This window comes from Prevotella scopos JCM 17725 (assembly GCF_018127785.1).
GTDB lineage: Bacteria > Bacteroidota > Bacteroidia > Bacteroidales > Bacteroidaceae > Prevotella > Prevotella scopos.
Genome location: NZ_CP072390.1, coordinates 1,787,809 through 1,845,479, shown reverse-complemented (window position 1 = coordinate 1,845,479; position 57,671 = coordinate 1,787,809). Strand labels below are relative to the sequence as shown.

Annotated in this window: 40 protein-coding genes (2 of these 40 only partly in view); 20 read left to right on the top strand and 20 right to left on the bottom strand. The window is 40.4% G+C overall.

The features are described from left to right. The 4 genes from polA to J4856_RS12900 all read left to right on the top strand — a co-directional run. On the top strand, positions 1 to 2,699 hold the 3' portion of the coding sequence (gene polA / locus J4856_RS12915; protein WP_065367652.1) for a DNA polymerase I. It extends 64 nt beyond the left edge of the window; 2,699 of the gene's 2,763 nt are visible here — the last part of the coding sequence; the start codon falls outside the window, past its left edge; it ends in the stop codon at positions 2,697 to 2,699. A 646-nt stretch (positions 2,700 to 3,345) separates the two neighbouring features. Beyond that, positions 3,346 to 4,857, top strand: coding sequence for a GH3 auxin-responsive promoter family protein (locus J4856_RS12910; RefSeq protein WP_025838393.1), 1,512 nt, complete (start codon positions 3,346 to 3,348; stop codon positions 4,855 to 4,857). Positions 4,858 to 4,931: 74 nt separating this feature from the next. Next, positions 4,932 to 6,977 (top strand): Ig-like domain-containing protein, encoded by a 2,046-nt coding sequence (locus tag J4856_RS12905; protein WP_025838390.1) that lies wholly within the window; start codon positions 4,932 to 4,934, stop codon positions 6,975 to 6,977. 286 nt (positions 6,978 to 7,263) lie between these two features. Continuing rightward, positions 7,264 to 8,202 carry a glycosyltransferase family 2 protein gene (locus J4856_RS12900; protein WP_044081136.1) on the top strand — a complete coding sequence of 313 codons (939 nt, stop codon included), beginning with the start codon at positions 7,264 to 7,266 and terminating at the stop codon, positions 8,200 to 8,202. Positions 8,203 to 8,651: 449 nt separating this feature from the next. Here the strand turns inward: J4856_RS12900 and porZ are convergent, their stop codons facing one another. The 5 genes from porZ to J4856_RS12875 form a co-directional block, all read right to left on the bottom strand. Further along, positions 8,652 to 10,676 (bottom strand): type IX secretion system anionic LPS delivery protein PorZ, encoded by a 2,025-nt coding sequence (gene porZ / locus J4856_RS12895; RefSeq protein WP_065367653.1) that lies wholly within the window; start codon positions 10,674 to 10,676, stop codon positions 8,652 to 8,654. Continuing rightward, positions 10,673 to 11,581, bottom strand: a complete 909-nt coding sequence (locus J4856_RS12890; protein WP_025838387.1) for a glycosyltransferase family 2 protein — start codon at positions 11,579 to 11,581, stop codon at positions 10,673 to 10,675. The genes porZ and J4856_RS12890 overlap by 4 nt, the downstream gene beginning before the upstream one ends. A gap of 331 nt (positions 11,582 to 11,912) precedes the next feature. After that, entirely contained in the window at positions 11,913 to 12,497 is a 585-nt protein-coding gene (locus tag J4856_RS12885; RefSeq protein ID WP_025838385.1) for a non-canonical purine NTP diphosphatase, read from the bottom strand. A gap of 226 nt (positions 12,498 to 12,723) precedes the next feature. Then, positions 12,724 to 13,650 (bottom strand): YitT family protein, encoded by a 927-nt coding sequence (locus tag J4856_RS12880; protein WP_211817821.1) that lies wholly within the window; start codon positions 13,648 to 13,650, stop codon positions 12,724 to 12,726. Positions 13,651 to 13,807: 157 nt separating this feature from the next. Further along, positions 13,808 to 16,711 (bottom strand): leucine--tRNA ligase, encoded by a 2,904-nt coding sequence (locus tag J4856_RS12875; RefSeq protein WP_065367655.1) that lies wholly within the window; start codon positions 16,709 to 16,711, stop codon positions 13,808 to 13,810. A gap of 547 nt (positions 16,712 to 17,258) precedes the next feature. Here J4856_RS12875 and J4856_RS12870 point away from each other — a divergent pair. The 10 genes from J4856_RS12870 (at position 17,259) to J4856_RS12825 (ending at position 29,109) form a co-directional block, all read left to right on the top strand. After that, complete coding sequence (locus J4856_RS12870) at positions 17,259 to 19,436, top strand: outer membrane beta-barrel family protein (RefSeq protein WP_025838383.1); 2,178 nt, start codon at positions 17,259 to 17,261, stop codon at positions 19,434 to 19,436. 549 nt (positions 19,437 to 19,985) lie between these two features. After that, complete coding sequence (locus J4856_RS12865; protein WP_065367656.1) at positions 19,986 to 20,633, top strand: hypothetical protein; 648 nt, start codon at positions 19,986 to 19,988, stop codon at positions 20,631 to 20,633. Positions 20,634 to 20,678: 45 nt separating this feature from the next. After that, entirely contained in the window at positions 20,679 to 22,193 is a 1,515-nt protein-coding gene (gene rpoN, locus J4856_RS12860; RefSeq protein WP_065367657.1) for an RNA polymerase factor sigma-54, read from the top strand. 19 nt (positions 22,194 to 22,212) lie between these two features. After that, a complete protein-coding gene (locus J4856_RS12855) occupies positions 22,213 to 22,830 on the top strand; it encodes a membrane protein (RefSeq protein ID WP_025838381.1) in 618 nt (205 codons plus the stop codon). Between the two features lie 119 nt (positions 22,831 to 22,949). After that, entirely contained in the window at positions 22,950 to 23,456 is a 507-nt protein-coding gene (gene purE, locus J4856_RS12850) for a 5-(carboxyamino)imidazole ribonucleotide mutase (RefSeq protein WP_025838380.1), read from the top strand. A gap of 167 nt (positions 23,457 to 23,623) precedes the next feature. Further along, the gene (locus J4856_RS12845; protein ID WP_025838378.1) at positions 23,624 to 25,549 is read left to right on the top strand and encodes a 4-hydroxy-3-methylbut-2-en-1-yl diphosphate synthase; all 1,926 of its coding nucleotides are present in this window, start codon (positions 23,624 to 23,626) and stop codon (positions 25,547 to 25,549) included. Positions 25,550 to 25,716: 167 nt separating this feature from the next. Then, the gene (locus J4856_RS12840; RefSeq protein ID WP_025838377.1) at positions 25,717 to 26,775 is read left to right on the top strand and encodes a sensor histidine kinase; all 1,059 of its coding nucleotides are present in this window, start codon (positions 25,717 to 25,719) and stop codon (positions 26,773 to 26,775) included. A gap of 84 nt (positions 26,776 to 26,859) precedes the next feature. Beyond that, complete coding sequence (locus tag J4856_RS12835; protein ID WP_025838376.1) at positions 26,860 to 27,501, top strand: NAD(P)H-binding protein; 642 nt, start codon at positions 26,860 to 26,862, stop codon at positions 27,499 to 27,501. Positions 27,502 to 27,542: 41 nt separating this feature from the next. Next, a complete protein-coding gene (locus tag J4856_RS12830; RefSeq protein WP_025838375.1) occupies positions 27,543 to 28,532 on the top strand; it encodes an aminodeoxychorismate synthase component I in 990 nt (329 codons plus the stop codon). After that, on the top strand, positions 28,516 to 29,109 hold the full coding sequence (locus J4856_RS12825) for an aminotransferase class IV (protein ID WP_025838374.1): 594 nt from the start codon (positions 28,516 to 28,518) through the stop codon (positions 29,107 to 29,109). Before J4856_RS12830 ends, J4856_RS12825 begins: the two co-directional genes overlap by 17 nt. 162 nt (positions 29,110 to 29,271) lie before the next feature. Here the strand turns inward: J4856_RS12825 and J4856_RS12820 are convergent, their stop codons facing one another. After that, positions 29,272 to 30,510 (bottom strand): reverse transcriptase family protein, encoded by a 1,239-nt coding sequence (locus tag J4856_RS12820; protein WP_025838373.1) that lies wholly within the window; start codon positions 30,508 to 30,510, stop codon positions 29,272 to 29,274. A 442-nt stretch (positions 30,511 to 30,952) separates the two neighbouring features. On the opposite strand from J4856_RS12820, the gene J4856_RS12815 reads away from it, so the two are divergent. From J4856_RS12815 to J4856_RS12805, 3 genes are all read left to right on the top strand, one after another. Then, on the top strand, positions 30,953 to 31,447 hold the full coding sequence (locus J4856_RS12815; RefSeq protein WP_025838372.1) for an RNA polymerase sigma factor: 495 nt from the start codon (positions 30,953 to 30,955) through the stop codon (positions 31,445 to 31,447). A 120-nt stretch (positions 31,448 to 31,567) separates the two neighbouring features. Then, the gene (locus J4856_RS12810) at positions 31,568 to 32,176 is read left to right on the top strand and encodes a hypothetical protein (protein WP_025838370.1); all 609 of its coding nucleotides are present in this window, start codon (positions 31,568 to 31,570) and stop codon (positions 32,174 to 32,176) included. Between the two features lie 294 nt (positions 32,177 to 32,470). Further along, the gene (locus tag J4856_RS12805; RefSeq protein ID WP_025838369.1) at positions 32,471 to 33,550 is read left to right on the top strand and encodes a S41 family peptidase; all 1,080 of its coding nucleotides are present in this window, start codon (positions 32,471 to 32,473) and stop codon (positions 33,548 to 33,550) included. 95 nt (positions 33,551 to 33,645) lie between these two features. Here J4856_RS12805 and J4856_RS12800 read toward each other — a convergent pair whose 3' ends face one another. From J4856_RS12800 to J4856_RS12740, 13 genes are all read right to left on the bottom strand, one after another. Further along, on the bottom strand, positions 33,646 to 34,566 hold the full coding sequence (locus J4856_RS12800; RefSeq protein WP_428842426.1) for an IS256 family transposase, variant Zn-binding type: 921 nt from the start codon (positions 34,564 to 34,566) through the stop codon (positions 33,646 to 33,648). A gap of 861 nt (positions 34,567 to 35,427) precedes the next feature. Continuing rightward, entirely contained in the window at positions 35,428 to 38,088 is a 2,661-nt protein-coding gene (mutS, locus tag J4856_RS12795; RefSeq protein WP_025840001.1) for a DNA mismatch repair protein MutS, read from the bottom strand. Between the two features lie 194 nt (positions 38,089 to 38,282). Then, positions 38,283 to 38,669, bottom strand: a complete 387-nt coding sequence (locus J4856_RS12790; protein ID WP_044081363.1) for a fimbrillin family protein — start codon at positions 38,667 to 38,669, stop codon at positions 38,283 to 38,285. Between the two features lie 724 nt (positions 38,670 to 39,393). Then, entirely contained in the window at positions 39,394 to 40,215 is an 822-nt protein-coding gene (locus J4856_RS12785; protein ID WP_262502766.1) for an IS3 family transposase, read from the bottom strand. A 38-nt stretch (positions 40,216 to 40,253) separates the two neighbouring features. After that, the gene (locus J4856_RS12780; RefSeq protein ID WP_025840005.1) at positions 40,254 to 40,652 is read right to left on the bottom strand and encodes a transposase; all 399 of its coding nucleotides are present in this window, start codon (positions 40,650 to 40,652) and stop codon (positions 40,254 to 40,256) included. A gap of 166 nt (positions 40,653 to 40,818) precedes the next feature. Continuing rightward, entirely contained in the window at positions 40,819 to 41,661 is an 843-nt protein-coding gene (gene lgt, locus J4856_RS12775; RefSeq protein ID WP_025837486.1) for a prolipoprotein diacylglyceryl transferase, read from the bottom strand. 71 nt (positions 41,662 to 41,732) lie between these two features. Then, complete coding sequence (gene ychF, locus J4856_RS12770; RefSeq protein WP_004358965.1) at positions 41,733 to 42,836, bottom strand: redox-regulated ATPase YchF; 1,104 nt, start codon at positions 42,834 to 42,836, stop codon at positions 41,733 to 41,735. A 304-nt stretch (positions 42,837 to 43,140) separates the two neighbouring features. Then, on the bottom strand, positions 43,141 to 43,950 hold the full coding sequence (locus tag J4856_RS12765; protein ID WP_025837483.1) for a DUF3108 domain-containing protein: 810 nt from the start codon (positions 43,948 to 43,950) through the stop codon (positions 43,141 to 43,143). Positions 43,951 to 44,660: 710 nt separating this feature from the next. Next, entirely contained in the window at positions 44,661 to 45,707 is a 1,047-nt protein-coding gene (locus J4856_RS12760; protein ID WP_025837481.1) for a ribonucleotide-diphosphate reductase subunit beta, read from the bottom strand. A gap of 69 nt (positions 45,708 to 45,776) precedes the next feature. Next, a complete protein-coding gene (locus J4856_RS12755) occupies positions 45,777 to 48,296 on the bottom strand; it encodes a ribonucleoside-diphosphate reductase subunit alpha (protein ID WP_025837479.1) in 2,520 nt (839 codons plus the stop codon). 560 nt (positions 48,297 to 48,856) lie between these two features. After that, complete coding sequence (locus tag J4856_RS12750; RefSeq protein WP_025837476.1) at positions 48,857 to 49,477, bottom strand: hypothetical protein; 621 nt, start codon at positions 49,475 to 49,477, stop codon at positions 48,857 to 48,859. Positions 49,478 to 49,536: 59 nt separating this feature from the next. Next, positions 49,537 to 50,586, bottom strand: coding sequence for a glycosyltransferase family 9 protein (locus J4856_RS12745; RefSeq protein WP_025837473.1), 1,050 nt, complete (start codon positions 50,584 to 50,586; stop codon positions 49,537 to 49,539). Between the two features lie 164 nt (positions 50,587 to 50,750). After that, positions 50,751 to 51,356 (bottom strand): DUF4254 domain-containing protein, encoded by a 606-nt coding sequence (locus tag J4856_RS12740; RefSeq protein ID WP_025837472.1) that lies wholly within the window; start codon positions 51,354 to 51,356, stop codon positions 50,751 to 50,753. 994 nt (positions 51,357 to 52,350) lie between these two features. Between J4856_RS12740 and J4856_RS12735 the strand changes: the two genes are divergently transcribed. From J4856_RS12735 to rnc, 3 genes are all read left to right on the top strand, one after another. Beyond that, on the top strand, positions 52,351 to 52,587 hold the full coding sequence (locus tag J4856_RS12735) for an acyl carrier protein (protein WP_004358972.1): 237 nt from the start codon (positions 52,351 to 52,353) through the stop codon (positions 52,585 to 52,587). A gap of 87 nt (positions 52,588 to 52,674) precedes the next feature. Next, a complete protein-coding gene (gene fabF, locus J4856_RS12730; protein WP_025837468.1) occupies positions 52,675 to 53,937 on the top strand; it encodes a beta-ketoacyl-ACP synthase II in 1,263 nt (420 codons plus the stop codon). Next, a complete protein-coding gene (rnc, locus tag J4856_RS12725) occupies positions 53,927 to 54,994 on the top strand; it encodes a ribonuclease III (protein ID WP_072904659.1) in 1,068 nt (355 codons plus the stop codon). Before fabF ends, rnc begins: the two co-directional genes overlap by 11 nt. 376 nt (positions 54,995 to 55,370) lie before the next feature. On the opposite strand, the gene J4856_RS12720 is transcribed toward rnc, so the two are convergent. Next, positions 55,371 to 57,671 carry the 3' portion of a T9SS type A sorting domain-containing protein gene (locus J4856_RS12720; protein ID WP_025837466.1) on the bottom strand. The gene runs 906 nt beyond the window's last position, so 2,301 of the gene's 3,207 nt are visible here — the last part of the coding sequence; its start codon lies off the right edge, out of view; its stop codon occupies positions 55,371 to 55,373.

The following is a 57,671-nucleotide window of genomic DNA, read 5'->3' as shown; positions in this document are numbered from 1 at the left end:
AAAGTCCACGTATCAACTCTAAGGGCTTGAATACATCTGCTGTTATGGGCTTTTGCAACACCCTGAACGAGGTTCTTACAAAGGAAAAGCCAACGCATATTGGTGTAGCATTCGATCATGGAAAGACTTTTCGCCATGACACCTTCCCTGAATACAAGGCGCAACGTGAGGAAACACCAGAAGATATCAAGCTTTCTGTTCCACTTATCAAGCAAGTGCTTGAGGCGATGCGTATTCCTATTCTACAAGTAGATGGTTTCGAAGCAGACGATATTATCGGTACTATAGCAACTCGCTTTGGATCCGATGGAATCGATACTTTTATGCTTACACCCGATAAAGACTATGGTCAACTCATTGGTCCTAACGTCTTTATGTATCGTCCTCGTCATGGTGGCGGATACGAAATATTAGGAGAAAAGGAGGTAGAAGCGAAGTATGGCATCCCTACCCCTGCCCAAGTCATTGACCTATTGGCGTTGATGGGCGACTCAGCAGATAACTTTCCGGGTTGTCCAGGTGTTGGAGAAAAAACCGCAGCCAAGTTAATCAATCAGTTTGGAAGCATTGACAATATGCTCCAACATACTGATGAGATTAAAGGTAAACTACGTGAGAAAGTTGAGAATGCCGTAGAAGATATTAAAATGTCAAAGTTCCTCGCAACGATTCGAACAGACGTTCCAATGCAACTTGACTTGGATGAACTCAAGGTTGAACAACCTGACGAGACCAAATTGCGTGCGATATTTGAGGAATTAGAGTTTAAGACACTTATTAACAAGTTTCTTAACAAAAGTGAAGTTAAGCCAAAAACAGACAATAATCAGCTTGATTTATTTGCAGAAAACACGACCAACGAGTCAGATGAGCCGAAAAATGCGAAATTTGAGAGCATAAAAACGACCCAACATGAATACAAACTCGTTGAAAATGAGGAAGAATTACGTCAGATTTGTGACTTTTTTATTACAAAAGGGTCTGTAAGTATAGACACAGAAACCACTTCTACGGATGCAATTAGTGCTGAATTGGTTGGTTTGAGCTTCTCGGTTGAAGAAAAGAAGGCTTTTTATGTACCTATCCCTGCTGACTATGAGGAAGCGACAAAATATGTCCAAATTTTCAAACCATTGTATGAAAGCGACAAAATAATGAAAATTGGACAGAACATCAAGTATGACTATGAAGTGTTGACCAGATATGGAGTGACACTACAAGGTAAGATGTTCGATACGATGATAGCCCACTATCTCATCCAACCAGAATTACATCATAATATGGACTACATGGCTGAGACACTGCTTGGCTATCAAACCATTCACATTGAAGAACTACTCGGTCCGAAAGGAAAGAAACAGAAGAATATGCGCGACCTCTCCCCTACTGACATCTATGAGTATGCTGCAGAGGACGCTGATATAACCTTGCGTCTGAAAAACGTACTTGAACCACGCTTGAAAGAGCTTGGCGTAGAAGAACTCTTCTGGAATATCGAGATGCCTTTGGTGCGTGTATTAGCTGATATGGAGCTAAATGGTGTATGCTTAGACACTGAAGCCCTGCAAGATACGTCAAAGATATTCACTGAACGTATGAAACAATACGAGCAGGAAATATATAAGGAGGCTGGAGAAGAATTCAATATCTCAAGCCCAAAACAAGTAGGTGACATCCTTTTTGGTAAGATGCAAATTATGGATAAGCCTAAGAAGACGAAGACAGGACAATATGTTACGAGCGAGGAGGTATTGCAGAGCCTTGAAAATAAGAGTCCTATCGTACGTAACATACTCAATTACAGAGGTATGAAGAAGCTTCTTAGCACTTATATAGATGCCCTTCCAAAGCTGATTAATCCACGTACAGGACATATCCACACATCGTTTAATCAGGCGCTTACAGCCACTGGGCGACTCTCGTCGAGTGATCCTAACTTACAGAATATTCCTGTGCGCACGGATGATGGTAAGGAGATTCGAAAGTGTTTCATCCCAGAAGAAGGCTGTCTGTTCTTTTCAGCCGATTATAGTCAGATAGAGTTGCGTATTATGGCACATCTTTCTGAAGACGAGAATATGATGGAGGCTTTCCGTGAGGGTCATGATATCCACCGTGCAACAGCTGCAAAGATATGGCATATAGATATTGATAAGGTGACTGATGCACAGCGAAAGAAGGCAAAACAAGCCAATTTCGGTATTATATATGGTATTACTACCTATGGACTTGCTCAGCGCATGGACATTCCAAATGGTGAAGCTAAAGAGCTGATAGAAGGCTATTTCCGCACTTTCCCAAAGGTACAAGCGTATATGGAACATGCTAAAGACGTGGCAAGAGCCAAGGGTTATGCTGAAACTCTCTTCCATCGCCGCCGTTATCTACCTGATATCAATAGTCGTAACGCCACTGTTCGTGGTTTCGCAGAGCGTAATGCCATCAATGCCCCAATACAAGGTACAGAGGCTGATATAATCAAGGTGGCAATGGTTCGCATTTGGGAACGCTTTAAGAAAGAAGGTATCCGCTCAAAGATGATTCTCCAAGTGCATGATGAACTTAACTTCTCTGTCTTCCCTGAGGAGCGTGAACAGGTGGAACGCATTGTTATCGAGGAGATGCAGAACGCTTATCCACTGAATGTCCCATTGATAGCTGATGCCGGATGGGGCAAGAACTGGTTGGAAGCACATTAAAAAAGAAGAAGCCTCCCCCTGCCCCTCCGAAGGGAGGGGAGTGCAGATAAAAGAGGGATGAGGATAGATAGAGAATCTATAGATGATTATTTTATAGACTATAATTTAATAGTAAGAAGAAGCCTCCCCCTGCCCCTCCGAAGGGAGGGGAGTGCAGACAAAAGAGGGATGAGGATAGATAGAGAATCTGTTAGCTCGTATTTTATAGGCTATAATTTAATAGTAAATAGACTATAATTAGACAATAAGTGCGAAAATGATGGTAAACTTCGAGCTTATAAAGCATAAATAAAGAGGCTAATAACGGCAAATAGAAATCGAAGAGATGAACTGCAAAATTGGTAAAAAGTATGAGGAAATAACTACCCTACCCTTCTGAGCGAATTACTTACATGAAGAAAAAGAATTATTTTCATGAAAAGAAATATTTATTTTCACGACAAAAAATATTTATTTTCATGAAAATAATTTAGAAAGAGGAGCAAAGTGGTAATCAAAAGATGATGAAGGGTTCTAGCATCTATCATAAAGAGAATACAAATAAAGGGCTTTCAGCAACTTGGAAGCAGTGTTAAAATATAGAAAAAAGCTATTCAATTAGCTTTTTTGGCGTAATTTTGCAATTTAATCAACCAGAGAAATTTGAATGAGTCTTACTAGTATAGTAAACAAGTTATATTTCCAACCGCGCCGTAAAGAGCTTGAACACTACGTAACGGATGGAGAGGCTATCCAGCGGGAAGTCATGCAATACCTCGTTGAGCGGGCAAAAGACACCGAATATGGTCGTAAACACCTGTTCTCAACGATTAAGTCATACGAGGACTTTGTACAGAATATTCCAGTCAATACATACGAAGAACTGAAGAGCGACATCGACCGTATGCGCCACGGAGAACGTAATATTCTATGGCCAGGACAGGTTAGATGGTATGCTAAGTCATCAGGTACAACCAACGATAAGAGTAAGTTTATTCCTGTTTCTCACGAGGGATTACAGACAATTCATTATCAAGGTGGTAAGGATGTTATCGCTTACTACCTTAGCAATCACCCAGAAAGTCGGCTCTTTAATGGCAAAGGACTCATCTTAGGTGGCAGTCATTCTCCAAATTATAATCAGTATAACTCGCTTGTAGGTGACCTCAGTGCTATCCTCATTGAGAATATCAATCCACTCGTAAATCTATGTCGTGTACCTAAGAAACAGACTGCTCTTCTAAGCGACTTTGAGGTAAAACGCGACCGAATTGCACACGAAACACTGAACCAGAATATCACTAATATATCAGGCGTTCCATCGTGGATGCTATCCGTATTGGTACGTGTGATGGAGCTGAGTGGTAAGAAACATTTAGAGGAGGTATGGCCAAATTTAGAGGTATTCTTCCACGGTGGTATTGCTTTCACGCCTTATCGTGAACAGTATGAACAGCTCATTACCAAGCAGGGCATGAACTATATGGAGACTTACAACGCTTCTGAGGGCTTCTTTGGTATACAAGATGACCCTACAGACAGCAGTATGTCGCTTATGCTTGACTATGGTGTCTTCTACGAGTTCTTTCCTATGGACGAGTTTGAGAGCGAACATCCGAATATCGTTCCATTGTCAGGTGTTGAAGTAGGTCGCAACTATGCGATGCTTATCAGTACTGCTTGCGGCCTTTGGAGATACGAGATTGGCGACACAGTGCAGTTCACTTCAACCAATCCTTATAAGTTCGTTATCACGGGTAGAACCAAGTATTTCATCAATGCCTTTGGTGAGGAACTCATCATGGACAATGCAGAGAAGGGACTTGAAGCTGCTTGTAAGGCTACTGGTGCTCAGATTTCTGACTACACCGCAGCGCCAATGTATATGGATGCGAAGGCAAAATGTCGTCATCAGTGGCTCATAGAATTTGCAAAAGAACCTTCTTCACTTGAAGAGTTTGCCAAAGTCCTCGATGACAAATTGCAAGAAATCAACTCTGATTATGAGGCAAAACGATTCCATAATATTACCCTCCAACCGCTAGAGATTATCGCTGCACGCAAAGATCTCTTCAACGATTGGCTCAAGATAAAGGGTAAACTCGGTGGTCAACATAAGATTCCACGCCTTTCTAACAGCCGTAACAACCTGGAGGAATTGCTGAGTATGAACCAGTAAAACGGAAGACGATAAAAGAATAAAACACCTTTAAAGGATAATAAAGTAAAAGGGTAAAAACGTAAAACAGCGATATGAAGAAGATAAAACAAAGATATTGCCAAGAAGTAATGGGTGGAAAGGATGACTTTCCAACTAAGGTCAGCCATTGCCTTTCGGTGTTTTACCATATAAATGTATTACCATTCTTCCTTTTTGCCTTCATACTTTTAGTCCTTTCTTCTTGTGCTAAGATGGGACAACCTGATGGTGGATGGTACGATGAGACGCCACCAAGAGTGTTAGGTGCCTCCCCTACTGAACGAGCAACCGACGTAAACAGTAAGAAGGTGAATATCTATTTCAACGAATTCATCAAGTTGGAGAACGCATCAGAGAAAGTAGTCGTCTCTCCCCCACAGCTTGAAGCCCCTGAAATTAAGGCTACAGGTAAACGCATCACCGTGGCTTTGCAAGACAAGTTACAGCCCAATACGACCTATACAATTGACTTCTCTGACGCCATCTCAGATAATAACGAGAACAATCCGTTAGGAAACTATACGTACAGCTTCTCTACAGGCGACCATATCGATACGCTTGAAGTGGCTGGTTATGTGTTAGAAGCTGATAATCTGGAACCTGTGAAAGGTATCCTCGTGGGGCTTTACAGCAATCTGAACGATACAGCTTTCCAGAAACAACCTATGCTTCGTGTCTCACGTACCGACAGTCGTGGTCGTTTCAGCATACGTGGTGTTGCCAAGGGCGACTATCGTATCTATGCTCTGCAGGACATGGATGGTAACTATATGTACAATCAGAAGAGTGAGAAGTTGGCTTTCACTCCCGAAGTCATTATGCCATCATGGAAACCAGACATTCGACAAGACACGCTCTGGATTGACTCCTTGCACATCAAAGACATCAAACAGGTTCCTTACACCCACTTCCTCCCCGATGATGTGGTGCTGAATTCCTTTACACCTACGCAAACAGACCGTTACTTCCTCAAGTCTGAACGTAAGGACCCTAACCATTTTACGCTCTTCTTTAGCTATGGTGATGCCGACCTTCCACAGATAACAGGACTCAATTTTAACGCTAAAGATGCCTTCATAACAGAGCCAAGTCTGAATCAAGATACCATCATCTATTGGCTTCGTGATACGGCCCTCGTCAATCAAGATACACTGCGAATGCAGATGCTTTATAACATGACGGACAGTGCGGGTAAACTCGGCCCTAAGACTGATACGTTAGAGATTCTCTCAAAGATACCATATGCGAAACGATTGAAGCAGAAGAAAGAAGAATACGACAAATGGAAAAAGAAGCAGGACAAGGCAAAAGAACGTGGAAAAGACTTTGAAACAGAGATGCCTGTCACGCCTTTGGAAGTTAGATATAATGTTGCCTCGCAAATGGATCCGGACCAGAATCCAACATTCGAACTCCCTACTCCACTTGCCAAGACTGATACCTCCAAGATTCATCTCTACGAAAAGATAGACTCCCTGTGGTATCGAACGAAGTATAAATTCGGTGCTGAACCCGGAAAGCCACGCTCGCTAAAACTCGTCAGCACATGGGATCCAGGACATGAATATAGTCTTGAGGTGGATTCTGCAGCCTTCATTGATATCTATGGGAAGGTCTCTGCGAAGTATAAACAGGGTATTCGCATTCCATTGATGGACGAATATAGTACGCTGACAATGACTTTACAAAATATGGAGGGCAAGAACTGCCTGCTACAGTTGCTTAACGAAAGCGACAAGCCAGTGAAAGAGGTGTATGCAAAGAATAACCAAGCAACCTTCCACTACGTAAAGCCTGGCAACTACTATCTGCGTCTTATCGTTGATGATAACGACAACGGCAAATGGGATACAGGCGATTATGCAACCCAGCGGCAGCCCGAAGCCGTTTATTACTACCCGAAAGCTATTGAGTGTAAGGCAAAGCGTGATGTGCAAGGAACGTGGAATCCACGTCAACTCCCACTCTACAAGCAGAAGCCAGCAGCCATAACAAAGCAGAAGGCTGATGCACAACGCAAGATAAAGAGACGTAACGCTGAACGCGCTCGCAGTCTTGATATCCCACTACCTGACGAATTTCTCAACTCGGGTCAGTAGAAAAGTCAGAAGCTAAAACATAAGAAACATAGCTTTAGTAACACAAAACTGTACGATAAACGCCCTCGTCTATCCCATCCCATATTAAGGATGAGGATGCTCGAGGGCACTTTCGTTACCTCAATTTATTATTACATGTTATCAAAGCCGTATAACCCATGAAGCAGAAGATAAATACTATTCAAAAGAATAGGACATACAGAGGCTGAATAAGGAAGGTAAAAGCAACAAGAAAACAGCGTTATTTCTGTAAAAAGAATTAACTTTGTAGGAAATTACATCGACTATGGAAAAAGAAAACACCCCTCACTTGATTACTGTAATCATACCAGTTTATAACGCAGAAGACACACTTCGTGCATGTGTACAAAGTGTTTTAGAACAATCTTATCCAGAGTTTGAGTTGATTTTAGTGGACGATGGTAGCCCTGACAAAAGTGGCGTTATCTGCGATGAATACACCAGTCACGATAACGTTACCATCATTCACCAACAGAACAAAGGCAGAACAGCCGCCAGATACGAGGGTGTAAAGCTGGCAAAAAGCGAGTGGATAACTTTTGTTGACGCTGATGACGAACTGGAACCTTATGCACTTTCACGTTTTTCAGAACGTATTAACAACAAAACAGATATTATTTTTGGTAACGGACAGTCTCTACCTATTCAAGAAAACGAGACTATAGATATTCATACTTTCCGACATCTTACAGTGCTCGCAGAAGGTACGATTGGCGTTCCTTGGGGCAGTCTATTCAGAAAGGAGTTACTCACCCCGTCTGTTTTCGACCTACCAAAGGAGTTAGAGATGGGCGAAGACTATATCTATTGGCTGCGAATGATTTTCCATACTGAACAACCTGTTGCTATCATTAAGGAAAACCTCTACCATAAAGGGGATGAGCATACAAGCCATAACTACCATTGGACAGCTGCTTATTGCCATCTGCTCAACAGCTTACGTATGAAGGCTATACCTGGCGAACTGCAAAAGGAGTTCCTTACAGATACCATTACGGACCGAATAGCCAATCTCTTCGCAGTTTCTTTGTGTGAGCCTCGCAAGAAATGGATACACCATCCGTTTTATACTGAACTTCGAGCAGATATGGAAAAAGAAGGTATCTCATTCACAACTAGACAGAAGCTTTTTCTATTCCTACTTAATCGCAGGTTCCGCCGATTGTACACTCAGCTCTCAAAACAGATACATAGGGGAGGATAAAGGGTAGGAGAGTATCCCATATGAAGATTTGCAAATTCCAATATAAGACAATATAGGCAGCTTTCTGCTATGAAATCTTGAGCCGAGAGATCATTTCCAAGTATCGCCCCAATCGACTATTACGATAGCTGTAAAGCAGCTTATAGACTAAGAAAGACCCATAAACGCCTGTCAGAAAAGCAAGGATAATATAAACAACATTATCAAAATGAGTGAATCGCATAAGAATTTGTAAACTCAATGCGTGAAAGATTCCATGGTATAGATAAATAGTGTAAGAGGCTAGAGAGAGGTGAATGAGGAAATGAAGCTTATATTTTGCGTATAAGCACACTAAAGCAACTGACATAAGAATACATCCATAACAAGAAATAAGCCCGCTATAGAGAATGAATTCGCCTTATATCAAAAGATTGGATTATATTCCACCTTTGACTTCATAGCCTCTATTAATTAACCACTGCAACCTTACAAACAGTGCCATTGTCGCCGTTCTCATCGGCAGTCTGTACCATATAAACGCCTGAAGCAACACGTTTGCCGTTCTTATCTTTACCATCCCAGACGAAAGAACCACCATTACTCGTACCTTCAGCAACGAGAGTTCCATTGGTTGTTACAATCTTCACATCAACATTCATTGCCAATCCGACAATCGTGATAAGACCCGTATAACCCGGTTTGACAGGGTTTGGATAGGCGTAGGTGATCTCATCATTAGGTGACTCTATAGGCTTTGTCGCATCACTCATGTATGAACAGAGACCCTGATCAGTAGCAAAGAACACTTCACCTGTTACTTCATTGAGAGAAATAGACAGAATATTATTAGACAACAAATTACTATTAGAAGCGGTAAAGTGCTGCAACTGTTTCATATTATCGGCACTAATGAGATAGACACCATTGTCTTTAGTACCAAACCACTTACGTCCTCCGCCATCAATGCCTATAGCAGTGATATCAAGACCAGCGAGAAGATAGTCCGCAAGATTAGTTCCATCGTTACGCGGAACCTTAACTTGTACAAAGCGATAGTTCTCCTGTTCGTTCATCTGAGATCGCTGAAGAAGCATAGGGCCAGCCGTCGTTCCCATCCAGATATTCTGATCTAAATCTTCAGCCCAGCAATGTACAGCTCTAATATCAACGTTCGTTCCATCCTCATTGATAAAACGAGTATAGGCATTCAGCTTATCATTCTTTGGGTCATAAGAGAAGAGTCCCGGCTGAATCCAGTGGTCATTACAGAACCAAAGGAGATTATGACTATCTAAACGCATCTGTGACATGTCAGAGAGTCCAACCCCATCTTTCATCAATTCCGGTTTACTAAAGGATGTCATCTGCCCATCTTTCGACACACGAATAAGGTTTTCTTTCTTCGTTTGGTTATTGAGTACCCACAGATTACCTTCACTATCGTAAGCCAATCCATAGACAAGTACATAATCATTACCCAGTTCTCTGCCTCTGTCCATAGCTCCTTGCAGGATGCTATTGTCCTTGTTATAAAAGGCAACCATCTTACCAGACATAAACTCATAGAGTCCTGTTCGTGCTCCTACATACACATGATTGCTATTGCGAGGGTCTATTGCTACCGCCTTTGTTCCTATATAAGGATAACCCGTACGAGTAGAGAAGTTGTCTTCGAAGAAGTCCCAATCATCACCCTGTAACACCTGTACAATGCCCTGATTCTCCCAGTTTTTAGCAATGGGATCATAGTTACCGCCAGTACTATAAAGACGATTGTTATGGAAAGAAGTCCATATAAAGGTGTTACGCTTTGGGCCACCGGGACTGAGTATTTTGGCCTGTGCTAGTAGGGTAGCGTCAACTGTACGTGGACGTTCAACATATCCTCCGACATTCGTCCAGTTGTTTTTATCGAGAAGATTATCAGACAAAGCAGCACGATACAAGCCGTTACTCTGACTGGCAGCATAGATATAATTGCCTTCGATGTAGCTGTAATTAATAGGGAAAGAGAGATTATAACTATCAGTTATCTCCGTTTTAGCAACATTAAGTTTGACAAGTCCGAAACCAGTTGAGAGATAACAATAGACACCAGACATATCTATACCATAGATGGTCTTGTCTGCCATTGATGTTTTCAGGTAGTAATCAGGTAGGTTTGTCACATTCCCTCTATCGTCCAGCAGGTCGATATTATTATCTGCATAGATGATAACCAACCTACGTGCCGTCTTATTCCAAGCAATGAAGTGGATATCAGTGTCATTCAATCCGTTGACCTTATCATACGTCTTTATACTTTGGTCATTTTTGTTATACGTATAAAGACTATTAGAAGCAAGCACATAGAGTTTGTTACCTACTTCTTCAACCCATTGTACGTTGTTGTAAGAAAGATAGTTTTTCCATGTTCCTACACCTCCAGCAAGGGCAGTAGCAACCAGAGAAAAGAATAAAACAAGCGATAGGGAATATCTTTTTATTGTCATATAGCATTCTTTGTGTAATGTAAATAATACAACAGCTTATACACATTAAACCAAAAAACGCTCGGTTTATTGCCTAAGAGGTTATTCTTTATAGGTGAAGAAAGGAACTTGTAAGCGAATGAGAAGAGGGAAATTAGGTGTAAACGCTCTATTTGGTCCGCTTTATCGAGTAATCGAGAATAGCCTTTCAGCTCGTTCCTAAACGCAAAGAGCGTACGTAAAGCTTCTTCTGTCTTGGCAAGATAACTGGCGTTATCCTCAAAATCACAAAAGAGTACAGGATTGTTTATATGCTTTACTGCCACCTGTTGCTGCTGAAATCGTTTGCCCAAAAGTACATCTTCATAACCATAATGGTTGATCTGTTCATCGTAAGGTTGCTCCCCTAAGACCGAGAGATACACAAGAATATTCGTTGCCAAGTGCTGATAAGGATGGCTTTGCCGACTCTCAATGGTATTAATAGCCTCGCTTTCGCATTCGTAACGATATCTAAGATTACCTTTCCATTGGTCGGGATTACCACCAATCTTGATTCCACCCACCACAACATCACCATCTGTCTGCAGATAGTTACGGATAAAAGAAGGATTATCCAAGGATAAATCGCCATCAATAAAGAGCAGTCTGTCACCTTTTGCCTGCGTCACAAGGAAGTTACGGATAGCCGAACGTCCCACATTCTTCTCCCTGATGATATAACGAACGTGGGGGAGGGTAGTTATAGTTTTGTTGGCTTCTACGAGGCGGTGACTCGTAGCATTGAACACTGAAGGAGCCGATAACGAGCCATCATCAGCCACAATAATTTCAAAGTCTACCTTACATTCCACGCACTGCCGATGTAACTCTGTCACCAAAGCTACACAATTACAGTTGTAAACAGGAAGAAGAATAGACAACATAGCAGATATTAAATGGTTATATTCCTAACGTCAAACAAGCAACACATGGCTACGTAGCTTCGAATCGGAGCTTGCCAAGCTAACAAAAGCAGCCCTTTTCAGCCGTTATATCAGCCTATAAGCAGAATAAAGGAACTTCCTTCTTCAAATTATTTTCATGAAAAGAAATTCTTTTTTACGTGAAAAGAAATATTTTTTTCATGAGAAGAAATATTTATTTTCATGAAAATAATTCGGGAAAGGGTGATTATCGAAGTCTAAAAGGGGGCTTTAACGGTTTTACTTTGTTACTTCTTTCCCCCTTAAAAGCCCCTTTAACCTTTTTACTCTTTTATCCTTTCAGCCTTTCTAAGTATTCCGCCAACTTCTTCACAGCCCTTGCACGGTGTGAAATTTGATTCTTTATCTCCTCTCCCAGCTGTGCAAAGCTCTTGTCATAACCTTCTGGAATGAAGATAGGATCATATCCGAAGCCTTCAGTACCATGCTTCTCCTTAGCGATTGTGCCATCAACTTTACCCTCAAACTGATGTTCCACACCATCGATGATAAGTGAGATTACCGTACGGAAACAAGCCTTACGATTCGTCTGACCATCTAACTTTGTCAACAGCTTACGCATGTTTGCCTCGCTATCGTGGTCAGTCCCCTCTGCATAGCGTGCTGAATGTACGCCAGGTTCACCACCGAGTGCTTCCACCTCAAGTCCTGTATCATCCGCAAAGCAGTTTTGATTGTAGTGTTCAACAACGTAAGTAGATTTCTGACGTGCATTCTCTTCCAGTGTTGCTCCAGTCTCAGGGATATCCTCATGACAGCCTATTTCAGCCAGAGAGACAATTTCAAAGTCCTTTCCGAGGATATCTTTTATCTCCTCCAGCTTGTGTTTATTATTTGTTGCAAATACTATTTTCATCTTTATAAAACATTTTTTACGCCAGAAAAAGCCATGTTTGAGAGTCTCAAATCTTCATCCTACAACAAGGACGCACGGTTCGTATGTCCTTAAAAGCTTATCGTCAGTGGGCACACGAGCCGTGCGTCCCTGCTAATTAGCGACTGGAACACAGCTCTTCAGCATCTTTATTTCTGTTCATTCGCAGGCTTTTTCATGGCTTCAGCCAACTTCTTTTCCTGCTTTTTCATTTCCTTTTAGCCTTAATCTTTATCTGATCGAAACCTTCACCATAGACGCCAATAACAGAACTTTGACTCACGAAAGCTGTTGGGTCAACCATCTTAATAATGCGGAAGATAGTCTTACTCTCGTTACGCTTTGCCAACAAGCAGATAACTTTCATATCATTGCCCGTGTACCAACCATGCCCATCAAGGATAGTCAGCGCATGCTCGGTCTCCTCAACAATGGCATTGGCTATTTCCTCATGTTTCCAAGAGAAGATCATGAACTGAACTGACTCACGACGCATATTCATCACATGATCTAACATAAAACACTCGATGAACATTGTACAGTAACCAAATACCATCTTATGCAAGCGTTCCATGATATCACCAAATTGAGGGAAGAACAAACAACTACCCACAATCAAGATGTCAACGCCCATTAAGACCTGTCCTAACGAGATATCGTGATACTTATTGACACAGGCAGCAATGATATCCGTACCACCCGTACTTCCATTATTAAGGAAGACGATTGCCAATCCCGTACCCGTAAGGCTACAACCAATAATCAACGACATAAAAGCTTGTCCCTCACCAAGCATCTTAACAAAGTGTCCTTGTGCATCTCTTGGCATTAAGTCCTGTGCAAAAATCAACAGGAAATAAAGTGCAAAGATGGCATAGATAGTCTTCATTAAGAACTTAAAGCCCAGGATTTTCAGAGCAACTATCAACAACGAAATGTTGATAATCATATAGGTATTCTGTATCTTAAAGCCCGTAGCATAGTAGATTACAGCCGACATACCCGTCACTCCACCCGTTACAATCTCGTAAGGCATTAAGAAAATAGTGAAGGCTGCAGCATAGATAATTAAGCCAACGGTCAGGAAAAAGTAATCTTTGGCTTCAGAACGAATAAGTTGTTGATCAATAGTCATAGGAGGTACAAATGGTTAATAGGAAGAGGGTGTATCGAAACGTGGCTGTAAAGCTTATTCATACACTGACATTATTCCTGTTAGCTGTTAACTTTGTGAAAGAAATAAAGCGTTGCATCCTTATTTCCATACAGCCTCTTCGTTGATTGTTAAATACTTATTTACAAACGATGTTGATAATCTTCTTCGGCACAACGATAATCTTAACGATTGTCTTTCCGTCGATATAATGCTGACTGCGTTCGTCTTCCAACGCACGCTTCTCAATATCTTCCTTCGTAGCATCAGCGGGGAAGGTCATCTGGAAACGTGCCTTACCATTGAAAGATACAGTCAGCTGCACCTCATTCTCTACGAGATAAGACTCGTCCCATGCTGGCCATTCAACATCGAAGACACTCTTTGTCTCGCCACCCAACTGCTCCCATAGCTCTTCTGCCATGTGAGGTGCGAATGGAGCGATGACAATAACCATCTTCTTCAACAGTTCACGATTAGCACACTTCTGCTGTCCAAGTTCGTTGACACAAATCATAAACGCTGAAACAGCTGTGTTGTAAGAGAACTGCTCAATATCGCCTGTCACCTTCTTGATAAGCTTATGAACACTCTTCAATGAGTCCTTTGATGGCTCATCATCAGTGAGATCCTGCTGATAAAGCTTCCAGAACTTCTTCAAGAAACGGAAACAACCATCGATACCGTTCGTATCCCAAGGCTTACTTGCCTCTACAGGACCGAGGAACATTTCGTAAAGACGGAGGGTGTCTGCGCCATACTGCTCAACAATCACATCTGGATTGACAACGTTGAACATTGACTTAGACATCTTCTCTACCGCCCAACCGCATTTGTAGGTGGTGGGTGATGAATTTTGGGTGTTGATGAAATCTGATAATGATGTGCCATCTTCGAAGATGAATTCAGCATTGTTATACTCTGGACGCCATGCTTTGAAAGCCTCAACATCCAATACATCAGCATGAACAATGTTCACATCAACATGGATAGGAGTAGTATCGTACTTGTCTTTCTGCCCTAAACTGACAAAGACTGGTGCCTTTGAGTGGTCGTCAGAGTTAATACGATAAACGAAGTTAGAGCGTCCTTGAATCATTCCTTGGTTCACCAACTTCTCGTATGGCTCCTCTTTACAGCTAGTACCAATATCGAAGAGGAACTTATTCCAGAAACGACTGTAAATCAAGTGACCTGTTGCATGCTCTGTACCACCTACATAGAGATCTACATTCTGCCAATACTCATCAGCCTTCTTACCCACTAATGCCTCGTCATTATGTGGGTCCATGTAACGAAGATAGTATGCTGAGCTACCAGCAAAGCCCGGCATCGTATTCAACTCCAATGGGAATACAGTCTTATCGTCAACCAATGACTTCTCAACAACCTTACGTTCTGCCTCATTCCAAGCCCAAACCTTTGCACGACCCAATGGTGGTTCGCCGCTTTCTGTTGGTTCATACTTGTCGATTTCAGGCAATTCAAGTGGCAAACACTCCTCTGGTATCATATAAGGCATCCCCTGCTTGTAATAGACTGGGAATGGTTCACCCCAGTAACGCTGGCGTGAGAAGATAGCATCACGCAAACGATAGTTCACCTTCACACGACCGATACCCTTCTCAGTAACAAACTGCTTGGTCTTGGCAATAGCCTCCTTCACCGTAAGACCATTGAGAGAGAAGTCGTCCATACTCTCTTTTCCTGCAGCAGGAGAGTTGGTTACGATTCCTTCCTTTGCATCAAAGCTCTCTTCAGAGACATCAGCACCCTCAATCAATGGGATGATAGGGAGGTTGAAATGCTTTGCAAAGGCATAGTCACGACTGTCGTGAGCAGGCACAGCCATAATCGCTCCTGTTCCATATCCAGCTAAAACATACTCTGAAATCCAAATAGGAATCTGCTCGCCAGTGAATGGATTGATACCGTATGAGCCAGAGAAGACACCTGTCACCTTACGGTCTGACATACGCTCTAACTCTGTGCGCTTCTTTACATACGCCAAATACTCCTCTACTTCAGCCTTCTGAGCCTCTGAAGTAAGTTCTGAAACGAGTTCTGACTCTGGTGCCAATACCATGAAGCTAACACCAAACATCGTATCAGCACGCGTGGTAAAGATAGTGAACTTACCCTCTTTCTGACCCTCACCAGTTGGTGTAAGGTATTTGAATTCAACTTCTGTACCCTCAGAACGACCAATCCAGTTCTTCTGTGTCTCCTTAATTGAGTCAGACCAGTTGACTGTCTCCAATCCATCAAGCAATCGCTGTGAATAGGCTGACACACGAAGACACCACTGCTTCATCAACTTCTGTACGACAGGATAGCCTCCACGCTCGCTCACACCATTGACAACCTCGTCATTGGCAAGCACTGTTCCAAGTCCCGGACACCAGTTTACCATTGTCTCACCGAGGTAAGCAATACGATAGTTCATCAACTTCTCCTGCTGTTCCAGCTCGTCCATGCTTGTCCAGTCACGTGCTGAGAAAATCAGTTCCTCGCTCTGTGCGACATTAAGGTTCAATGTTCCTTCTTCTTCAAAGTGGCGAACAAGGTCCTTGATAGGCATTGCCTTCTTTTGTGTATAGTCATAATAAGACTCAAACATACGCTCGAAAGCCCACTGTGTCCAGTGATAATAACGTGGGTCACAGGTGCGTACCTCACGATCCCAGTCGAAACTGAAACCTATCTTATCCAACTGCTCACGGTAACGAGCAATGTTCGTGTCGGTTGTCAGCTGTGGATGCTGACCCGTCTGAATGGCATACTGCTCAGCAGGAAGTCCGTAAGCATCATATCCCATAGGGTTCAACACGTTGAAACCCTTCAGTCGCTTATAGCGTGCATAGATGTCACTTGCAATGTAACCCAATGGATGTCCGACGTGCAATCCAGCTCCTGATGGATAAGGGAACATATTAAGTACATAGAACTTCTGCTTGTTCTCGTCCTCAACAACTTTGTAGGTCTTATTCTCAACCCACTTCTGTTGCCATTTCTTCTCAATGTCTATGAAGTTGTATTCCATTCTTATTTCTATTATAACTAATGTGCAAATTTACAAAAAGTTTCCGTAAAACACTTCGTTTCGATGGGAATTATAGAACGAAAAAATATAATATTCTTTGTTTACTTAGGGCAGAATAAGCCCTTTATAACCATAAACTGCTCTTATCTTAACTACATATTGCATGACTTTCACTCCTCCGCACCATGCGTGCAGAGCCTCATTACGTCAGTAGTTAAGAGTAGGAATAGGGGGATTTGATGTTACATTAAACCATTGGTAAGGTTCTATTGACAAACAGATATGAACAAAATCTTATCAAACCACTATTAATCAATACATTAAAAGGAGGATTCATTCCGTTTGACAATCTGCTCTATAACCGAACACTGTGTGCTTTTCTGCATTGTAATCTTCTTGCATATAAATAAAGAAAAAACACTAAAAAGGAGTCAAATATGGGACATAAAGACAAGAAAGTAAAAATATTTTTGAAATGAATTGCAACTTATTAAGAAAAAACATATCTTTGCATCATATTGATAACTATAAACTTAACGCTTTGACTATGTGGAATAAATCAATACTATTACTCACTGCTTGCATCTCTGCAACAGCCCTATCAGCCCAGAACACAACTAAAACAGACTCCACAAAGACACAGAAGTTGGAGGAAGTCGTCGTAGCACAAAGGCGCCAGCTTATCAAGAATGATATTGACAAGCTAACCTATGACGTGCAGCATGACAAGACTGCACAGACGAAGACGACCTTAGAAATACTCAAGAAAATACCCCTTGTCACCGTTGACGGACAAGAAAACATCAGGGTTCAAGGCTCTACAAGTTTTAAGGTGTATAGGAACGGTCATCCTGACCCAAGTCTTTCTGGGCAGAACCTTAAGGATATTCTCAAGGCAATACCTGCTTCTACGATCAAAAGGATTGAGGTTATCACTGATCCCGGTGCCAAGTATGATGCTGAAGGGACTACAGCTATCCTCAACATCGTTATGATGAGCAATACTAAACTACAAGGAATATCAGGCAATGTGAACTCGAATATTGACTCTTATGGCTCTGTAAGACTTGGTACTTATCTGACCACAAAGGTGGGAAAACTTACGACATCCGTCAATTATAACTATGCAAACCAAAACAAGAACCAGACAGAAAATTATAGAGATAAAGTCTATAACTACGTAAAAACAGGCGAGCAAAGACGTGAATATGGAAACAATCATACTGGTGCAAAAATACATTTCGGCAATATCAATGCCAGTTACGAGATTGATTCACTCAACCTGATGACCGCATCAACCAATTTCTTCGGCTATAAAACCGATGCTAACACACAGAGCACGAATGAACTATGGAACAAGAATAACCAACTGATTTACAAATTCAATAATGATATGACCACACCGGGTTACTCATATCTTAATCTTGGAGGACGTTTGGACTATCAACATAAGACTCATTTAGATGGAGAAGTGCTTACAATCTCTTATATGCTGGCTGCCACACGATCGCACTCTACATTCCGTCAAGCATATAGCAATATGGTAAACTTCCCTGTCAGCTATACAAGTTACGACCGGAACACCCGTGAACGCTTCACGGAACATACCTTCCAGATTGACTATGTACGACCCTTTGGAAAACACCACAAGATAGAAAGTGGAACGAAATATATTCTTCGCTACAACAACAGTACGTCATTAATGGACTATCAAGGGACTACACCTGACATGGAAAGCAAGTTCAAGCATAACGCACAAGTAGCAGCTGCATACCTGTCATATATCCTCACCGCTGGTAAATGGGCTGCCCGTGCAGGCTTAAGATATGAACTTACCCACATGAAAGCATCCTATCCTGATGGTAGTAATGCTGATTTCCACACTAATCTCAATGACTGGGTACCATCAGCAAGCCTACAATACAAGATTAGTGATGGACAAACGCTGAAATTAAGCTATAACACCAGCATCAACAGACCCGGCATCGGCTATCTTAATCCAGCCGTAATCAGTACGCCAACAACAGAATCCTTTGGTAATGCAAACTTAGGAAGCAGCCGTAACCAAAAGCTACAACTTGAATATATGCTGGTTGCACCAAAATTCACATTGCAACTTAATCCCTATTATTCATTTACCAACAATGGTATCGCTCACATCATGTATGAGCAGAACCACAAAAATGTCTATACGTATCAGAACATACTGAAAAGCAAAGTCTTTGGTATTTCATCCTACACAGAATGGACTCCTTTCACCGGAACATCGTTTACACTCAATGCTTCCATGCGTTATGCCCGAATCACCTTACCCACACCTTATCTCAAGAACAGCGGATGCGGTGGTGGTATCTACTTTAATTGGGAGCAGAAAATACCATGGAAATTAACGTTGTCAACCAGTATTGGAGGTGAATATGGCAACAGAGTTTACAACCCGTATGCCATTGAAGGGCACTGGTTCTATTATGATTTTACATTGACTCGTCGCTTCCTTAAAGACAAACTAACAGTATCTTTGTCAGCAGAATCGCCTTTCATCAAAGAAAGATCAAGTACTTATCGTATTGTTCAAGGCGATTATACTGGTTATGAACGTGCTGTTATGAAACCTAAATGCTTTGGAATCCGTCTTTCATGGAACTTTGGTAAGTTAAAAGCAAGCGTCAAGAAGGCAGAACGAAGCATTCAGAATGATGACTTAGTAGGCGGAGGAAAGAAGTAGAAACAGGTCGTCAGGACTGTATAACATACGTTATTTGGCTTGATGAATGTCGTAAATTTAAGTCCAAAGAATGGTTTTTAATCACCCATTTTAGCATAGAAAATCAATAGATAGACCCTCTTTTGAGGATTAAGATACTTATCAAGAGCGAATTATTTTCATGAAGAAAAACATTTATTTACGTGAAAAGAAATATTTTTTTACGTGAAAAAAAATATTTTTCTTCATGAAAATAATTTAGAAATAGGTAACTATAGGTAGGCTCACAAGGGGAAATTAGGAAATAAAACGGCAACTTTAAACACTATTTTTATGCCCTATTAAAAACGTATTCATACCTACAAACAAATCACCTTACGAGTAATTATTTACCACAAACAACTTGTCAACTCGTCAACCCGTTAACTCATTAACTTTCTGTCAGTTTCTTTTGCCATTATAATAAAAAAGGAGTATCTTTGCGAAAGACAAATATAGATACCCTTTAGACAAGTATTTCTCCTCCTTCTCTACTCGAAAGAGAGGAGTAAGAGAGGATATTTTACGCTTATGGCAACACATCCTTTATGGTCTGATGACTATTGGCTACTACTCCTACAGCTTTACCTAAAAAAGCCAGAGGGAATGAAACCGATGTATTCACGTGCATTGGTAGATCTCAGTTTGGAGCTACACATACCACCAAAGAACCTTTATGAACAGCTTTTTAAGTTGCGACATCGTGATATGCCCATCATTAATCTGATTTGGGAGACGTACGGAGAGAACACACGAAAGCTCAACAAAGACGTAAAAAAGCTGCGATCGATGAAGGGATTTGGCCAGCCAAGGGAGTTCTATGATGGTGTAAAGGTACGCGAAACCTTTGAACATGACTTCCTTCCAGTGGAAGGGGCTACGGAGTTGAAGCCTTTTATGCTCATTATGATTCTCGACCTCTATTTCCGTCTTACTCCTATTACAATGGCAGCGGAGACACCTGAGGTGATAGACCTTGCTAAGCTGATGAAGATAAAGCCACAAAGAGTTGTTGAGGTAATGGATGTGTTCCAATTCTGCGACCCCTATCTGAACCGTGACGACCTCATGATATCACCCTTACTATTGCCTTGTCAGGAGGTATGGAACCGCTATGGAAATGACAACCCTCAGAAACTTTCTGCCCTTGCAGCACAATTAAAGGAATATTTCACTTGATTATACTTGTTTTTTAGTACTTTTGTAGCACAATTCAGGTAAACAATGGCACAGGAACAAGTACAAATTCAGACCCAGAAACAACAACAAGTGCAGCGTCTCTCACAACAGCAGATGCTGCAAGTAAAGTTGTTGGAGATGCCACTGACAGAATTAGAGGAAAGTGTCAATGCCGAACTCGATGATAATCCTGCCTTAGAAGCAGGAGGGGAGGAGACCGATAGCATTGATAACAACGATACTGTAGAGCATTCAGAAGACGATGATTTCGACACGTTGCAGGAGCGTGAGGAGCGACAAGATGCGCTCGACTCGGCATTAGAGCGTATGCGTTCGGATGATGATCTTCCTACATACGATTCAAGACAGCAACGAAATAATGCTGAATATGAGGAGATTGTGTATGGAGACACAACTTCCTTCATTGATAAACTCAATGAGCAGGTGGGAGAAAGAGAGCTTACTGAACGGCAGAAGAGTATCTTGGAGTATCTTATCGGTAGTCTTGATGATGACGGACTCTTGCGAAAAGACCTCGATAGTATCAGCGATGAGTTGGCTATCTACTATGGGATTGACGCATCTACTAAGGAATTAGAAGAGGTACTGAAGATTCTGCAGGACTTTGACCCAGCTGGTATCGGTGCAAGAAACTTGCAAGAATGTCTCCTCCTGCAGATAGACCGTAAGGTTGAGAATGGAGAATGGGAGCGCAACGGACATCTGTACAAGTATATCCATACCATCCTTACTCATTATTTTGAAGCTTTCACTAAAAAACACTGGGACAAGATTCAAAGCGCTCTCTCACTATCCGACCTACAAGTAGAAGCACTTCAACGCGAGATTCGGAAGCTGAATCCAAAGCCAGGCTCATCCATGGGCGAGACGCAAGGACGTAACGTACAACAGATAACACCCGACTTTATCGTTGATACGGAAGATGATGGTACGGTGACATTCACCTTAAACCATGGTAATCTGCCAGAGCTCCACGTCTCACAAACCTTCAATGACATGCTGGATACTTACCGCAACAACAAAGCCGGTATGAACCGACAGGAGAAGGAAGCACTGCTCTATATAAAAGAAAAGGTTGACAAGGCACAAGGCTTCATCGAAGCGATAAAGCAAAGACGCCATACGCTACAGATAACGATGAAGGCTATTATCGACATACAACGGAAGTTCTTCCAAGATGGAGATGAGGCAGACCTCAGACCTATGATTCTCAAAGATATTGCCGACCGAACAGGACTGGATATCTCAACCATATCACGTGTGAGCAACATCAAGTATGCACAGACACGATGGGGTACCTTCCCACTACGTTTCTTCTTTACTGACAGCTATACTACGGAGGATGGTGAGGAGATGTCAACACGTAAAATCAAGTTGGCACTCAAAGAAGTTATCGACCAAGAGGATAAACGTAAGCCGCTCAGTGATGATACACTTGCTAAGGTGATGAAAGAAAAAGGATTCCCCATAGCACGTCGCACAGTAGCCAAGTATCGCGAACAGCTTGGATTACCTGTTGCAAGACTTAGGAAAGAGTGATATGGTTAGGTGTTAAAGTATGAACGAAAAGAATATTATATTAACAGCAAGGGTCGTGAGTATGGTTCTCACACCATTCTATTTACCCGTTGTGGGCATATTGGCTATCTTTACATTTAGCTATCTTAGTATGTTCCCATGGCAGGCAAAGTTCTCGTATGTCTTTTTGGTTTATGCCTTCACAGTTCTTATCCCTACCTTACTCATCCATCTTTACCGTCAATACCACGGCTGGACACTGATACAATTAGGGCAGCGAGAGCGAAGAATGATTCCCTACGTGATTTCTATTCTCTGCTACTTTACATGCTTCTACATCATGAACATCTTGCACCTACCTCACATACTGACATCAATTCTTATGGTGGCATTGGTGATACAGATTCTCTGTGCTATCATCAACGTGTGGTGGAAGATATCTACGCATACGGCAGCTATTGGTGGTGTGACGGGGTCGCTGATTGCCTTTTCGCTGCTGTTCAACTTCAATCCGATGTGGTGGCTTTGTCTGACACTCACTGTTTCAGGCTTGGTTGGTAGCAGTAGGATGATTCTCAGACAACACTCATTAGAGCAGGTGACATCCGGATTCTTCTTGGGTCTTATCTGTTCGTTCTTTACGATTATCATCGTATAGAATGATAGACAGGCGTTCAATAGCCAAGATTAAAACAACAACCGACAGAGAATAATATCTGTCTTGATAATATTCATACACAAAAGAAATAAAGAATAAACACTTAATACATTAAGAATATGAAGCCATTAGTTAGTATTATCATGGGTTCAACAAGCGATTTACCCGTAATGGAAAAGGCTTGTAAGTGGTTGGAAGAGCAAGAGATACCTTTTGAGGTGAATGCGCTCTCAGCACATCGTACACCTGATGCAGTAGAGACTTTTGCTAAGGAAGCAAAAGGTCGTGGCGTGAAGGTAATCATTGCTGCAGCTGGTATGGCTGCTGCTTTACCTGGCGTTATTGCTGCCTCTACACCACTTCCAGTCATCGGTGTGCCTATCAAGGGTATGCTCGATGGTCTTGATGCCTTACTTTCTATCGTTCAGATGCCTCCTGGCATTCCAGTTGCTACTGTTGGCGTTAATGGAGCACAGAATGCTGCCATCCTTGCTGCAGAGATGATTGCACTCGGCGATGAGGCTATTGCCAAGAAGATTGACAACTGGAAGGCTTCCTTAGGAAAGAAGATAGAGAAAGCTAACAAGGAGTTGGCTGAGATAAAGGATTATAAGTTTAAGTGCTAAAACCTCTCCTAACCTCTTCAAGGAAGGGGAATAGTGATGAAAAACTATTAGGGTGAAGATAATCACTACTTATTGTATCTTGCTACATCCCCTCTTACTGAGGGGATGGGGGAAGTCTTCCATTATCCCAAAAGGGTTGGGGAGTTATCCCATTATAAAAATAGAATATGATAGATTTATTCAACTTTGAAAGAAGGAAGACCTCTGTCACCCATGTTGGTGCACTCAACATCGGTGGTGAGAATCCTGTACGCGTACAATCAATGACAACAACTTCCACTGATGATACGGAAGGAAGTGTTGCACAAGCTAAGCGTATCATTGATGCAGGAGGAGAACTTGTACGCCTCACAACGCAGGGAAAGCGTGAGGCAGAGAACTTAAAGAATATCAATGCACAGCTTCGTGCTGATAATTATATGACGCCGCTCTGTGCTGACGTTCACTTCAATGCCAATGTAGCAGACGTGGCTGCACTCTATGCAGAGAAGGTTCGTATCAATCCGGGTAACTATGTCGATCCAGCCCGTACATTCAAAAAGCTGGAATATACCGATGAGGAATATGCCCAGGAACTACAGAAGATTGAGGATAGACTCGTTCCTTTCATCAACATCTGCAAGGAGAACCACACCGCTGTACGTATTGGTGTCAACCATGGTAGCCTCTCTGACCGTATTCGTAATCGATATGGCGATACGCCAGAAGGCATTGTAGAGAGCTGTATGGAGTTCCTCCGCATCTTCCGTAAGTACGACTTCCATGACATTGTCATCTCCATCAAGTCATCTAACACCGTTGTGATGGTTCGTTCCGTACGCCTTCTGGTGGCTGAAATGGACAAAGAAGGTATGCAGTATCCGCTCCACCTTGGAGTTACGGAGGCGGGTGAAGGTGAAGACGGACGTATAAAGAGTGCCGTAGGTATTGGAGCTTTGCTTGCTGATGGTATCGGTGATACCATTCGTGTATCTCTGAGTGAAGAGCCAGAGTGTGAGATTCCAGTGGCTAAATACCTCACATGGTATATCCGCCGACACGAGAAACATCTCCTCATACCTGCAGAACAATATGCTGGTTTTGATTATCTCCACCCTAAGCGACGTGAAACAGTGGCTGCAGGCAACATCGGTGGTGAGAATGTTCCTGTTGTTATTGCTACTCGAAAGGCTGATCAAGCAACTGCCGAGGTATCATCACCAGAGCTACCAAAGCCCGACTATATCTATGTACAGGGTGAATTGCCTGAGAAAAGGGTAAAGAAACAGAAGTATATCCTTGATTATGATGCCTATATGGACCTTGCCAACAGTGGTAAGCAGTCCTTAGAGAACGTCTATCCAATCTTCCCTGTGACGGGAATGCCTTTCATCAGTGCGATAAACAGTGATGTTAAGTTCCTCGTCTTGAAGTTTGGTACACCTTCAGAGGAGTTCCTTGCTTGTCTAAAAACACATCCAGAGGTGGTTGTGGTATGTATGACAAGCCATCAGAACCGACTCGGTGACCAGCGTGCATTGGCGCATCAACTGATGATAGCAGGACTGAAAAACCCTATTATCTTCGCCCAGATGTATCAGCATTCAACTACCGAGGAGAAGGAAGAAAGCTGTAACAGCCAACAGGCTGAGACAACTACGGCTAAAGAGAAGTTCCAATTAGAGGCTGCAGCAGATATGGGTGCACTGATGATGGACGGACTTACCGATGGTATCTGGCTGATGAACAATGGCAACCTCTCACAAGAGGATGTTGAGCAAACGGCTTTCGGTATTCTTCAAGCAGGTAGATTGCGCATGGTGAAGACCGAATACATCTCTTGCCCAGGCTGTGGACGTACGCTCTACGACCTCCGCACGACGATTGCCCGCATCAAAGAAGCTACCAAGGGAATGACAGGACTGAAGGTAGGTATCATGGGCTGTATCGTGAATGGTCCTGGTGAGATGGCTGATGCAGACTATGGATATGTGGGTGCAGGTCCAAAGAAGGTGAGCCTCTACCGCAAACAGGTATGCGTTGAGCACAATATTCCAGAAGAAGAGGCGGTTGAGCGATTGTTGGCATTAATCAAGGCAGATCAAGAGAGATAGTGATTAAGTATGGACATATCGGGCATTTTTGTCTAATAAGTCCATCAAATCACCTTTATAAACCATTGATTTACCGATAATTATCTCCGCATGTTAAAACAAGAAAAAGTAAAAATGTAGTATAGATTCCGCTTGCTTCTTTCCTTATAAAAGACTATCTTTGCAACATGAAGGTATTGGAGGAAATAAAGAAGTATTGCCTGAGTCGCTACAACCTGTCTGTCCTTGGCGCACAGGTAGGTATTTATGCGCTCTTGGTTTCCATCTGGTCATTGGTCATTATGTTGCTTGAACACGATGTCAATGCAGCCAAGGATTCAATGTGTATCAATGCCTTCGTACTCTTCTTGTTACTGATTGTCTTCATGGTAAACTTCTATGTGCTTGTGCCTTATCTCTTTGAAGCAAAGAACAAGGTAAAGCACTGGGCATTCTGGATAATCAACCTACTGTTTATCGTTCTTTGGAATCACCACATTTTCAGCATTTATAATGCCGATTTACCCAATGCTCCAATACGAATAGGATTCTATCAGTTTGGGGTTATGTGGATGATTCTCAACTATACAATGGTGGTTGCAGCCATCTTTGTGCGTTATTATATCCGTCATAACACACTACAAAGGCAGCTAAGAGAAGAGAAACAGAAGATGACGGAAGCAGAATTAGCATGGCTAAAGAACCAGCTAAACCCACACTTCCTCTTCAACACGCTCAATAACATTGCTTCCCTTACCCAGACAAGTCCTAACAATGCTCAAAAGGCAATTGGCCAGTTATCTGAACTCCTACGCTATGCACTCTACGAGACACAGCCTAAGGAGGTGAGCCTTAATGGTGAGATAGCCTTTATCAAGAACTATATCAATCTGATGACGCTACGGTCAGGCAGCAATGTAGAGATAAAGAGCCAATTCATCATCCACAACTCACAATTGCTCATTGCGCCATTGGTATTCCTAACACCTGTTGAGAATGCCTTTAAGCATGGTATAAGTGCCAATAAACCATCGTTTATCCACATCTCCATCACGGAAGATAATGGTAAGATAGTCTTTCTCTGTGAGAACAGTAACTATCCAAAAAATGACACTGACAAGAGCGGAAAGGGCATCGGATTAGAGAATATGTACCGCCGTTTAGAACTGATTTATCCTGATAGGTATCACATCGAACAGCGTATTACTCCAGAGGTTTACCACCTCAAGATTATTATTAAGCCGTAATATAATAGTTATCATCACCTCCAACACCCAATCCCCACACATCATCACCACCCAACATTAAACACCCAACACCCAATCCCCTCAATGAGAGCAATAATATTAGGAGCTACTGGCGCAATAGGTAAAGACCTTGTCCAAGAGCTTATCAATGATGATACTATCGAACAGATAGCTATCTTCGTCAGAAGAGACCCAGGCATAAATAACGAAAAGGTAACAACACATATTGTAAACTTCGACCAGTCGGATGAGTGGAGACTCTCTGTTCAAGGCGATGTCGTATTCTCTTGTATGGGAACAACGCGCAAAGCAGCTAAGTCAAAGGAGAATCAATACAAGATAGATTATACCTATCAATACAATTTTGCTAAGATAGCAGCAGAGCAGGGTGTACCATCTTTTGTCTTAGTATCGGCTGCTATGGCTAATGCCAACTCACCTTTCTTCTATACAAGAATAAAAGGTGAATTAGAAGAAGCTATCAAAGAGCTTCCTTTCCAGCATATCTCCATCCTTCGTCCACCTGCATTAATTCGTAAGAATACTACAAGAAGCTCTGAGAAACTGTCTGTTTCTATACTGCAATTCTTCAATCAAATAGGACTCTTACAGAGCCAACGTCCAATGAAGACAGAAGTCGTTGCGCATTGTATGGTTGAACTTGCAAAAACAGAGAAGTCAGGAGTATTTGAGCCAAAGGATATTTTCAAGATTGGAGAAAGATAAACAAAGAGACAAAACACCTTATCTGCTTGCAACAAAAGAATATGATACTATACGACCGTGAACGTGCCATTCAGCGGATGAACACGCTGGCTAAGGAAGATAAAGACTTTATCTTTATCATAAATTATAAAGCCGATGGTGCATACATAGAGGAGTCTACGGACATCAATCCACATGAATTGCTTTTTGCTTTCCCAAGTCTATCTAATATCCCTGAGTGCGAAAGCTACAGCAATGAGGCTGTGGAATGGCATACCGAACCACTCACAAGAGATGACTATGAACAGCGTATCAACCTTGTCAAGCAAAGAGAGCGTGAAGGCGACAGCTATTTAGCCAACTTGACATGCAAAATTCCTGTCCGTACAAATCTTTCCTTGCACGATATCTTCATGCGTTCAAAGGCGTTATACCGCTGTTGGATGAAAGAAAAGTTCGTTTGTTTCTCTCCAGAAATATTCGTTCGTATTAACAAAGAAGGACTTATTAGTTCCTTCCCAATGAAGGGAACGATTGATGCAACACGTCCTGAAGCCGAGAAGGAACTGATGGAAAATAAGAAAGAAGCAGCCGAACACGCTACCATCGTCGACCTTATCCGCAACGACTTGAGTATCATAGCAGAGCAAGTGCAAGTGAAACGCTATCGCTATGTTGACCATCTGACAACAAACAAGGGTGAAATCCTGCAGACAAGTTCGGAGATTACAGGACAGCTTCCCATGGACTATCGTGAGAATATCGGTACACTGCTTTTCCATTTGCTCCCTGCTGGCTCCATTACAGGTGCCCCTAAGCCTCGTACAATGGAGATAATTGATGAGGCTGAGGGCTACGAAAGAGACTTTTACACGGGTGTGATGGGCTGTTATAGTAAAGGACAATTAGACAGTGCGGTGATGATTCGCTTTATTGATCAGGATAAAGACGGACAGCTTCACTACAAGGCTGGGGGTGGAATTACGGCTCAAAGCAATAACGATGACGAATATAAAGAGGTGATAGAAAAGGTTTATGTGCCAATATATTGAGACAATAAGGGTAATAGACGGCTGTGTCTGCAATCTTGCCTACCACGAACAGCGGATGAACCGCACACGTAAGGAAATGTTAGGACAGCCAGAACCGCTGCGTATAGCAGACCTTCTGCAGCCTGTTAGCTTACCCATGGAATGCTCGAAACTACGCTTTGTCTATGATAAAAAGGGCATCCACGACATCACTTGTACTCCTTATATATGTAAGGAAATCAACTCTTTACACCTTGTCTACGACAACAATATCAGCTATCCCTACAAGAGTACTGACCGATCGGCACTTAACGAACTAAAAAAACAGCAAGGTGACTGTGACGAAATACTTATTGTTCGCAACAATCACCTTACAGATACTTCCTATACTAACATTGCACTCTATGATGGAGAACAATGGTTTACACCCTCTACACCACTCCTTTACGGTACGATGCGCCAACGACTGCTCGACTGTGGACTGCTTCAAGAGCGTGAAATCATGGTCTCTGACATTCCTAACTATCAGTATATAAGCCTCTTCAATGCCATGATTTCATTGGGAGAAGTTATACTACCAGTTGATAAGATTAAGTAAACAGCGAATTATTTTCATGAAAATAATTATTTTTTTTCACGTAAATAAATATTTTTCTTCATGAAAATAAATATTTCTTTTCATGAAAATAATTCGCAAAAGGCAGTCATCTACATGACGAAAGATGAGAATGACGCTACTTATTAACTTACTTTTTACTGCTTACAGAAGTGATTTTAAAAACAATTTGATGAGTATAATAGCAACCAATATAATCACCATCAATATAAAGTTAAGAATGCGTTTCCTCTTTTTATCTCTTGTTGAATTAGAAAGATACTTACCCATATAAGCCTTATATGTCACCTCTTTTACCTCTCGTTTGTTCGTTTTCTGTAAAGCGTTATAACGACTAACAAAACGCTGATAGAGTGGGTCATCGGCTCCACGCACCATCTTCATGTAGTTCAGTTTACCCCTCAGAACAGCATTAAGAGGTACGAAATAAAGATATTCCTTTGTCTTTCCATGCTGCTGTCTGTAGCTCTTCCACGCAGCCTGACAGGCATCTTCATAGCCGTAACGCTCCCAGATATACAGCAAGGAACGGATTTCACGTACGTAACGGCGGCTTACATTCACTTTCTCCGTTACCATCAAGCCTGTTACCTCCTGCCGTCTTCCACGACGTTGCAAGTGGGTTTTCTCTTCATTCAGTCGGAAACCATAACGCTCAACGATAGTCTTTACCTGCTGTACAAGCTCTCCCTGCGGACGAAGGATGTCTGTGTCAGCACTGAAAGTGAGGTCATCAGCATAACGGGTAAAGGTAATTCCTTGTGCAGTAGCTATGCTCGCTATCTCCTTATCCATCTCCCGACAAATAAAGTTCGACAGCGTTGGCGATGTAGCAAAGCCCTGTGCTAAAACTTCTTCATTGTTCTTTGTGTGCACAGTAGCCAACCCAGAGATGAGTTTTGCAGCCAATGACGAGAAGCCAAAAGGCTCTGCCGTCAGACAGTCAGCCACCTGCTGGCGTGTAATAGTGGGGAAGAAATCCTTTAAATCAAGGTTTAGAATATAACGTTTCCCCACATGTGGACGCGCATTATCAACCACAGAACGACCACAGACAAAGCCAAACGCCCAAGGAGTAGGCTCATCATAGGTCTGAAGTAATATATTGAGTGCATTTAATATACCACGAAGACCTCCTTTCGGAGCCGTAATCTCGCGATAGCCGCCGTGCTTTTTGCGAAGTCGGAAAGTCTTACAACGTCGTTGGACATTATTGGTATCAGCTAAAAAACTTAGTTGTTTACCACGAAAGTCAGAATAATACCAAGGTAACTTCAGCTCGTTCAGCATCGCTGCAAGTTCCTGTGCATCGCTTAAATGGCGCAGTTTATTCTCAAAATCAACCTTTGTATATTCCTTTCCGTTTATTGTTCTGGTAGCCATAGTGCGTTTGTTTTAAACAAAAAAATAGGAACGCTGTAAGGGAATTACTTTTATTGTGAACCTTCGTTAACAATAAAACGATACTTCGTATCAAACTCCAGCGAATACGCCGGAAACCACTTCTAATTCTTTCAGACGTTCCTATCTGTGGCAAAGATAGATATTATAATTAAAACAGCAAAATTTTTCAACTATTAAATTATAACTGTAAAATATTTGTTGAGCCTTGGTAAAACGGTTATAAATCATTAGAAATCAAGTAATCTAATATTTTGAATGATGAAAACAAGTCTATCTTCTTTACTAAATAAAGCCTTCGAGGACTTGTATTTGTCCTCATAAAACAATACTTTTGCAAACGATAAATAAAAAATTTTATCCCTATTGTGTAGTTTTTCATTTACTACGTGCGTCTAATGAGCAAAAATCAACCTATCAACAGATGGACAACCTACAAAATGAACAAGACTTCTCACGCATCGTGAGAGAACATAAAAGCACCATCTACACCGTGTGCTATATGTTCTCAAAGGATGAAGATGAGGTGAACGACCTCTTTCAGGAGGTGTTGATAAACCTTTGGAAGGGTCTGCAGAACTTCCGAGGAGAAAGCGATGTACGCACGTGGCTCTATCGTATTAGCCTCAACACCTGCATCTCTTGTGACCGAAAGAAACGGAAACGGAAAACGATTCCACTTACGATGAACATCAATCCCTTTACGGATAGCGATGATGACAGCCGACAGGTACAGCAACTCAATCGCCGTATCAGCCAATTAGGTCCTTTCGACCGTGCTATCATCCTCCTTTGGTTGGAGAATATGAGCTATGAAGAGATTGGCGAAATCGTCGGTATCAGTACGAAGAATGTCTCAGTAAGACTATTCAGAATCAAAGAGAAACTGAAGAAAACAAGTGAAACAACAAAGGAGTAGGGGAGTAACCATTAATGAATGAGATTAGTCTTATTGGTCTTATTAGCCCTATTAGGCCAATTGGCCCAATTAGCCCAATACCCTACAAAGCTTAACAATCACATTAAAAAGAAAACTACAATGGAAACAAAGCATACAGAGTTTGAGGAAATGCGTCAGCAATTGGATATCCTCAAGAATAAACTTGACAATCAAACACTCGTCAACGATAAGCTTATCAGACAGTCAATGCTCAATAAGATGTCGTTTATGAAGAAGTACACATGGGTATCATTCTTAGTGTTACTATTTATTTATTACGGTTACAATGAAGTTCGAGTAATGTTTAACATGTCGTGGTGGTTCTACGGATTTACCGTACTCGTTATGACTTTCTGTGTTTGTTTCGATGCTTATATTAACCATGTTAATAAGAAGGAGTTCCTGAATGGCGACCTCATAGCGGCTTCCTTACAAATGCAAAGGATGAAGAAATTACGCAAAAAGTCCTTCTTATGTGGCACAATCATAATGATTATATGGACTCCTTGGTTCTTTATCGAGGCATACTATGGGTCAGATGCTGCGAAGGGAGGAGACCATACATCCATGTTCGATGGTATGCTGGTTGGCGGTGGCGTTGGCTTAATTGCCGGAGTAGCCATCGGTATATGGATATACCTCCGTATGCAACGCATTAACTCGGATATTATCAGCCAAATAGATGAACTGACAAAAGGGACAGAATAAAGAGGAATAAAGACAGAGTAACATATAAACAAAGTGCAGGGTAACATAAGAACTTATTGCTTGTTCTTATGTTACTCTGTCTCCTTTACCCGTTATTATCCTGTCTTTAACCCATTACTTTATCCTACAATACAAAATTCTAATAATAAATTTGTAGTTCAATACAAAATTACTACCTTTACCATTAAAAGATAAAGGAACCGTCATCAACATATAGGCATTGACAAGACATATCTGGAAAAGAAACACAAAACTGTAGAATAAAATCTCCTATCTATTTAAAAAGAAAGTATTATGAACCTCAAACTATTCTTTGTATTCTTATCTCTATCATGGACATTAACATCATCCGCAACGCGTCCTGACAGCATAAACAATAATCTGCAAGACTATCAATACCTTACACAGTTCACAGAAACCAACCTTGCCACTTTCCCATACATCAACAAAATGTACGGTAAAGAATACAGAAAACATAAGAAGACCATCAGAAAAAACTTGTTGAAAGGACAAGATATAGAGACAGCAACTTGCGATTATGTCTTCTGGTTCTTTTCTCAATTCGATACACATTTTATCGTTGATCGGCATAAATTCTGGCAGGAATATGACCGAAAGATTCATATTAATTACAAAGAAAAAATGGAATATAATCCCCAACCACTTACATGTATGGTTGATTCGAATACGTATTTAGTAAGAGTACCGTCTTGTGGTGGTCAGAATCCAACCTTTGCATGGGTTGACAGCGTGGCACAAGTATTTAAAAAGAGAAACTGCCCATACCTGATTTTAGACATACGGGGCAATACTGGTGGGAATGATGCTATTTGGGAACCATTCTTTGAAATACTTGCAGACCATAAACCTGACAAGGCTTGGAAAGTATTATTCAGAAGTAGTCCAGCAAATATAGATGTGCTGATGAAACAAGGGAACATAAACCTTGCTGAGAAAGCAAAGAAATCAAAGTCTCAGTTTGTGCCATTAACAGAAGAGGATGACGATGAGGAAATGACCTTCTTATCAAGCAATTTAACTAAAGTAGCAATCCTCGTCGATAGTAAAACAGCAAGTTCTGGAGAAACATTAGCCCGTTTTACTAAAGATTATTGCAATCGTGGGAAAATATATGGACAAGATAATACTAATGGGGCAAACCTGTCTGGCAATGTAACTCCTTTTAAACTTCCACATAGCGGGATTACCTGCTATTACCCTCTTTGTGTTGATGAAGATTTCGCTTTGCAAATTAAAAACAAAGAATTGGGTATCAAACCAGATGTAAAGATACCTATTCCACTTCCAACCTCTCTAAAAGACAACGTTGATACGTGGGTAATATGGGTCGCACAGCATTTAAAATTGAATTAAAACAAAATGTTGGGCTTATGTGACAAAAGTGTGCTTATTTTAGCGTCGTTTTCTCTTATGTGACAAAAATGTGCTTAAAATCTCCCATTCCCCTTTTATTTCTTAGGAGAATGGGACTTTATAAAGTCTTGGATGAAGATCTTTCTTCTTTCCATACTGATCCCCTTGTGTAGGTTCAATTTTGTCTTTAAATCTGCATTGAGTGATTCAATGGCATTGTTTGTATTTGGCATCTTCAATTCAGGGTAATCATAGTATGTCCACAATGACGACATATTCCTTTTAAGGCTCAAAAAAGCACTACGTAGAGCTTTATGAGTATAATGTGATTTTCCATCTTCTGTTGTTGTCCGTTCCTTAAGAAAATCCTCCCACTTGGTGTACCATTCCTTTAAAGCCCCAATAAAGGACTCCTTGTCCGTATGACATAACATCTTGGATAATTCAAGCAGTTCTTTTGAAGCCTCAAGCTTGGGTCTTGAAGTTAGTTTTGTCTTTATAGTCATTACTTGATGGAACTGGCATAATTGGAATTTATAATTGGGAAAAGCTTGCCTAAGTCCCTTAAAACCATCGCATACAAGCCCTTGAATGGTATACCCAAGTGACTCCAAGTAGCTTATGCCCTCCTTATAGTCTTCAAGACGTTCATGCCTATTGATAAACTTAAACCAAAGTACATCACCAGACAATGAATCCTTCATGATAACGACACCAAAATTACGTCCCCAATAGGTGGCATCCATTAAAACCACTACAGGGCGAACAAGAAGGTTGGGAAGTTCTTCTTTATAAGATTTGGTGAGTTTTCTATAAATTGTCCTGGTTGAAACTCCGTACTCCTCTGATAGATCTTTGACTGTTAGATTACCCTTGGAATAACGATTATTGACAATGGTATTGGTAAGGCGATTATGTCCAACAAAGCTCCTCTTACAGCACTTACAATACCAGCGTTGACTACCATTAAGATGACCACGTTTTATAGTCGATTTTGAGCCACAATAAAAGCAGATTTTTTGCCATAAAAATATAAATAAAACAAAGATAATGATTATTAGATAGTTACAAGGATTTTAAGCACATTTTTGTCATATAGGCCAAATGTTGCTGTCCGATAGAACTTTATCGTATCAGATTGTCGTCAGTGTTTTCTATATATTACCACAACGACAATAATACCCCTCTATTTCTGTTTTCTGCCGATGTACTGACGCCCATCACACATGGTGCGGATGGTAAACACGATTGGTGCTAATGGTTAACACCAATGGTGTTAGATACTAAATACATCGCAATAATCTATCAGGATAGAAGCAACTTGTTGTTGTCAGAAAGGCGTTGAACGACCAAAAGCAAACAAAAATTATTTGATTAGAGGGGACTTAGTTTACCAAAGATGATATGAACTCTTAAAATGGAATCTATATTGTAAAATATGCTATTTAAATTTTATCAGACAGAAATAATAAAAAAGAAAATCATTATTCCTGTCACATCTGTCAGTATTATAAAACACATATATATCTGGAAAATAAGCAATTAGTCTTAAATGTTAAAAGTGACAGCAAAATAGAATTAAAAATGTTCTTGCATATACATTAGTTCAATATTACTTCACAGTATTGTACAGCTATGAGAATTATCAGAATAACTAAGTTGGATTAGAAAAAGCAAAATCTTATTTCTATGACATGATAAAAAGACAAGGTAACAAAGGAACTAATCTGAGTTGTTCACTTTGTTACCTTGTCTTTTTTATGCTCTTTTTTCTTCTTATCAACCTACTCTTTCAATCATTATTTGAACCTACCAATTCTTGCAAGTTCTTGAAGAATTTGCAAGAATTGGTAGGTATTTGATAGATTGATTAAGCCTTACCCTTTCAATATCTTCTTAATATCATTCAGCTTATTGAGGGCTTCAACAGGTGTTAGGTTGTTGACATCAAGACCGAGGATTTCGTCACGAATCTGTGTGAGGACGGGATCATCGAGTTGGAAGAAGGAGAGTTGAACACCTTCTCTGCTCTGATCAAGACGCTCAACAGCTGCCTTACCGACACTACCCACTTGTGCATTATCCGCTTCAAGCTCTTTAAGAATGACGTTTGCACGCTTAACAATGGAACGAGGCATACCCGCTATCTCCGCTACATGAATACCGAAGGAATGCTCACTACCGCCTTTCTCCAACTTACGAACGAAGATTATCTTTCCATCCACTTGCTTAACAGAGACGTTGAAGTTCTTGATACGAGGGAAATTCTTCTCCATCTCGTTCAATTCATGGTAGTGTGTAGCAAAGAGGGTACGAGCTTGTGCACGCGAATGTTCGTGTAGATACTCTACAATTGCCCACGCAATGCTAATTCCATCGTAGGTACTTGTACCACGTCCTAACTCATCAAAGAGTACTAAAGAGCGTGGAGTGACATTATTTAGGATGTTTGAAGCCTCCGTCATCTCAACCATAAAGGTTGATTCTCCTAATGAAATGTTATCCGAAGCACCCACACGTGTGAAGATTTTATCCACCATTCCGATGCGTGCTCGTTCAGCAGGAACGAAGCAACCTATCTGTGCTAACAGTACGATGAGGGCTGTCTGACGCAACAAAGCAGACTTACCTGCCATATTCGGACCCGTAATCATCATTATCTGTTGGCGTTCTGTATCAAGCAATACATCATTAGGCACATACTGTTCACCTATCGGCAACTGTGTTTCAATCACTGGATGGCGACCCTGCTTGATGTCTAATACCTCAGAATCATCCACTACTGGGCGTACATAACGCTGCAACTGAGATACTTTCATAAACGAAAGTAGACAGTCGAGATGGGCAATGAGATTGGCATTGATTTGTATCTGCGGAATAAACTCCTGCATATCCTGTATCAACTCCATATAAAGCTGAGTCTCCAAAGCCAATATCTTCTCATCCGCACCAAGTATCTTCTCCTCGTATTCTTTAAGTTCAGGGGTGATATAACGCTCTGCCTGCGCTAATGTCTGCTTACGAATCCAATTCTCAGGCACCTTATCTTTAAAGGTATTGCGCACCTCCAAGTAATAGCCGAACACATTATTGAATCCTATTTTCAGCGAGGTAATACCTGTCTGAGCTATCTCTTTCTCTTGAATCTCTAACAGATACTGCTTTCCATTATCACGAATAGAACGCAAATCATCGAGTTCTTGGTTATAACCTAAGGCTATCACGTCGCCTTTGTTGACCAACTGTGGAGGGTCAGGCTGTATCTCTTTCTCTATTCTATCACGGAGGGACTCACAGAGGTTCAGTTGTTCTCCAATCCTCTTCAGCGTATCGCTCTTCGCATAAAGGCAAGCTGTCTTAACGGGTTGGATAGCCATAAGGGCATTCTTCAGCTGCACTACCTCACGAGGTGACACACGACCGACAGCTACCTTTGATATAATACGCTCTAAGTCGCCAATGCGATGGAACTGCTCATTGATACATTCGCGGAAATCAGGCTCTCGGAAGAGATAATCAACCACGTCTAAACGCTCATTGATAGGCTTTTCATCCTTCAGTGGGAACACCATCCAACGGCGCAACATTCGTCCGCCCATCGGCGTAACCGTATTATCAATGACATTCAAAAGCGATGAACCATCCTCATTCATTGGGGCTATCAACTCCAAAGAACGGATAGTGAAACGGTCCATACGTACGTATTTATCTTCTTCAATACGTGCTAAAGAAGTGATATGATTGATTTGTGTGTGCTGTGTTATCTCTAAGTACTGCAGAATAGCACCTGCTGCAACGACACCATTATTCAGATGGTCGACACCGAAACCTTTTAGATTCTTTGTTCCAAAATGCTTTAATAGTTTCTGACGTGCTGTCTGATCAGTAAACACCCAATCGTCCATCTCGAATGTACAAAGGCGTGTACCGAAGTAGCGTTCGAAGTCTTGTTTCTTCGCACGGTCGAAGAGTACTTCCTTTGGTTGGAAGTTACCCAATAGTTTTTCGACGTAATCAAAGGTGCCTTCACCGGTTAGGAACTCACCGGTAGATATGTCTAAGAAACTGACACCACATGACCCTTTACCGAAGTGTACCGCAGCAAGGAAGTTATTTTCCTTATAGTTCAGTACGTTATCGCTCATGGCAACACCTGGCGTGACAAGTTCTGTGATACCACGTTTCACCATCTTGTCCATTGCCGTCAGACCCTTCTTGCCTTTGATAGCCTCACGTTTCTTCTTTGGGTCTTCTAATTGGTCGCAGATAGCCACACGCTTTCCAGCGCGGATGAGCTTAGGAAGATAAGTATCAAGGGCATGATGGGGGAAACCAGCCATCTCTATCGAGTCGCCATTACCACCATTATTACGACGTGTAAGGGTAATACCGAGTATTCTTGCCGACTCCACAGCATCTTCACCATACGTCTCATAGAAGTCACCACACCTAAAGAGCATCAATGCACCAGGATGTTGTGCCTTCATTGAGAAGAACTGTTTCATCATCGGGGTAAGTCCCTTATCCTCTTTTGCCATATCTTTTACTTCCTTATTATGTCTGTTTCCTATTTTATTCTATAACTTACAAAATTACAAAAATAAGGAGGAAAGCCCAAATATTCCCTTGCTTTTCATATTGTTTTTAATATCTACTTACAGAAATAGGGATGCAAAACATTTGCATCCCTATTTAATATCTCAACAACTTTCTGTGCTGTTTATAATTATATTTATCTTTTAGTGAAGACCATTGTCTTTATCTTACCATCATCTACTAATTGTAAAATCAACTTGTCACCATCAACTTCACCCCAACCAGTATAAATATCTCGTTTAAATGATATTTTTTTACCATTTAAAACATAAGTAGCCTCACCCTCATCATGATCTTCATCAGTAGGATTCTTATCAAGATCCTCATCAACTATTATTTTAACTACTGTATTTGACTTGAATTCTAATACTGTCATTGAGGTGATTTTATCACCTTCTTTTTCAAAATTTTGCCATGTAGTACCTACAAGAGCATTAGGTGTTTCTTCCTCTTTATCTGAGGAACATGCTGTGAATAACATCATTGGCAAGAGTGCCAATAAAATAAATAAATACTTTTTCATAATTTTTAGTTGAGTTATAATTTTATACAAATGTAGTCATTATGTTCTAAGAAAACAAATGATATACAGCCTAAGACTAACTATATCAACTAATTTAACTATTTTTATATATGAAAATAAGGTTCTTCCGTTAAATGTGTAGACGCTTTTCGTATTGCTTTAACAGAAGAACCGAAGTTACTCATTAAACCCAAATCGGTCATTAGACTACAATGGTTCAGGAAAAACATTTCATTTAAGACTTCGAAAATCTGCTGATACGATTTTGAAAAATCATTACATAATTTCGAGTAAAATATCAATAAATAACGGCAAAACCACATACAAAAAGCAGCTCTGTAATCAACAGGAAATCAATTAGTTATAAAGTAGCAAAGTAAAAGGTGCTTAATTGGACTTCAAAAGGGCGTTAGTAAGGGTCTTAAAGGGCACCTTTTACAAGCCAAAAGGGCGTCTTTTAGAAGCTAAAAGGGCATGTATTAGTTTTGAACAAACTGACTATGCCTAAATTTACTTCACACTTTTCTGGTTATTGTTACTAAATTGGTTTACACATTTTTTACTTGCTTCCTGAACAGCTTTACACCCCCATGGAAACTTTACTGATTCGCTTTACATAGTCATAAATCTTGACAATGAAGTCTGAACGTGTGTAGCACATGTTCAAAGTTAGTATTTTTCCTTCAACTTACAAAATTTAATACCATGAAACGCACAGAAACCCTTATGCTACATTGCAGTGCTTTTCTCTCATTTGTCTTGGCGTAAGCATGCCGTTGCTCATATGGGGTCTCTTATTGTTGTAGAAGTCTATGATACCAGCAATAGTGCATCGTGCATCATCGAGGTTCTTCGGTCGTTTCATGTGGTAGAGCCACTCTTGCTTTATTATTCCGTTCACTCTTTCGGCGATTGCATTATCTGTAGGGTTGTAGTCTTCAGTCATGCTTATGCCCGAGTGTATACTCTCCAGCCTTGCCACGTAGGCGTTGCTGCAGTATTGAACCCCACGATCAGAGTGGTGCGTCATCAGCGAGAGATTCATACCCTGTGAATGTTCTATTGCCATGTCTAGGGCAGCAAGCGTATTGACAGCCTGCAGACTGTCAGAAAGCTTCCATCCGATTATCTCATGAGTGAATGCATCGGTTATGAGGTGAAGATAGACCACACCATCCTCAGTATCTATATATGTGATGTCTGCTACCCAGAGTTGTGCAGGACGTGTAAGAACCATTCCTTTTGCCGTGTTCTTATACTTGAAATAGTTGTGATTGGAGTTCGTGGTGTGGCGACATCTGGATGGCTTCAGCATAAGGTGATGCTTGTGCATTAGCTGGTAGAACCTGTCGCGCCCAAGCATTAAGCCAGGATAGATATCCATAAGCATGTGCAAAAGTTTCTTTGCACCTATTCGAGGAGCATCTGCACGAACATCCATTACTGCACGTACGACAATTTTCTCAGTAAGTTTACGATGCTCCCTCTTCTCTTTACTCACAGAGTAATAGCCTTCACGAGTCTTGCCAAACAGTCCACTCAGCAGCCCAATTGATAAACAAGGGTTGCTGACTCGAAGGCTGTCTACTGCTTGGCGCCAGCTTTTTTTAGCAAATCCTCACCATATTCCTTACTGCTTATCTCTATGACTTTCATCAAACCTTGATTGCGAAGTTCAGAATACTCCAAAGCTTTCTTCAAATTCGATACTTGTTCTTCAAGCTCTTCCTCACGAGTTAGAGGGACTTTCTCCATAGCTTTCTTACTACGCATAGCTTTTACTTTAGTAATAATATCATGCGACAAAGATAGCTTTTTTTCATCTAAATCATACTTTTTTTGCCATTGATAAAAGCTGGCACTATTAATGCCGTACTTACGACAGATGAAATTAATTGACACTTCTGATGAGTAATACTCACGAAGTAAAGTGAGAATAAAGTCCTCACTGAATGTTCTGTGTTTAGAATGTTTACTTCCCATTTTGAATTTTAAATGTTAAAATGATGTGAAGTAAATCTGCTATAAGACAAACCGCATAAAAATAGTTTACAAACTTCAACTAATTACTATTCATAAAACAAATTGCACGAATACTCATTGATAAAGAATATTCGTGCAATTAGCGTAATTCGTAGTCGAAAGCGAGTTATGGTAGTTTTCCTTCTTTGCCTCTTGAGCGCAGAATTGACCATACACCGAGGGCAATAAGAGGAATACTTAGTATCTGTCCCATATCGATTGGCAAACCTGCCTCAAAGGCTACCTGTATCTCCTTAGTGTATTCAATGAAGAAACGGAAGGTGAAAATGAGCGTTAGACAGAGTCCGAAATAAAGTCCTGTACCCACTTTCTTCGGATACTTCCTATATATGAAATAAATAAAAAGGAAGATAATTAAGTAGGCTATTGCCTCATAGAGCTGTCCCGGATGACGTGGTTTATCATCTACATTATAGAAGATAAATGCCCAAGGAACGTCTGTTACCTTACCAATAATCTCTGAATTCATCAGGTTTCCAAGTCGAATAAAGCAGGCTGTGATACCTGATACGATACCGAAGAAGTCAAGTACTACCCACGTATTCATCTTCGTCCTGCGAATATAAAGGAAGAGGGCAATAAGCAATCCGACTACTCCACCATGGGATGCAAGCCCTTGATAACCCACATACTTCCATGAACCGTCAGCCATTTCACGAATAGGAATAAAGATAGTCATGATTCCTTTCCAAGAAGTGAGGAACTCCTCTGGTTCATAAAAGAGACAATGACCCAAGCGAGCACCAATCAGTACGCCAAAGAAGACATAGAGGAAGAGTGGATCAAACTGTGATGGAGGGAATTTATGACGCTTAAAAAGCCACTGCATCATAAAATATCCCAAGGCAAGACCTACTAACCAACACATTCCATACCAACGAATAGGAAGGGGACCAAGCTGGAAAATCACTTCACTTGGCTGCCATGCAATATAAAGTAGATTGTTCATAGTTATGCTATTAAAAGTGAAGATAGCACCAATAATTATCCCCTCTCTGAGCAGAGAGGGGTTAAATAGGGCTATACATTAAATCTAAAGTGCATGATATCACCGTCTTGTACAACGTACTCCTTACCTTCGATGCCGAGTTTACCAGCCTCACGAATAGCTGCCTCAGAACCATATTTAATGTAATCGTCGTACTTGATGACCTCTGCACGAATGAATCCCTTCTCAAAGTCAGTATGGATAACACCCGCACACTGCGGTGCTTTCCATCCTTTATGGAAGGTCCATGCCTTTACTTCCATCTCACCAGCGGTGATGAAGGTCTGGAGATTGAGCAGATGATATGCTTTATTGATGAGTCGGCTCACACCACTTTCTTCCAAGCCAAGCTCGTCAAGGAACATTTTCTTATCCTCATAGCTCTCTAAAGAAGCGATATCTTCCTCTGTCTTAGCAGCGATAATCATTGCTTCAGCACCTTCTTCAGCTGCTATCTTCTCGATCATCTGACTGTATTCATTACCTGTCTTCGCACTTGATTCGTCTACATTGCAAACGTAAAGTACAGGTTTTGTTGTCAAGAGGAAGAGGTCGTGCGCTGCTTGCTGTTCTTCCTTGCTTTCAAACTCAACGCTACGAGCATTCTTACCCTGCTCTAACACTTCCTTATAAGCCTCCAAGACAGATACCATTACCTTAGCATCTTTATTGCCTGCAGCAGCAACTTTCTGCTGTTTAGCAAGCTGTGCCTCGATGGTTTCAAGGTCTTTGAGCTGCAACTCTGTATCGATAATCTCCTTATCTTCAATCGGGTTGACTGCCATACCACCCTCACGTACCACGTTATCGTCCTCGAAACAGCGGATTACATGAATGATAGCATCGCACTCACGAATATTACCAAGGAACTTGTTACCCAATCCTTCACCCTTTGAAGCACCCTTAACAAGTCCTGCGATGTCAACAATCTCACAGGTAGCAGGTACGATTCGTCCTGGATGAACAATCTCAGCGAGCTTATTCAAACGCTCGTCTGGAACGGTAATTACGCCGAGGTTCGGCTCAATCGTACAGAAAGGGAAGTTAGCTGCTTGTGCTTTGGCACTGCTCAAGCAGTTGAAAAGTGTAGACTTACCTACGTTTGGCAGTCCTACTATACCACATTTTAATGCCATATCTTAAATAAACGTTTATTTTTTTGTCCAAAAATAAAAGCTAACGAGCGCAAAGGAAGTTTCCTTTCTCTTTATCGTATGCTGCTTATTTTCTGCAAAATTACATAATTAATTCGATATAAGCGAGAAGAAGTGGAAATAAGGTAAGATTCAAGTCAACTCAATCTCTACTCTATTATACGATTATAGGGGCATAACGCCTGTGTTACGTTATACCCCTATAAGTAGGAGGTAGAATTCTATATAAACCTTTATAAGAACCTATCCTTTATATATATAAGATAAGAACTTACCTGACTTTTTGCTATTTTATCTCTGATGTAATCGGACTATTGATACCCTTCATAGAAACAAGGAAAGCCTTTGCTGAACCAAACTTCAAACTCATATCAAGACGAACAGGGATATGATTGCTGTCATCCGTTACATAGAAACTAGCTATTTCGCGCCATTTATCATCCTCATATTCATAATAAGTGAGACGCAAACAACGATACTTATGATTATTGTCGGCCTTAATATTCTCCTTACCACCATAAACTATACGAGCAGCATGACGGCTATTTCCATCTACAATAGGGAACTTCACTACCTCACCTTTCTTCCAGTTCTCTGGATTGAAACTACGTGCACGAAGGAAGATACTCATCATATCGAATGAACAATCATCGTATGTATTCTCCATCCATTGATGTTTTCCTTCGTTGTTGATTCTATGTTGGCGTAGCTTACACCTACCATTTGGATAAGAGTAGAACACCTCATCCACCGTATATCGCTTTCCTTCTCTTGCTCCTTTACGGAAGTAGAGTGGTTCCATCTGTTTAGAGTTGTAGGTAAGCAACGTATCACGCAGTACAAAATAATCGTCAAGCTTACCATTACCACGTGTTGTCAACGAAGCCCGATAAGCTGGAATACCTTTATAAGTAGAAGAGACCGTGTACCAAGAAGCTGTACCTGCCTTTACCCAAATAAACTTCCAATTATAATAAAGGTTATATGTAAGGTACTCACCACTACTGAAAGCCGTATTTCGGAATGTACACTGTGCAGATGCACTAACTGCTATCATTGCAAAGAGACAAACTATATAAATCTTCAATTTTTTCATATTCTCCGTTTTATCCGTTCAACTTTAATATTATTCTCTATTTCTCTTTTAAAAGAAAAAAGAATGTTTTAGTATGATGGGCTGTGGATTAGTGCAGAACTTTTTACCTGTTTTCTTGTCAGAATAGTTATCAAACTTAGAGGTTACTTTATTAACAAGTTATTCTCATATTTACAGTTTGATATTCAGGTATTATACTGAGTTATCCACATTATCCACAATTGATGCAAAGATAATAAGTTTATATCTTTTTTAACATGAAAGTTGTGTAAAACTTCTCTAAAACTGCATTAATAACCTTGTGGATATCCACATATAACCATATTCTTCTATTGCCTTGTGGATATCCATAGAGTTATAAAATAGTTATGAACATAGTTTTCCACAGAGTTATCAACAGTTATGAAGATAGAATATATACTTTATAAATCATGCTTTATATTAATTTTGTTAGTGTTGATGCTCAACACATAGTGTGCGGAGGTTTCTGAACACTAAACGAATTAGATTACTAAATGTAATTAAAAAGTAGATGGTGCCTTTCATATTTATAGTTCGTATTTTAGATAAAAAGAAATTCACAATTCAGAATTAAGATTACTATTTATTGGTAATGTTATGTTTAGGATTCTCCCTTTCATAACAGCCAAAATAAGTAATCATAATTATGAATTGTGAATTATGAATTCTGAATTAATAATGAATTAAGACTACAAGTCATCAATCAATGCAGTACTCTTGGCATAAGCAGTACTCTTAGCTTCGAAGAAGTCGGTCTTTACCATGTTGGCATTTGAATACTGACTAACCCACTTCATATTCTCTGGTTCCTTCTGGTTGTCATCATAGAGGAAGCCGAAGCCAAGTCCTGACCAGCGGAGATTGCCCAAATAACGGATATAATCAGACACCATCTGAGCGTTAAGACCCTGCACATCGTTGCCGATAACATATTGCCCCCATGCTATCTCCTGACGTACACCCTCACGCATCATATCCTCATAAACCTTTACTTTCTCTGGAGTAAACATATCAGGTTCCTCTTTCTTCAGCTCAAGAATAATGCTACGGAAGAGCCATAAGTGTGTATTCTCATCTCGGTTGATATAGCGAATCTCCTGTGCAGAACCCGACATCTTACCATTTCGGCTGAGATTATAGAAGAACATAAATCCGCTGTAGAAGTAGATACCTTCAAGGATGAAGTTAGCAATAAGCGTCTTCATCAAACTGAACTTATCTCTTTTCTCATGGAACTCATTGTAGCAGTCGCCAATAAACTTATTACGGTTCAAGAGATGCTCATCGGTCTTCCACTGATAAAGAATATCGTTACGCTCTTCAGGACTACAAATCGTATCGAGCATATAGCTATAACTCTGACTATGGATACACTCTTGGAATGCCTGAATATGCAAACAGAGGTTTACCTCGTTTGCAGTGATATACTCACTAAGGGTTGGGAGGTTATTGCTCTGAAGCGAATCAAGGAAAACAAGGAAGCTCAGAATCTTATCATAGGCTGTACGTTCAGCCTTTTCAAGACGTGGATAGTCCTTAAAGTCTTGTGAAAGATTGATTTCTTCTGGAATCCAGAAGTTATTCATTGCTTGTCTGTACCAGTCACTTACCCATGAATACTTCATATTATTGAAGTCATTCAAATTAGTAGTATTGCCACCAATCATTCGTCTCAAGCGCAATTCTATATCGCCTGAAGGATTGAATAAGGTATTACGTTTTAATTGATTGTCCATTATTTCTTATATATTTATTCTATCATTCTTCTAGTATTTATCAAGAGAAGTAATCATAATTATGAATTATTATGATGAGCAGCTCTCACACTCTTCTACCTCTAATGACTTACTACGCACATAATAGATAGTCTTAACACCCTCTTTCCAAGCAAGTAAGTAAAGGTCGAGTATCTGACGCATTGTGAAGTCATTGGTGATATAGAGGTTCATACTCTGTGCCTGGTCAATATGACGCTGACGTACACCAGAAGCTCGAACACTCCACTTCTGGTTGATAAGATAAGCACTCTTATACATCCAGTAAGTCTCATCTGAAAGCTCAGGAGCGACACGTGGGAGCATACTTCCCTTCTTCTCTTCCAAGAAGAAACGCTTCATGATAGGGTCTAAACCGGCTGTTGTACCTGCAATAATACTTGTACTGCTGGTTGGTGCGACTGCAAGTAGATAAGCATTGCGCATACCCTGCGATGCAACTGTCTTACGAACATCTTGCCATTCAGCACTATCATAACCACGCTTATCAAAGTAAGCACCCGTCTGCCAGTCACTTCCCTCAAAGAATTGATAGCTTCCCTTCTCCTTAGCAAGATTTGAGCTAGCAAGGATAGCTGCTCGGTTGATAGTCTCGAACACCTTATCCATAAACTGCAGATGCTCTTCACTCTCCCATTTGATGCGACGTTTAGCAAGAGCATGATGATATCCGCTAATACCCAAGCCAATAGAACGATAACGCTGGTTCGTTAGCTCTGCGTAAGGAATAGGGTAGAAGTTAAGGTTGATAACGTTATCAAGAGCACGAACAACGGTTGCTACCTTTTCTTTCATTTTCTCCTCATCTTCCAATGGAAGTCTTCCAAGTGAAAGACTTGCCAAGTTACATACTACTAACTCACCTGGACGAGTAGTCGTAACAACAACAGTATCACCATCTTTTGTCTCTATTTCCTTAGATACGGTCTCAATAGGAGCCATATTCTGAGCAATCTCAGTACAGAGATTAGAGCAGTAAATCATACCCTTATGACCGTTAGGATTAGCTCTGTTTACTGTGTCACGGTTGAATGTAAATGGTGTTCCAGTCTCAACAGCAGAACGAAGAACCAATCTAATTATATCCTTAATGCTGATGACACGTCGAGAGATACGCTGGTCGTTGACACAATCAAGATACTTACGTTCCCACTCTTCTCCATAACAATCCTCAAGACAATAACCCTTGATACGCATAATCTCGTTAGGACAAAAGAGTGACCAGTTCTGATTTATGTCTTCCTCTGCCATTTTCCAGAATAAGTCTGGATAGCAGATTGCAGGGAAAATATCGTGTGCCTTCATACGGTCATCACCGTTGTTGGTACGAAGTTGTAGGAACTCTGGTAGGTCTTTGTGCCATACATCTAAGTAAACGGCAACAGCACCTTGGCGCATTCCCAACTGATCAACAGCTACAGCAGTGTCATTAACAAGTCGCATCCAACGGATAACACCACCTGCAACACCCTTAAAACCACGAATATTACCACCCGTAGCACGTACCTTACCGAAGTACATACCCATACCACCACCAAACTTGCTCACCTGTGAGAAGTTGTCCAAGCTACGATAGATACCATCCAAACTATCTGGTACGGTATCAATGAAGCAACTTGAAAGCTGATGACTTGGCTTACGCGCATTAGAAAGGGTAGGTGTTGCCATCGTTACTTCTAACTTACTGAGTGAGTCATAGATACGACGTACCCATATAAGACGGTCATCCTTCTCTGGCATAGCAAGATGAAGCGCAATACCAAGGAACATTTCCTGTACACGCTCAATCACCTTACCAGAATAATTCTTTATAACATAACGTTTTAGAAGGAGATCAAGACCAGAATAATTAAGGAGTTTATTGCGTTCAAGATCAATGAAGGTAGCAGCCTCATTGATTTCTTCTTCGCTATAGTTCTGAAGAATATAGTCACCATAAAGTCCTTCTTCGGTCATATACTTAACCTTACGATAGAAGCTTTTGAGTCCCAATTCTTCTTCCAAACGAGTGATTTTCTTTTCAGAACGATAAGAAAGAATACGTGCTGAAATCATCTCCCATGCTGGGGCTTCAGGTGTTGTCAACTCCACAGCTGCCTTGATAAGTGCTTCGATAGCATCCTTCTGTGACATACCTGGCTTAGTGAAACTGGCAAACTTCTCCTGAAGTGTCACCATACTATAAGAACGCTCGCGGTATTCTCGGGCTACACTATGCAATACATCAGCCAACTCACGATCGTCTGCTGACCACGCAATGTAGTTGATAGCCTGTCGTTGCTCATTACGTTGATAACGGAAGAGGATGTAATTCTTCGCTTCATCGTAATAACCATGTGCCATAAGACACTTCTCCACACGGTTCTGGATATCCTCCACAGTACGCAGTTCAGGGTTCTCGGTGATGAACTGCTCTACTTCGCTGACCATTCCGGCTATCTCACTATCTGAAACATCCTTTCCGGTGCTGATAAAACTCTTTTTAATGGCTATTGAAATCTTTTCGTTATTATAGACTTCTACTTCTCCATTACGTTTTGTTATATTCATTACTAGTTTTATAAAGTTTTCCTTTTTATTCTACTTTGACCCTCTATTGAGATTTCCTTATTTATGCATAACTAACATGTTATTAGTTATTTATGCATTTTAATAGGCTTTCGTATGGACAAAGTTAAGAAAAAAAAGTGAGATGATAGTTATACAAAACGGAATATTTTGAGAACAAATTTACTTTTAATTGTTTCCCAAAATATAAAAGAATTAAGTGTTTTTTTTTGTTTAATATTGTAATAATTTTAGCTATTCAAAATCTTTATTTACAGCTTACAAAAAGCATTTATTTCGCTATCTAAAATTATAGTTTATGGCTTTATCAAATGAAATAAATGCCTATCACTATTCTCATAAAATTTGATTTCTTATTTTTGTTATTGTTTCTTTAATTTCTTTTGTCTATTTATTGCGAATTATTCTCATAAACATAATTTCGCTAAAGACAATGATTAGAAGAATAATGATAGAGAAAGTAAGGAGAAAAGTAAGCCGATTGAGAGTTTATTAATACTATTATTGTTTTTAAAAATACCCCTTATTGTTCCTTGATTGGCTTATTCGTCATCTGATGATTCATCCGTAAGCTTTGGAGCTTCAAACTTGACAACTGTTCTAAAAGCACTGATAGGACTAATCTTACGCTTTCTTATTTCATCACTTGACAACAATGTAGCCTTATTGTCTTTATGTTCAACAAGGATAAAAGCAAAATCCTCATAGTGTTTACGTAGTCTATCAGACACTATCTGATGGTAGGCTTTCCGGTATTTCTCCTGCTTCATAAAGGAATCTGAACGTGAGCAGAGGAAGACGATGCGGTTGTCAACCTTAAAATAATGTGAAGGATACATATCATCAACAGTCCATCCTCCATCCATAAACGCGTCATAATAAGCAGGATAGATAAGAAAAACGTCACTGTTGATATAGACACCATTTGTATAAACACCGTGGTCTTCATATCCATATCCACATTTAAGAATAAACGTACTATCCTTAGGATATTGCTTAATAAAACGATGAATACATCCCAAAAAGGCTGATTTCATCTCTGTAGTGTCAACAAGAACAAGACTGTCTAATGGATTATTGTCTGTTGATTTTTGACAAGTCTTATTACAACAGGAGGATAGGAGAGTAAGAAGAAAGACGAAGAAGAGTGCAGTTTGTTTCATACTTTTATGATGTTGAAGTCTTATATCTTTGTTATTTAAAATCTTTCTATATTCTATTCCTACAGCAATCCCTCTTCAATACGCTGAATAATCTCTTCTGGAAGAATATTATTCATACAAGCGAAGTCACCCCGATGACAGGGTTTGTTACCAAAGACAGAGCAAGGACGACAAGAGAGTGTATTTATTTGAACAGTATCTTCTTCCTTCTGTTGCCAACCCATAAAGCCACAATAAGGATGGGTTGCACCCCATACACTTACCACGCGTGTACCAGTGAGGGAAGCAAGGTGCATGTTAGCACTATCCATTGAAACCATAGTGTCGAGATGACTCATAAGGATGAGTTCCTTTTCGAGTCCTTTAAGGACGTTAGCAACGCAGAGACATTGTGGATATTGTGCTGCCCATTGGTTCAACACTTCTATTTCATGTTTACCACCACCAAAGAGGAAGATACGCCAAGAAGGATGCGTTTCGGTCAGTTTGCGTACCACTTGTTCCATCCTTTCTTGTGGATACATCTTCCCTGCATGGGCTGCAAAAGGGGCTATACCTATCCATCGTTCCGCTGGTTGCTTTACACCTATCATATTAGGGAGAAGCTGTAAGTCGCCACCTTCCGTTGGGAAGATACTTGTAAATTCGGGTTTAATAGGATAACCTAATGCTTCAAGTACATCAGCATAGTTCTGGAAAGATGTAGGCTGCTGTATGAAAACCTTGTTTGCTTTCCGACAAAGTCGTTTCTTACCTTGTTTATGCTTGTTGATATGTGCCACAGAGTTACCATCGAGAAGGAAACGTAAGCGGAGGAAACGTGTTCGGAGTACGTTATGGAAATCGGCTACTGCTGTAAATTGCTTTGCTACCAATCGACGGTAAAGCGCATTAAGTCCTCTAAAACCTTTATATTCTTCTTTCAAGTCGGCAGCCATAAACTCAACATTTGGTGCTAAATGCTGGAAGAATGGCTGGGCAAAAGGACGAGAAAGCACACTTATTCTCACATTTGGATACTGCTTTGCAAGCGAATAAACAATAGGGACTGTCATAGCAATGTCACCCATAGCAGAGAATCGAATGATAAGAATATGTGGGGTTTTCATAGGCTAACAGAAATAAATAAGCAGGATAAAGAATAGAGAAAAAGGCTATTATTGATAAAGATAAGCAATAAGATATGCTTATTCAATAACTAATAAAGCGCATTGATGTTTACTCTGAGCAAGTAATTACGCCCCTCCCTATGCAAAGTGGGAGGGGCATCATATTATTTCTTGTTGTAAAGAATCGGATTGGTTGCAGGGTCGTTGTACATCTTCATCTGACGATAAACCTTCATGTACTTACGGCCATGTTCAATGTCATCGAGCAATTGGTCGATGGCAAGACTGAGATCCTTCTGTTGTTCGAGAAGGATATTCAGTTTAGACTTACATTTCTCAACATGCTCGGCTGAAGCATCCGTGCGCTCAGTCTGCTCCTTCATGTGATAAATCTTCAATGCAAGAATAGACAGACGGTCAACTGCCCATGCTGGACTCTCAGTATTGATAGTTGCTTCTGGGAGTGGTGTTACGTCAGAGTAGAGCTGACGGAAATATGAATCAATCTGTTCAACAAGGTCAGTACGATCCTGATTAGAACGATCAATACGATGCTTAAGACTCATTCCTTCTTCCGGGTTGATATGTGGGTCACGGATAAGGTCCTCAAAGTGCCACTGTACTGTGTCAATCCAGCATTTCAAATAGAGACGGTTTTCAATGGAATCTCTGTCGTAAGGGTTGTTAATAGGCGTATCTACATTGTCCGTAATATGGTAATCACGGATAGCCTGATTGAAAATCTCGTTACAATGTTCTGTAAATGACATTCGGTTTTTATTTTTCTGTTTATTTTGCAAATATATAGTAAATTCCTTAAAGGACAAAATAAAAGCTCTTGTTTTTCATTGTTTATCACTAAAAGCCAAATCGTTCATTAGCGCCTAAAAACCTGTTTTGTTTTATTATCGAACAGATTGTCTGTCTTTATTTGTAGGTGTAGTGAACTACATCCAGTAACAAAGATTGACAACATACCGATAAGAAATATCCCTTCTAAGTGGATTTCATGCTCTTATAAGACCTTCTGAATATCACACATATCTACACTATAAGTTTATATTTTGTTTGCTGTCATTTTAACATTTAGTATTAATTACTTGTAAACTAACTGTTTATACATTTACAAACCCTGACAGGAGTGACAGGAAAATTATTTCCCCATACTGCCTATCAACGATAGAATTCCGTTTATTTCTTGTTTGTTCTAAATATGGAGTGATATAGTTTCCTCCATACTAATGATATTTCTTAGTTAATATATGCTATTCTTTCGTATTTTACGGATGAGCCATAATAAAGCTTTCTTCCCTTTTTATCAGCGTATAGAGGTCCAGCACGGATGGTGCGGATGGTGAACACCAATGGTGCGGATGGTTTATATCCATGTAAAGAACCTATTACAATCAAAGTGGGAACGAATATTAACGTGTTGCATTGTGGCGGATTAGAATACGCATGATGATTGATAACAAATAACGTTATTGTATTTTTGTTTTAATAATAATAAGGTGTGGTAGTTTATAAAATAAGTTTAATTTCAATCAGTGGCATAAATAAAGTTTTGAATAATCCGATATAATTGTTTGATTTATCGTACAATTAAGTGTAAAAACGCCCAAAAACCTGCACAAAGGTATATGGTTTGTGCAACGAAGAGTGCTTTTTTAAACAAAAAACTTGCATACATGGAAAAAAAACAGTTCCTTTGCAACCGCATTTTGAATTTGGAAATCAATATTAAACATTTTAAAACTTACAATTATGTCAGAAATTGAATCAAAAGTAAAGGCTATTATCGTAGAGAAACTCGGTGTTGATGAGGCTGAGGTAAAGCCAGAGGCAAGTTTCACAAATGACCTTGGTGCTGACTCTTTGGACACTGTAGAGCTCATCATGGAGTTCGAGAAGGAGTTCGGTATTTCTATTCCAGACGATAAGGCTGAGAAAATCTCTACAGTAGGCGATGCTATCTCTTACATTGAGGAGAACGCTAAGTAAGGTTTACTCAAGATAAAAGTACCAAGCAAAGCGTATGTCTTTGCTTGGCTTTTTTTTTACTTTACTTTTTTAATTTATATTTCACGCATGGAATTAAAAAGAGTAGTTGTAACAGGTCTTGGCGCCGTTACTCCATTGGGTAACACTCCAGAGGAGACCTGGCAGAACATGCTGGCAGGTAAGAGTGGCGCTGCTCCTATTACACATTTCGATACAACCCAGTTTAAGACGAAGTTTGCTTGTGAGGTAAAAGACCTTAACATCAATGATTACATTGACCGTAAGGAGGCTCGTAAGCTCGACCGTTACACTCAGTTAGCAATCATTAGTGCTATTCAGGGTGTTAAGGATGCTAACTTCGATATGGAGAAGCTTGATAAGAACCGTGTCGGTGTTATCTATGGTGTAGGTATTGGTGGTATTAAGACTTTTGAGGATGAGGTGAGTTATTACGCACAGCATCCAGAGAATGGTCCAAAGTTCAATCCTTTCTTCATTCCGAAGATGATTGCAGATATTGCTTCTGGACAGATTAGTATTATGTTTGGATTCCACGGTCCTAACTATACAACAACATCTGCTTGTGCTTCTTCAACTAACGCTTTGGCTTCAGCATTCAACCAGATTCGTTTGGGTAAGGCTGATGTTATTGTTAGTGGTGGTGCTGAGGCAGCTATCTGCGCTTGTGGTGTAGGTGGTTTTAATGCTATGCATGCACTTTCTACACGCAATGATGACCCAGAACACGCTTCACGTCCATTCTCTGCAAGCCGCGATGGCTTTGTAATGGGTGAGGGTGCTGGTTGTCTTGTCCTTGAGGAGTTGGAGCATGCAAAGGCTCGTGGTGCTAAGATTTATGCAGAGATGGTTGGTGAAGGCGAGTCAGCTGACGCTCATCATATTACTGCTTCTCACCCAGAGGGTCTTGGTGCTAAGCTCGTTATGAAGGCAGCCCTTGAGGATGCTGGTTTGAAGCCAGAAGATATCGACTATATCAATGTTCATGGTACATCAACTCCTGTAGGTGATATCTCAGAGGCAAAGGCTATCAAGGCTTTGTTTGGTGATGCTGCTTACAAGCTGAACATCTCTTCTACAAAGAGTATGACAGGTCACCTCCTCGGTGCAGCTGGTGCTGTAGAGGCTTTGGCATGTGTTATGTCTGTGAAAGAAGATATCGTTCCTCCAACGATCAACCACGAGGATGATGACAAAGATCCAGAATTGGATTACAACCTGAACTTTACGTTCAACAAGGCGCAGAAGCGTGAGGTTCGTGCTGCACTTAGCAACACCTTCGGCTTCGGTGGTCACAATGCTTGTGTTGTATTCAAGAAGTATGCTGAATAACATAATTGATAGAATAAAGCTCCCTTTCCGTAAGGAGAAGGAGCTTTATTTGTCTTTGTACCAAATTATTGGTATTATCCCGCACGATATCAGTTATTATAAGACTGCACTCTTGCACAAGAGCGTAGCGCGTCGTAACGCAAAGGGTAAGCCTGTTAACAATGAACGCCTTGAGTTTTTAGGTGATGCCATTCTCGATGCCATTGTCGGTGACATTGTTTATGAGCATTTCCCAGGCAAACGTGAAGGTTTCCTGACGAACACCCGTTCAAAGATAGTACAACGCGATACGCTAAATCGTTTGGCTAAAGAGATGGGAATCTGTCAGTTGATTCTCTCCAACGGACATACGTCTTCGCATAATAGTTATCTTGGTGGTAATGCTTTTGAAGCACTCGTAGGTGCTCTCTATCTTGACCATGGATACAATGCTTGCATGAGGTTTATGAAGCAACAAGTCCTTGGGAAGCTTATTAATATTGATAAGGTTGCTTACAAGGAGGTAAACTTCAAGTCAAAACTCATCGAATGGAGCCAGAAGAACAAGGTTAAGATGGAGTTCAAGCTGATTGAAAACCAAAAAGACCAGCAGGGTAGTCCTACCTTCCACTTCCAAGTTATTATGGAGGGAATACCATGTGGTGAGGGACATGGTTATTCAAAGAAGGAAAGTCAGCAAGAAGCTTCCAAACTTACGCTCCAACGTTTGCGTCGTGAACCTCAGTTTATAGATGAGGTATTTGCTGCAAAAGCTAATCGTACAAAGATGGAAGAAGAACCAGTGCTCAATGTTCCTGAGACTTCACAGGACATGAACTTCATCGAAGGTTCTGAACCAAAGGTTGAGAAACATGAGAATCCTTTCCAAACAGAAGTCTTTGATGAGAAGTCATCGGCTGCTGATGAAGTGAAAGAAGAACTGACTGATTCCTCTGTTGAGGGAGGAGAAAAGACTAACAACGAGGATTTTGACCTCTCTGATATTTCTCATTCTAAGTCTATTGACCGCGAAGCTATCATTGCAGCTGCTGAGGCAGAAGCGTTTGAAAACAAATAAATAGCGAGCATAGAAGAATAAAAGACAGACGTTTACAGCCTTTGGTTAGTGATAATAGGTAATTAGTCCTCCCTTAAAAACTATATTTCAGCATAAAGCTTGTTCTGACAATCTCTATGCTGATTCTTTTTTATTGCTGTCCGGTAAAACTTAAAAAGCCTATAAATCCTTGCGGAATTGCCTTTATATAGGTAATTCCATATTATTTTTTGTAATCCAAGCCCCCTAATAAGATGTGTACTTTTGCCCATGTTATTGAAAATTAATTGCAGAAACAAAGGTAACAAAAAGGGCTGAAATCCAAATAAGGATTTTAGCCCTTAACTTTTATATGTAGAAAAGATTCCAGGACAGCAATAAAAATCATTATTACCTGTTAGTGTAAGAATTTAAATGTCTTTATTGAGCCATTTTTATAGTAGATTTGTAATAAGAGTGTGCCTTTTGGCATTGTTGATAAATCTACAAAATTATTTTGAGTAATAGTTATAAGTTTTCCTTGCAAATTATAGATTCGAATTTCTTGTGCCTGTTTAAGCATTAATTGTTCATCTATAACAACAGGTGTTTCGTTTTCGGTGATAGACTGAATACCTGTAATATTGAAAATACGTGTTGGCAAGAAGATAAAACCTTCGACAGAACGACTGAGGAATCCTTCAACATTTCCTTTACCACCAGCAGTAGGTTGTTCGTTTGCATTATTTGGTACAAATATAGTAAGTTGCTTACCAGCATCGCTTATCAACATCTTACCATCATTACCTTGTTTAAATAAAATTCCTTCCAAGCTAATGAGTCGTGCTTCGAGAGTTTCTGTATTATCCAAGAGAGTTTTAAGGTCTGATGGCTTGGCTGAAACAGGATGATTAGAAGAAAGAATAGAAAGATAAGTAGGCTTAAAATGTAATAAGCCATTTGCTTCCTCAACAAGTTTTCCTTTTAATTTACCTATCTTATCGCCAACTTCTATACCATAGCTTGCAAGTTCTCTTGAATCCACTGCGATACCACTTTTATCGTCTTCAAAGAAAGTATAGTTTGGATTAGCGTCAACCTGTCCAGTAACTAATACTTCGCCAGTAAGCGTGTAAGTATAATCAGCATTTGCTTTTGCTTTGCGCAAAGCTGTTACATCGGCAATAAAAGTCTTGTTTTTATATCTAATTTTGAACGATTCAGAAATGCTTGCCTCTTTTTCGTTGTATATAGGTACAACCTGGAAGGTATAAACACCATTAGGAAGAGATATAGCCGACCAACAGCAAGTATCTGTAATTGCAGTCTCAATACCATTTACCAAGACCTTATAACCACTTAAATCCTTCATACGGTCTGGTACTTTCCAACGCAAAGAGTCTTTTGTAAGTGTAAGCGTTTTTGCTATGTGCGTGAAATGATACTCTTTAGATGCAACGAAATCTTCAGTAGAACCCATTTTCCAGTTATTGTTTTGGAAAGAAGATCGAACAATGCGAGTCAGAAGTTCAGTTTCTGTAGTATATTCATATTGTATTCTCTGATGAGGAATAAGCTTTTCGTTGTCGAGTTTTGTTTCTACCGATGATTTAATCTTACCCTTATCGTCGAATACCTTTTCTATAGATGCTATTGGCGGGTTCTTTGTATCTAATGATGAGTAAATTGTGTCTAATTGGTGAATAAGATATTTTCCCTCAAACTCCAAATCGCTCTTTGTAAAAGAGGTTAGAACAGAATCTCCTTGTTCATTGAATTTGTAAGCAATAGTTTGTATCGGGTGTTGGTAAGAAATATTAGTATCAAAGAAGTAATATTCCGCCTTGTCCATTACATAATCTTGTTTATCTTTGTTGAATACAAAAATTTGCTTTCCAGATAAAGATCCTGCAGAATTGTAAATATATAGTATTTTCTGGTTCTTTTCCCAATTCTTTTTTGCTGGGTCGTAGATATCGATTTCTTCCGATTCTGTCTTAGATGAATACTTACGTAAAGTTACCGTTGTACGTTCTTTTGGTTGTCCGAATGCATCGTATCCAACACTAAATGCAAGCGTTTCCCCCATTGAGTCACTTGTATAATAGAATTTATTGGTTTGTTTTACATTATCAGTCTCGTCTTTAAGTATAGAATATTGATTCTTCCAATGCTCTGTAACTTGGTCAGCAACATCGGACAAGTCAATTTCGAATGTCAAAGGGTCAGAATCACCTTCTTCATAAACAGCATAAAGTTCGACTTTAACTTTCTCTTTATCGTAATAAGTGAAAGTTCCAAAGTTTTGATTAGGAGAATCAGTTTTACCTGTTACTTGATGTCCGTTATTAGAAACAACCCATTTGTAACCTTTCAATGTAAGTCCTTGATATTGTGGCGCAGAGAACTTAAACTTTACATTCCATTTAGTATAGTATTCTTTAAAAGATAATTCAGGATTTGTTGGAGCAGGCAAATTCATTTTGATAGTATGGGTGAGCATATTACTACAATTACCCATCATATCTTGTTCGTAAATAGGGACGATACGATAGAAGTGTACGCCGCGTGATTGATTATGCAAAGTGAAATGCATATCGGTAAACAACTCATCTTGTAAATTGTAATCTACAAGAACTTTATAGCCTTTCAAGCCAGTATTATCTGTTGGAGGAGTTACTTGAATTTCTATATCTCCAAGTGTTCCTGCTTTAGCTGT

What these genes read in the sequence shown, in the direction of transcription:
- J4856_RS12905 (WP_025838390.1), top strand. Translation starts at nt 4,932, where the DNA reads ATGAAGAAGATAAAACAAAGATATTGCCAAGAAGTAATGGGTGGAAAG.
- J4856_RS12885 (WP_025838385.1), bottom strand. Translation starts at nt 12,497, where the DNA reads ATGAAAATAGTATTTGCAACAAATAATAAACACAAGCTGGAGGAGATA.
- rnc (WP_072904659.1), top strand. Translation starts at nt 53,927, where the DNA reads ATGCTGAATAACATAATTGATAGAATAAAGCTCCCTTTCCGTAAGGAG.
- J4856_RS12755 (WP_025837479.1), bottom strand. Translation starts at nt 48,296, where the DNA reads ATGAATATAACAAAACGTAATGGAGAAGTAGAAGTCTATAATAACGAA.
- J4856_RS12740 (WP_025837472.1), bottom strand. Translation starts at nt 51,356, where the DNA reads ATGTCATTTACAGAACATTGTAACGAGATTTTCAATCAGGCTATCCGT.
- J4856_RS12790 (WP_044081363.1), bottom strand. Translation starts at nt 38,669, where the DNA reads ATGAAAAAGTATTTATTTATTTTATTGGCACTCTTGCCAATGATGTTA.
- fabF (WP_025837468.1), top strand. Translation starts at nt 52,675, where the DNA reads ATGGAATTAAAAAGAGTAGTTGTAACAGGTCTTGGCGCCGTTACTCCA.
- J4856_RS12830 (WP_025838375.1), top strand. Translation starts at nt 27,543, where the DNA reads ATGATACTATACGACCGTGAACGTGCCATTCAGCGGATGAACACGCTG.
- J4856_RS12875 (WP_065367655.1), bottom strand. Translation starts at nt 16,711, where the DNA reads ATGGAATACAACTTCATAGACATTGAGAAGAAATGGCAACAGAAGTGG.
- J4856_RS12840 (WP_025838377.1), top strand. Translation starts at nt 25,717, where the DNA reads ATGAAGGTATTGGAGGAAATAAAGAAGTATTGCCTGAGTCGCTACAAC.
- J4856_RS12855 (WP_025838381.1), top strand. Translation starts at nt 22,213, where the DNA reads ATGAACGAAAAGAATATTATATTAACAGCAAGGGTCGTGAGTATGGTT.
- J4856_RS12870 (WP_025838383.1), top strand. Translation starts at nt 17,259, where the DNA reads ATGTGGAATAAATCAATACTATTACTCACTGCTTGCATCTCTGCAACA.
- mutS (WP_025840001.1), bottom strand. Translation starts at nt 38,088, where the DNA reads ATGGCAAAAGAGGATAAGGGACTTACCCCGATGATGAAACAGTTCTTC.
- J4856_RS12805 (WP_025838369.1), top strand. Translation starts at nt 32,471, where the DNA reads ATGAACCTCAAACTATTCTTTGTATTCTTATCTCTATCATGGACATTA.
- J4856_RS12835 (WP_025838376.1), top strand. Translation starts at nt 26,860, where the DNA reads ATGAGAGCAATAATATTAGGAGCTACTGGCGCAATAGGTAAAGACCTT.
- J4856_RS12900 (WP_044081136.1), top strand. Translation starts at nt 7,264, where the DNA reads ATGGAAAAAGAAAACACCCCTCACTTGATTACTGTAATCATACCAGTT.
- ychF (WP_004358965.1), bottom strand. Translation starts at nt 42,836, where the DNA reads ATGGCATTAAAATGTGGTATAGTAGGACTGCCAAACGTAGGTAAGTCT.
- J4856_RS12910 (WP_025838393.1), top strand. Translation starts at nt 3,346, where the DNA reads ATGAGTCTTACTAGTATAGTAAACAAGTTATATTTCCAACCGCGCCGT.
- J4856_RS12825 (WP_025838374.1), top strand. Translation starts at nt 28,516, where the DNA reads ATGTGCCAATATATTGAGACAATAAGGGTAATAGACGGCTGTGTCTGC.
- J4856_RS12880 (WP_211817821.1), bottom strand. Translation starts at nt 13,650, where the DNA reads ATGACTATTGATCAACAACTTATTCGTTCTGAAGCCAAAGATTACTTT.
- J4856_RS12845 (WP_025838378.1), top strand. Translation starts at nt 23,624, where the DNA reads ATGATAGATTTATTCAACTTTGAAAGAAGGAAGACCTCTGTCACCCAT.
- J4856_RS12890 (WP_025838387.1), bottom strand. Translation starts at nt 11,581, where the DNA reads ATGTTGTCTATTCTTCTTCCTGTTTACAACTGTAATTGTGTAGCTTTG.
- J4856_RS12750 (WP_025837476.1), bottom strand. Translation starts at nt 49,477, where the DNA reads ATGAAACAAACTGCACTCTTCTTCGTCTTTCTTCTTACTCTCCTATCC.
- J4856_RS12760 (WP_025837481.1), bottom strand. Translation starts at nt 45,707, where the DNA reads ATGGACAATCAATTAAAACGTAATACCTTATTCAATCCTTCAGGCGAT.
- porZ (WP_065367653.1), bottom strand. Translation starts at nt 10,676, where the DNA reads ATGACAATAAAAAGATATTCCCTATCGCTTGTTTTATTCTTTTCTCTG.
- purE (WP_025838380.1), top strand. Translation starts at nt 22,950, where the DNA reads ATGAAGCCATTAGTTAGTATTATCATGGGTTCAACAAGCGATTTACCC.
- J4856_RS12735 (WP_004358972.1), top strand. Translation starts at nt 52,351, where the DNA reads ATGTCAGAAATTGAATCAAAAGTAAAGGCTATTATCGTAGAGAAACTC.
- J4856_RS12815 (WP_025838372.1), top strand. Translation starts at nt 30,953, where the DNA reads ATGGACAACCTACAAAATGAACAAGACTTCTCACGCATCGTGAGAGAA.
- lgt (WP_025837486.1), bottom strand. Translation starts at nt 41,661, where the DNA reads ATGAACAATCTACTTTATATTGCATGGCAGCCAAGTGAAGTGATTTTC.
- J4856_RS12810 (WP_025838370.1), top strand. Translation starts at nt 31,568, where the DNA reads ATGGAAACAAAGCATACAGAGTTTGAGGAAATGCGTCAGCAATTGGAT.
- J4856_RS12780 (WP_025840005.1), bottom strand. Translation starts at nt 40,652, where the DNA reads ATGGGAAGTAAACATTCTAAACACAGAACATTCAGTGAGGACTTTATT.
- J4856_RS12865 (WP_065367656.1), top strand. Translation starts at nt 19,986, where the DNA reads ATGGCAACACATCCTTTATGGTCTGATGACTATTGGCTACTACTCCTA.
- J4856_RS12765 (WP_025837483.1), bottom strand. Translation starts at nt 43,950, where the DNA reads ATGAAAAAATTGAAGATTTATATAGTTTGTCTCTTTGCAATGATAGCA.
- J4856_RS12745 (WP_025837473.1), bottom strand. Translation starts at nt 50,586, where the DNA reads ATGAAAACCCCACATATTCTTATCATTCGATTCTCTGCTATGGGTGAC.
- rpoN (WP_065367657.1), top strand. Translation starts at nt 20,679, where the DNA reads ATGGCACAGGAACAAGTACAAATTCAGACCCAGAAACAACAACAAGTG.
- J4856_RS12820 (WP_025838373.1), bottom strand. Translation starts at nt 30,510, where the DNA reads ATGGCTACCAGAACAATAAACGGAAAGGAATATACAAAGGTTGATTTT.